The 57,671-nt window shown below is 64.7% G+C and carries 48 protein-coding genes (1 of these 48 running past the window's edge); 34 read left to right on the plus strand and 14 right to left on the minus strand.

The window, feature by feature from the left end; genetic code table 11:
* From AC27VE_RS07025 to AC27VE_RS07050, 6 genes are all read left to right on the plus strand, one after another.
* Positions 1-368, plus strand: a 368-nt coding sequence (locus AC27VE_RS07025) for a glycine zipper 2TM domain-containing protein (protein ID WP_488703406.1), incomplete at its 5' end; no start/stop codon positions are given.
* 42 nt (positions 369-410) lie between these two features.
* Entirely contained in the window at positions 411-1,214 is an 804-nt protein-coding gene (locus AC27VE_RS07030; RefSeq protein WP_488703407.1) for a PhaM family polyhydroxyalkanoate granule multifunctional regulatory protein, read from the plus strand.
* A gap of 66 nt (positions 1,215-1,280) precedes the next feature.
* Entirely contained in the window at positions 1,281-2,654 is a 1,374-nt protein-coding gene (gene glmU, locus AC27VE_RS07035) for a bifunctional UDP-N-acetylglucosamine diphosphorylase/glucosamine-1-phosphate N-acetyltransferase GlmU (protein ID WP_315134560.1), read from the plus strand.
* Entirely contained in the window at positions 2,654-4,051 is a 1,398-nt protein-coding gene (locus AC27VE_RS07040) for an MFS transporter (protein ID WP_427958501.1), read from the plus strand. The genes glmU and AC27VE_RS07040 overlap by 1 nt, the downstream gene beginning before the upstream one ends.
* 100 nt (positions 4,052-4,151) lie before the next feature.
* Entirely contained in the window at positions 4,152-5,474 is a 1,323-nt protein-coding gene (locus tag AC27VE_RS07045; protein WP_006226718.1) for a UDP-glucose dehydrogenase family protein, read from the plus strand.
* Positions 5,471-6,529, plus strand: a complete 1,059-nt coding sequence (locus tag AC27VE_RS07050; RefSeq protein WP_488703408.1) for a glycosyltransferase family 4 protein — start codon at positions 5,471-5,473, stop codon at positions 6,527-6,529. The genes AC27VE_RS07045 and AC27VE_RS07050 overlap by 4 nt, the downstream gene beginning before the upstream one ends.
* An 18-nt stretch (positions 6,530-6,547) precedes the next feature.
* Here AC27VE_RS07050 and AC27VE_RS07055 read toward each other — a convergent pair whose 3' ends face one another.
* Positions 6,548-7,036, minus strand: a complete 489-nt coding sequence (locus tag AC27VE_RS07055) for an Lrp/AsnC family transcriptional regulator (RefSeq protein WP_006226720.1) — start codon at positions 7,034-7,036, stop codon at positions 6,548-6,550.
* A gap of 150 nt (positions 7,037-7,186) precedes the next feature.
* Between AC27VE_RS07055 and glmS the strand changes: the two genes are divergently transcribed.
* Positions 7,187-9,019: a glutamine--fructose-6-phosphate transaminase (isomerizing) gene (gene glmS / locus AC27VE_RS07060; protein ID WP_088589723.1), complete on the plus strand. Its 1,833-nt coding sequence runs from the start codon at positions 7,187-7,189 to the stop codon at positions 9,017-9,019.
* Positions 9,020-9,052: 33 nt separating this feature from the next.
* Here the strand turns inward: glmS and AC27VE_RS07065 are convergent, their stop codons facing one another.
* Entirely contained in the window at positions 9,053-9,724 is a 672-nt protein-coding gene (locus AC27VE_RS07065; protein WP_488703409.1) for a hypothetical protein, read from the minus strand.
* 2 nt (positions 9,725-9,726) lie between these two features.
* Positions 9,727-10,686, minus strand: a complete 960-nt coding sequence (locus tag AC27VE_RS07070) for a TRAP transporter substrate-binding protein (RefSeq protein ID WP_488703410.1) — start codon at positions 10,684-10,686, stop codon at positions 9,727-9,729.
* Positions 10,687-10,932: 246 nt separating this feature from the next.
* Here AC27VE_RS07070 and AC27VE_RS07075 point away from each other — a divergent pair, with 246 nt between their 5' ends.
* A complete protein-coding gene (locus AC27VE_RS07075; RefSeq protein ID WP_315134662.1) occupies positions 10,933-11,772 on the plus strand; it encodes an IclR family transcriptional regulator in 840 nt (279 codons plus the stop codon).
* 1 nt (position 11,773) lies between these two features.
* On the opposite strand, the gene pcaC is transcribed toward AC27VE_RS07075, so the two are convergent.
* Together pcaC and AC27VE_RS07085 are read right to left on the minus strand one after the other, a co-directional pair.
* Complete coding sequence (gene pcaC, locus AC27VE_RS07080; protein WP_315134665.1) at positions 11,774-12,157, minus strand: 4-carboxymuconolactone decarboxylase; 384 nt, start codon at positions 12,155-12,157, stop codon at positions 11,774-11,776.
* A gap of 15 nt (positions 12,158-12,172) precedes the next feature.
* Positions 12,173-12,997: an IclR family transcriptional regulator gene (locus AC27VE_RS07085; protein ID WP_315134668.1), complete on the minus strand. Its 825-nt coding sequence runs from the start codon at positions 12,995-12,997 to the stop codon at positions 12,173-12,175.
* 131 nt (positions 12,998-13,128) lie between these two features.
* On the opposite strand from AC27VE_RS07085, the gene AC27VE_RS07090 reads away from it, so the two are divergent.
* The 7 genes from AC27VE_RS07090 to AC27VE_RS07120 all read left to right on the plus strand — a co-directional run bounded on the left by AC27VE_RS07090 (position 13,129) and on the right by AC27VE_RS07120 (position 19,251).
* On the plus strand, positions 13,129-14,136 hold the full coding sequence (locus AC27VE_RS07090) for a TRAP transporter substrate-binding protein (RefSeq protein ID WP_488703411.1): 1,008 nt from the start codon (positions 13,129-13,131) through the stop codon (positions 14,134-14,136).
* An 18-nt stretch (positions 14,137-14,154) separates the two neighbouring features.
* On the plus strand, positions 14,155-14,598 hold the full coding sequence (locus tag AC27VE_RS07095) for a type II 3-dehydroquinate dehydratase (protein WP_315134672.1): 444 nt from the start codon (positions 14,155-14,157) through the stop codon (positions 14,596-14,598).
* A 40-nt stretch (positions 14,599-14,638) separates the two neighbouring features.
* Complete coding sequence (locus AC27VE_RS07100; protein WP_488703412.1) at positions 14,639-15,214, plus strand: TRAP transporter small permease; 576 nt, start codon at positions 14,639-14,641, stop codon at positions 15,212-15,214.
* On the plus strand, positions 15,211-16,491 hold the full coding sequence (locus tag AC27VE_RS07105) for a TRAP transporter large permease subunit (RefSeq protein ID WP_488703413.1): 1,281 nt from the start codon (positions 15,211-15,213) through the stop codon (positions 16,489-16,491). The genes AC27VE_RS07100 and AC27VE_RS07105 overlap by 4 nt, the downstream gene beginning before the upstream one ends.
* A 69-nt stretch (positions 16,492-16,560) precedes the next feature.
* Entirely contained in the window at positions 16,561-17,262 is a 702-nt protein-coding gene (gene pcaH / locus AC27VE_RS07110; RefSeq protein ID WP_488703414.1) for a protocatechuate 3,4-dioxygenase subunit beta, read from the plus strand.
* 3 nt (positions 17,263-17,265) lie between these two features.
* The gene (gene pcaG / locus AC27VE_RS07115) at positions 17,266-17,844 is read left to right on the plus strand and encodes a protocatechuate 3,4-dioxygenase subunit alpha (protein ID WP_488703415.1); all 579 of its coding nucleotides are present in this window, start codon (positions 17,266-17,268) and stop codon (positions 17,842-17,844) included.
* Positions 17,845-17,868: 24 nt separating this feature from the next.
* On the plus strand, positions 17,869-19,251 hold the full coding sequence (locus AC27VE_RS07120; protein ID WP_488703416.1) for a 3-carboxy-cis,cis-muconate cycloisomerase: 1,383 nt from the start codon (positions 17,869-17,871) through the stop codon (positions 19,249-19,251).
* 93 nt (positions 19,252-19,344) lie between these two features.
* Here the strand turns inward: AC27VE_RS07120 and AC27VE_RS07125 are convergent, their stop codons facing one another.
* Positions 19,345-19,938 carry a hypothetical protein gene (locus AC27VE_RS07125; protein ID WP_488703417.1) on the minus strand — a complete coding sequence of 198 codons (594 nt, stop codon included), beginning with the start codon at positions 19,936-19,938 and terminating at the stop codon, positions 19,345-19,347.
* A gap of 738 nt (positions 19,939-20,676) precedes the next feature.
* Between AC27VE_RS07125 and AC27VE_RS07130 the strand changes: the two genes are divergently transcribed.
* From AC27VE_RS07130 to AC27VE_RS07170, 9 genes are all read left to right on the plus strand, one after another.
* A complete protein-coding gene (locus tag AC27VE_RS07130) occupies positions 20,677-21,936 on the plus strand; it encodes a nucleotide sugar dehydrogenase (protein WP_488703418.1) in 1,260 nt (419 codons plus the stop codon).
* Between the two features lie 39 nt (positions 21,937-21,975).
* Positions 21,976-24,456: a hypothetical protein gene (locus AC27VE_RS07135; protein WP_488703419.1), complete on the plus strand. Its 2,481-nt coding sequence runs from the start codon at positions 21,976-21,978 to the stop codon at positions 24,454-24,456.
* Positions 24,453-26,516: a glycosyltransferase gene (locus AC27VE_RS07140; RefSeq protein WP_488703420.1), complete on the plus strand. Its 2,064-nt coding sequence runs from the start codon at positions 24,453-24,455 to the stop codon at positions 26,514-26,516. The genes AC27VE_RS07135 and AC27VE_RS07140 overlap by 4 nt, the downstream gene beginning before the upstream one ends.
* 41 nt (positions 26,517-26,557) lie before the next feature.
* Positions 26,558-27,712: a polysaccharide biosynthesis/export family protein gene (locus AC27VE_RS07145; protein WP_488703421.1), complete on the plus strand. Its 1,155-nt coding sequence runs from the start codon at positions 26,558-26,560 to the stop codon at positions 27,710-27,712.
* Positions 27,713-27,719: 7 nt separating this feature from the next.
* Complete coding sequence (locus tag AC27VE_RS07150) at positions 27,720-29,060, plus strand: ABC transporter permease (RefSeq protein WP_488703422.1); 1,341 nt, start codon at positions 27,720-27,722, stop codon at positions 29,058-29,060.
* 9 nt (positions 29,061-29,069) lie between these two features.
* On the plus strand, positions 29,070-29,786 hold the full coding sequence (locus tag AC27VE_RS07155; RefSeq protein WP_088589703.1) for a P-loop NTPase family protein: 717 nt from the start codon (positions 29,070-29,072) through the stop codon (positions 29,784-29,786).
* Between the two features lie 103 nt (positions 29,787-29,889).
* Positions 29,890-30,939, plus strand: a complete 1,050-nt coding sequence (locus AC27VE_RS07160) for a KpsE/RkpR family capsule polysaccharide export protein (RefSeq protein ID WP_006226729.1) — start codon at positions 29,890-29,892, stop codon at positions 30,937-30,939.
* Positions 30,932-32,833 (plus strand): Vi polysaccharide transport protein VexE, encoded by a 1,902-nt coding sequence (locus AC27VE_RS07165; RefSeq protein ID WP_488703423.1) that lies wholly within the window; start codon positions 30,932-30,934, stop codon positions 32,831-32,833. The genes AC27VE_RS07160 and AC27VE_RS07165 overlap by 8 nt, the downstream gene beginning before the upstream one ends.
* 28 nt (positions 32,834-32,861) lie before the next feature.
* A complete protein-coding gene (locus tag AC27VE_RS07170; RefSeq protein ID WP_488703424.1) occupies positions 32,862-34,052 on the plus strand; it encodes a pectate lyase family protein in 1,191 nt (396 codons plus the stop codon).
* Between the two features lie 18 nt (positions 34,053-34,070).
* Here AC27VE_RS07170 and AC27VE_RS07175 read toward each other — a convergent pair whose 3' ends face one another.
* Positions 34,071-35,321, minus strand: coding sequence for an MFS transporter (locus tag AC27VE_RS07175; RefSeq protein ID WP_488703425.1), 1,251 nt, complete (start codon positions 35,319-35,321; stop codon positions 34,071-34,073).
* Between the two features lie 101 nt (positions 35,322-35,422).
* Between AC27VE_RS07175 and AC27VE_RS07180 the strand changes: the two genes are divergently transcribed.
* Together AC27VE_RS07180 and AC27VE_RS07185 are read left to right on the plus strand one after the other, a co-directional pair.
* On the plus strand, positions 35,423-36,379 hold the full coding sequence (locus AC27VE_RS07180; RefSeq protein WP_488703426.1) for an AraC family transcriptional regulator: 957 nt from the start codon (positions 35,423-35,425) through the stop codon (positions 36,377-36,379).
* A gap of 26 nt (positions 36,380-36,405) precedes the next feature.
* Positions 36,406-36,855, plus strand: coding sequence for a bleomycin resistance protein (locus AC27VE_RS07185; protein WP_427957436.1), 450 nt, complete (start codon positions 36,406-36,408; stop codon positions 36,853-36,855).
* Positions 36,856-36,884: 29 nt separating this feature from the next.
* On the opposite strand, the gene AC27VE_RS07190 is transcribed toward AC27VE_RS07185, so the two are convergent.
* Together AC27VE_RS07190 and AC27VE_RS07195 are read right to left on the minus strand one after the other, a co-directional pair.
* A complete protein-coding gene (locus tag AC27VE_RS07190; protein ID WP_488703427.1) occupies positions 36,885-38,237 on the minus strand; it encodes a type II toxin-antitoxin system HipA family toxin in 1,353 nt (450 codons plus the stop codon).
* A gap of 3 nt (positions 38,238-38,240) precedes the next feature.
* Positions 38,241-38,501 (minus strand): helix-turn-helix transcriptional regulator, encoded by a 261-nt coding sequence (locus AC27VE_RS07195; protein ID WP_427957433.1) that lies wholly within the window; start codon positions 38,499-38,501, stop codon positions 38,241-38,243.
* A 272-nt stretch (positions 38,502-38,773) separates the two neighbouring features.
* Here AC27VE_RS07195 and AC27VE_RS07200 point away from each other — a divergent pair, with 272 nt between their 5' ends.
* From AC27VE_RS07200 to AC27VE_RS07215, 4 genes are all read left to right on the plus strand, one after another.
* Positions 38,774-39,691 (plus strand): GAF domain-containing DNA-binding protein, encoded by a 918-nt coding sequence (locus AC27VE_RS07200; RefSeq protein ID WP_488703428.1) that lies wholly within the window; start codon positions 38,774-38,776, stop codon positions 39,689-39,691.
* A 140-nt stretch (positions 39,692-39,831) separates the two neighbouring features.
* The gene (gene ampH / locus AC27VE_RS07205; RefSeq protein ID WP_427957432.1) at positions 39,832-40,977 is read left to right on the plus strand and encodes a D-alanyl-D-alanine-carboxypeptidase/endopeptidase AmpH; all 1,146 of its coding nucleotides are present in this window, start codon (positions 39,832-39,834) and stop codon (positions 40,975-40,977) included.
* Positions 40,978-41,000: 23 nt separating this feature from the next.
* A complete protein-coding gene (locus AC27VE_RS07210; protein ID WP_488703429.1) occupies positions 41,001-42,170 on the plus strand; it encodes a hypothetical protein in 1,170 nt (389 codons plus the stop codon).
* A gap of 64 nt (positions 42,171-42,234) precedes the next feature.
* The gene (locus tag AC27VE_RS07215; RefSeq protein WP_488703430.1) at positions 42,235-43,755 is read left to right on the plus strand and encodes a serine hydrolase; all 1,521 of its coding nucleotides are present in this window, start codon (positions 42,235-42,237) and stop codon (positions 43,753-43,755) included.
* 23 nt (positions 43,756-43,778) lie between these two features.
* Here the strand turns inward: AC27VE_RS07215 and AC27VE_RS07220 are convergent, their stop codons facing one another.
* Entirely contained in the window at positions 43,779-49,952 is a 6,174-nt protein-coding gene (locus AC27VE_RS07220; protein WP_488703431.1) for an autotransporter outer membrane beta-barrel domain-containing protein, read from the minus strand.
* A 185-nt stretch (positions 49,953-50,137) separates the two neighbouring features.
* On the opposite strand from AC27VE_RS07220, the gene AC27VE_RS07225 reads away from it, so the two are divergent.
* Positions 50,138-50,914: a fused MFS/spermidine synthase gene (locus AC27VE_RS07225; protein WP_488703432.1), complete on the plus strand. Its 777-nt coding sequence runs from the start codon at positions 50,138-50,140 to the stop codon at positions 50,912-50,914.
* A gap of 19 nt (positions 50,915-50,933) precedes the next feature.
* Here the strand turns inward: AC27VE_RS07225 and AC27VE_RS07230 are convergent, their stop codons facing one another.
* Positions 50,934-53,204, minus strand: a complete 2,271-nt coding sequence (locus tag AC27VE_RS07230) for an FdhF/YdeP family oxidoreductase (protein ID WP_488703482.1) — start codon at positions 53,202-53,204, stop codon at positions 50,934-50,936.
* Between the two features lie 7 nt (positions 53,205-53,211).
* Positions 53,212-54,519, minus strand: coding sequence for a chloride channel protein (locus AC27VE_RS07235; protein WP_488703433.1), 1,308 nt, complete (start codon positions 54,517-54,519; stop codon positions 53,212-53,214).
* Between the two features lie 237 nt (positions 54,520-54,756).
* Between AC27VE_RS07235 and AC27VE_RS07240 the strand changes: the two genes are divergently transcribed.
* From AC27VE_RS07240 to AC27VE_RS07250, 3 genes are read left to right on the plus strand one after another with little or no spacing between them, the layout of a single operon-like run.
* On the plus strand, positions 54,757-55,434 hold the full coding sequence (locus AC27VE_RS07240; RefSeq protein ID WP_427957425.1) for a CsgG/HfaB family protein: 678 nt from the start codon (positions 54,757-54,759) through the stop codon (positions 55,432-55,434).
* A 12-nt stretch (positions 55,435-55,446) separates the two neighbouring features.
* Positions 55,447-55,941: a DUF4810 domain-containing protein gene (locus AC27VE_RS07245; protein ID WP_488703434.1), complete on the plus strand. Its 495-nt coding sequence runs from the start codon at positions 55,447-55,449 to the stop codon at positions 55,939-55,941.
* Positions 55,942-55,943: 2 nt separating this feature from the next.
* Positions 55,944-56,591, plus strand: a complete 648-nt coding sequence (locus AC27VE_RS07250; protein WP_427957421.1) for a DUF799 domain-containing protein — start codon at positions 55,944-55,946, stop codon at positions 56,589-56,591.
* 48 nt (positions 56,592-56,639) lie between these two features.
* Here the strand turns inward: AC27VE_RS07250 and AC27VE_RS07255 are convergent, their stop codons facing one another.
* Complete coding sequence (locus AC27VE_RS07255; RefSeq protein ID WP_488703435.1) at positions 56,640-57,533, minus strand: NAD-dependent epimerase/dehydratase family protein; 894 nt, start codon at positions 57,531-57,533, stop codon at positions 56,640-56,642.
* Positions 57,530-57,671, minus strand: the final stretch of a protein-coding gene (locus tag AC27VE_RS07260) for an alkene reductase (RefSeq protein WP_488703436.1). The gene runs 983 nt beyond the window's last position; only the last 142 of its 1,125 coding nucleotides appear in the window; its start codon lies beyond the right edge, outside the window; its stop codon occupies positions 57,530-57,532. The genes AC27VE_RS07255 and AC27VE_RS07260 overlap by 4 nt, the downstream gene beginning before the upstream one ends.

Below are 57,671 nucleotides of genomic sequence, written 5' to 3' on the forward strand. Positions count from 1 at the left end.
CGCCGGCGCAGCAGGCTTGCCAGAGCTGCGGCGTGGTGGAATCGGTCCGCCAGGTGCAGGTGCCTGTGAAGGACAATAGCGACCATCTGGTAGGCACCATTGGTGGCGGGGTGGTGGGAGGCGTTGTGGGTAATCAGTTTGGCGGAGGCAGCGGCAAGACGGCCCTGACCGTGTTGGGCGCGGTCGGCGGTGCTTTGGCAGGCCGTGAAGTTGAGCGTAATATCAGACAGCAACAAACGGTGACGCACTATGAACTCACGGTCCGTATGGGCGACGGTAGTGCGCGCCAGTTCCGTAGCGCGCAGCCGTTCGCCTTTGCCTCGGGCGACCGTGTGCGCGTGGAGAATAATCAGCTGCTGCCGGGTTGACCGGCGGCCGGCGGAAACCATCCGTATTTGGGGAGACCTGGCATGAGCGACCAATTCACGAATCCGTTCGTCCTTCCTGGCATGGGACAGAACTCCGACCTGTCGGGCAATCCCCTTCTGGCCAGCATGGAAATGATGCGCCAGGCCTGGGCCGGCCTGACCGGGCCGGGCGGTCTGGCCAGCAGCCTGCCGATGGCGCCTCCCATGAACCTTGAAGACCTGGACCGCCGCATCGCCGAATTGCGTTCGGTGGAAAACTGGCTGCGCATGAACCTGTCGATGCTGTCTTCCACCATCCAGGGCATGGAAGTGCAGCGCTCCACCATCAGCACGCTGCGCGCGTTTGTGGATAGCGCGGCCAACATGGACCTGGGCGCGGTCCGTGACAGCGGCGCGGCGTCTCCGCTGGAAGTGGTGCTGGGCCTGAAACCCGCGCCCAAGGCCGCCGCCAAGCCGCCATCGAATCCGCCGTCAGGGCAAGACAAGGCCCAGCAGGATCCGGACGGCAAGGAGGCGGACGCGTCCGCGGACAAGGCCGGGCCGGAATCGGCCATGCAAGGCATGAGCGAACAGATGGGCGCCGCCGCGCAATCGGCGTCCAAGGCCTGGTGGGACCTGCTGCAGCAGCAGTTCAACCAGATCGCCGCGGCCACCGCGGCGTCCATGCCGGCCAATCCCGCCGCGCCCGGCGCGGACCCGGGGGCGGATGCCAAGGCCAAACCCGGCGAATCCAAGTCCGCCGCGAAGACCGAGGCCAAGGCGTCCAAGCCCGCGGCACGCAAGCCCGCCGCCAAATCTGCGGCCAAGACCGCCAAGAAAACGGGGCCTGCCGACGGCAAGCCCTGACCCTTTTCAATCGACACGCGAGACGGCCGCAAGGCCGCTCGACCGTCCCAACCTTTCCTGGAACTTATGCTTAATGTAGTGATCCTTGCCGCCGGACTGGGCAAACGCATGCAGTCCGACCTTCCCAAAGTGCTGCACACGCTGGCGGGCAAGCCCATGCTGGCCCACGTGCTGGATAGCGCGCGCCAACTGAAGCCGGCGCGCATCATCGTCGTGGTGGGCCATGGCGCCGACCGCGTCAAACAGGCGTTCGACGGCCAGGCCGATCTGCACTTCGTGCTGCAGCAGCCGCAGCAAGGCACCGGCCACGCCGTGCAGCAGGCGGTGCCGCTGCTGCTGGAAGGCGATGGCAAGGACGACGTGACCCTGGTGCTGTATGGCGACGTGCCGCTGGTGCAGCCGGACACGCTGCAACGCCTGCTGGCCGCGCGCGCTTCGGGCGCAGCGGTACTGACCGAAGTGCTGGCGGACTCCACCGGCTATGGCCGCATCGTGCGTGACGCCCAGGGCAACGTGTGCCGCATCGTCGAACACAAGGACGCCTCGGAAGCCGAACACGCCATCAAGGAAGTGAACACCGGCATCCTGACCGCGCCGACCGCCAAGCTGAAAGACTGGCTGACCCGCATCGACAACAAGAACGCCCAGGGCGAGTACTACCTGACCGATGTGGTCGGGCTGGCGGTCGTCGATGGCGTGCCGGTGGGCGCGGCGCAACCCGGCGCGGGCTGGGAAACGCTGGGCGTGAACAGCCGCGTGCAGCAAGCCGAACTGGAACGCCGCTGGCAGGGTGAGCAGGCGCGCCGCCAGCTGGAAGCCGGCGTCACGCTGGCCGATCCGGCGCGCTTCGACGTGCGCGGCACGCTGTCCTGCGGACGCGACGTGTTCATCGACGTGGGCTGCGTGTTCGAAGGCACCGTGACGCTGGCTGATGGCGTGCGCGTGGGCCCGCACTGCGTCCTGCGCGACGTGACCGTCGGCGCGGGCACGCAGATCGAAGCGTTCAGCCATCTGCAGCAGGCTGAAGTGGGCCGCGACGCGCGCGTGGGTCCGTACGCCCGCCTGCGTCCGGGCGCCGAGCTGGGCGACCGCAGCCACGTCGGCAACTTCGTCGAGATCAAGAAGAGCGTGCTGGGCGCCGACAGCAAGGCCAATCACCTGGCCTACATCGGCGACGCTGACATCGGCGAGCGCGTGAATGTGGGCGCCGGCACCATTACCTGCAACTACGACGGCGTCAACAAGCACCGCACCATCATCGAGGACGACGCCTTCATCGGCTCGGATACGCAACTGGTGGCGCCCGTGCGCGTGGGCCGCGGCGCGACCCTGGGCGCCGGCACCACCCTGACCCGCGACGCACCGGCCGACAAGCTGACCGTGTCGCGCGCGAAACAGCTCACCGTTGAGGGTTGGCAGCGTCCGGTCAAGAAGTCGTGATGGCGGAGAACGACGCCGCAAAGGACACGCCCCAGGGCGGCGGCGCCAAACCCGCCCCGCCCGACGGTTTGCCGGCCCCGCGCCGGTACTGGGCGGCGGCCACGGTGATGACGGGCATCAGCCTGTCGGTGCTGGACACCACCATCGCCAACGTGGCCCTGCCCACCATTGCCGTCGATCTGCACGCCTCGCCCGCCGAAGCTGTCTGGGTCGTCAACGCCTACAACCTGGCGGTGGTGATGACGCTGCTGCCGCTGTCGGCGCTGGCCGAGCGCATCGGCTTTCGCCGCATGTTCACCTTCGGCCTGATGCTGTTCACCCTGGCCTCGCTGGGGTGCGCGCTGGCCGGCACGCTGTGGCAGCTGACCGCGGCGCGCGTGTTCCAGGGCGTGGGCGCAGCGACGCTGATGTGCATGTTCGGCGGCCTGGTGCGCAATATCTATCCCCTGAAAATGCTGGGCCGGGGCATCAGCATCAACGCCACCACGGTGGCCGTGATGTCGGTGCTGGGCCCCACCATCGGGTCCGCCATCCTGTCGGTGGCGCCCTGGCCGTGGATCTTCGCGGTAAACCTGCCGATCTGCGTGCTGGCCATGTTCGGCCTGCGCCATCTGCCTGAAGTGCCCCGCAACGACGTGAAGCTGGACTGGGTGAGCGCCCTGCTGTGCATGGCGACGCTGGGCGTTTTCATTTCGGGCGTGGACATGATGGGCCAGGACCTGCTGCGTGGCATCGGGCTGGTGGCGATCGCCTGCGTCGCAGGACTGGTGCTGGTGCGCCGCGTCCGCAAGCAACCGGCGCCGCTGGTGCCGGTGGACCTGCTGCGCATCCGCCCGCTGGCGTTTGCGGTGGGGGCGTCGGCCTGTACCTTCGCGGCGCAGATGGCGTCTTACGTGTCGCTGCCCTTCTATTTCCAGCAGGTGCTGGGCCGGCCGTATCTGGAGGTGGGCATGCTGATGGGCGCCTGGCCCGTGGGCACGGCCATCATCGCCCCGCTGGCGGGCCGCCTGTCCGACCGCTATTCCGCCGCTACCCTGAGCGGCGTGGGGGCGGCGACCATGGTGGCCGGCATGCTGTGGCTGGCGCTGCTGCCTTCTTCGGTGTCGAACTGGCCCATCGTGGCGGGCATGTTCGTGGCGGGGGTGGGCTTCGGCTTTTTCCAGACGCCGAACAACCGCGCCATGCTGTCGGCCGCGCCCCGCTCGCGCAGCGGCGCGGCAGGCGGCTTGCAGGCCACCACCCGGGTCTTCGGCCAGAGCTTCGGCACGGCGTTGGTGGCCATCGCCTTCAGCGTCAGTGTGGCGCATGGCCCCGGACTGGCGCTGGTGTTGGGGACGGTGTGCGCCGCCCTGGCGGTGGTCGTCAACACCGTCCGGTTCAACAAACTGCGGGTCTAGGGCGGTTCCGCCCCTGGCTTGCGGCCGCTTCTATAATGGCGGCCGGCGCCTGGTCCTGAGGCCAGGCGCGCAAGATTCCCTATTTTGAAGGCGTGCAGGCATGAAAATCACGGTCGTGGGTACCGGTTACGTGGGGTTGGTGTCGGGAGCGTGCCTGGCCGACATGGGCAACGACGTCATGTGTCTGGACGTGGACGCGGCGAAGATCGCCCTGTTGCGCCAGGGCGGCATCCCCATCTACGAGCCCGGTCTGGAAGACCTGGTCCGCCGCAACGTGCAGGCGGGCCGCCTGCATTTCACCGACGACGTGGCGCAAAGCGTGGCCTTCGGCGACGTGCAGTTCATCGCCGTGGGTACGCCGCCGGGCGAAGACGGCTCTGCCGACCTGAAGTACGTGCTGGCCGCCGCCCAGAACATCGCGCGGCACATGACGTCCCGCAAGCTGATCGTGGACAAATCCACCGTGCCCGTCGGCACAGCCGACAAGGTGCGCGCGGTGGTGAACAAGGAACTGGCCGCGCGCGGCGTGGAGATCCCGTTCAGCGTGGCCTCCAACCCCGAATTCCTGAAGGAAGGGGCCGCCATCAATGACTTCATGAGCCCGGACCGCGTGGTCGTCGGCGCCGACGACGACTACACCGTCGGCGTGATGCGCCGCATCTACGAACCGTTCCAGCGCACGCACGACCGCCTGATGGTGATGGACGTGCGTTCGGCCGAACTGACGAAGTACGCCGCGAACGCCATGCTGGCCACGCGCATCTCGTTCATGAACGAGATGGCGAACCTGGCCGAAGCGCTGGGCGCGGACATCGAGCAGGTGCGCCGCGGGATCGGCGCCGATCCCCGCATCGGCTACCACTTCCTGTACCCCGGCGCGGGTTACGGCGGTTCCTGCTTCCCCAAGGACGTGCAGGCGCTGGTCAATACCGCTGCCGAAAATTCCCTGCCCATGCGGGTGATCGAAGCTGCCGAAGCCGCCAATCACGCGCAGAAGTTCCGCTTGTCGGAAAAGCTGGTGCAGCGCTACGGCGAAGACCTGCGCGGCCGCAAGATCGCGCTGTGGGGCTTGTCGTTCAAGCCCAACACCGACGATATGCGCGAGGCCCCCAGCTTGACGGTCATCGCCGAACTGACGCGCCGCGGCGCCGACGTGCGGGCCTATGACCCCGTGGCCATGCACGAGGCCGCCCGCGTGCTGGTCGGCCAGCCGGGCATCAGCTTCGCCACCGACATGTACGACGCGCTGGACGGCGCCGACGCGCTCTTGATCGCCACCGAATGGAAGGTCTTCCGCGCGCCGGACTTCGACCGCGTGAAGGCCTTGCTGAAGACGCCGCTGATCATCGACGGCCGCAACCTGTACACGCCGGCCGACGTGCGCGGCCTGGGCTTCGAGTATTCCGGCATCGGGCGCGCATGAAGATCCTGCAACTGAACTTCGAGAAAGGCTGGCGCGGCGGTGAACGGCAGACGCTGTATTGCATGCGCGCCTTCCGCAAGGCGGGCCATGACGTCGAAGTGATGTGCCGCGAGGGCGCGCCGCTGGCCGAACGCGCGCGCCAGGAGGGCTTTGTGGCCCACACCTGCCGCAACGTGCCGGGGCAGCTGGCGTTCCTGGCGGGCGCCAGCCGTTACGACATCATTCACGCGCAGACGGCCAACACCATCACCTGGGCCGTCCTGACCAAATGGCTGCACCGCAGCCCGGTGGCGTTCTCGCGCCGCACGTCGTTCGTGGTCAAGCCGGGCGACGAATGGAAGACCGGTTTCAAGTGGCGCCACGCGAACCTGTTCGTGGCCATCAGCGAGATGGCGGCGAGTGAACCGCGCCGGCTGGGCATCGAACCGGTCATCATCCGCAGCGCCGTCGAGCCGCACGAGATCAACGCCGATAACGTTGCCAACCTGGTGCGCGAGTTCGATCTGGCCGGCAAGAAGGTCATGGCAACGTCTGCTGCGCTGATCCGCGACAAGGACCCCGTGACGCTGGTGCGTGCGGTGGGGGAACTGGCCAAGACGCGCCGCGACTTCGTCTTCCTGCACTTCGGCGCCGGCGGCGACCGCGAGCAGCAGGCCAAGGACGAGGCGAAAAAGCTTGGCATCGAAGACATTTACCGTTTCGCCGGGTTCCGCAAGGGCGTCGAAGACTTCTACAGCATCCTCGACGTGTTCGTCATGAGCTCAGAGGAAGAAGCGCTGGGCAGCAGCGTGCTGGACGCCTTCCTGCAACGCGTGCCGGTGGTCTCCACCGACGCGGGCGGCTTGAAGGAAAGCCTGGCTGACGGCCGCGGCGTGCTGGTTGCGGTGGGCGATCACCAGGCCATGGCGGCCGGCATGGCCCGCTGCCTGGACGACGCGGCCTTCCGCTACGAGGTCACCGAGCGCGCTTATGCGTACGTGAAGAGCGAGCACGACGTCCAGGAGATGGGCAACCGTTACCTGGCGCAGTTCCAGCGCCTGCTGGGCCGCCAGTAGGCGGCACCCGCCGCGGCATCACCCCCGCACGTCGATCCGCGTCTCGAACTTGGCGCGGTGCACCGAAAAGAACGTGCGCACATTGCGCACGTTGGCCTGGGCGGTAAAGGCCCGGTGCACCAGCGCGTGATAGGCCGGCATGTCCTTGACCTGCGCGATCACCACGAAATCCGGCCCCGGCGACACCCGGTAGCACTGCAGCACCGCGGGTTCGGCCAGCATGCTTTGCTCGAACGCATCCAGGCTTTCCGCCGCCTGCACGTCCAACGTGATCTCCACGATCGCCGTCAGCGTGCTGCCCAGTTTCTCGGCGGCCAGGATGGCGACCTGCCGGTCGATCACGCCCTCGTCCACCAGCCGCCGCACGCGCCGCAGGCAGGTCGGGGGCGACGCATGCACGCGCGCGGCCAGATCCTGATTGGTCAGCGCGCTGTCTTCTTGTAACTGTTCAAGAATGCGCCGGTCGAGATCATCCAGTTCCGGTAGCGAAATCGGCATGTTTTGCATGATTAATTCAAAATCGTGGTCTGGAAGAAAGATTATTTAATCACAATTATGTAAGTGAATTAACTTCCATTTTTAGCCACATAAAGAAATCAAATTTCTTCGCGGGTCGCGCACAATGCGTCGGTACACGAACTTAGCGGAGTCTCTCCTATGTGCGGCATTGTTGGCGCCGTCGCCCAGCGCGACATCACCCCGATCCTGGTTGAAGGCCTGAAGCGGCTGGAATACCGTGGCTACGACTCCTGCGGCGTCGCCGTCTACGCCGACGGCCATCTGCGCCGCACGCGCAGCACGCAGCGCGTGGCTGAATTGGCCGAGCAGGTTGCCGAGGACAAGGTCCAAGGCTTCACCGGCATCGCCCACACTCGCTGGGCCACGCACGGCGTGCCGGCCACGCACAACGCCCATCCGCATTTCTCGCGCCTGGGCAACGACGAGCCGCGCATTGCGCTGGTCCACAACGGCATCATCGAAAACCACGACGAACTGCGCGCCGAGCTGCAGGCCGTCGGCTACGTGTTTGAAAGCCAGACCGACACCGAAGTCATCGCGCACCTGGTGAACCACCTGTACGCCGGCGACCTGTTCGAAGCCGTGCAAAACGCCGTGCGCCGCCTGCATGGCGCCTACGCCATCGCCGTGTTCTGCCGCGACGAACCGCACCGCGTGGTCGGTGCGCGCCAAGGCTCGCCGCTGGTGGTGGGCGTGGGCCAGAACGAGAATTTCCTGGCCTCCGACGCGCTGGCCCTGGCCGGCACGACCGACCAGATCATCTACCTGGAAGACGGCGACGTCGTCGACCTGCAGCTGTCGCGTGTGTGGATCGTGGATGCTAACGGCAAGAACGTGGACCGCGAAGTCCACACGGTGCACGTGCACACCGGCGCCGCCGAACTCGGCCCGTACCGCCACTACATGCAGAAGGAAATCTTCGAGCAGCCGCGCGCCGTCGGCGATACGCTGCAAGACATCGAAGCCATCACGCCCGAGCTGTTCGGCGATGATGCCTTCAAGATTTTCAAGGACATCGATTCGCTCCTGATCCTGGCTTGCGGCACCAGCTACTACGCGGGCCTGACCGCCAAGTACTGGATCGAGTCCATCGCCAAGATCCCCGTCGCTGTCGAAATCGCCAGCGAATACCGCTACCGCGACAGCGTGCCCAACCCGCGTTCGCTGGTCGTGACCATTTCGCAGTCCGGTGAAACGGCCGACACGCTGGCAGCGCTGAAGCACGCCCGCTCGCTGGGCATGGAAAACACGCTGACCATCTGCAACGTGTCCACCAGCGCGATGGTGCGCGAGTGCAAGCTGTCTTACATCACGCGTGCCGGCGTTGAAATCGGCGTGGCGTCGACCAAGGCCTTCACTACGCAGCTGACCGCCCTGTTCCTCTTGACGCTGACGCTGGCGCAAGTGCGCGGCCGCCTGACCGACGAGCAGGAAGCCGAGCACCTGAAGGCGCTGCGCCACCTGCCGGTGGCCATCGGTTCGGTGCTGGCGCTGGAACCGCAGATCATGGCGTGGGCCGACCGCTTCGCCTCCAAGGAAAACGCGTTGTTCCTGGGCCGCGGCATGCACTATCCGATCGCGCTGGAAGGCGCGCTGAAGCTGAAGGAAATCAGCTACATCCACGCCGAAGCCTATCCGGCCGGCGAACTGAAGCACGGCCCGCTGGCGCTGGTGACGGAGCACATGCCCGTTGTGACCATCGCGCCCAAGGACGAGCTGCTGGAAAAGCTGAAGTCCAACATGCAGGAAGTGCGCGCGCGCGGCGGCGAGCTCTACGTCTTTGCCGACGCCGACAGCAAGATCCAGAGCGCCGAAGGCATGCACGTGATCCGCATGCCGGAGAACTACGGCAAGCTGTCGCCGATCCTGCACACGATCCCGCTGCAACTGCTGTCGTACCACACGGCCTGCGCACGCGGCACCGACGTGGACAAGCCGCGCAACCTGGCCAAGAGCGTGACGGTGGAGTGATGTAAGCAACGAAAGGGGTGATCCTCGGGCGACCTAGACTGATTCATCTGTGTGAGACAAACAGTAGATGTCAGACCAAATTGGGGTCTCCCGGTAGGCACGTACTTCCGCAGCATTTAGCACGTCGCCGTCGCAGGCGGCCACTGCGCCGATCTCGTAGCCGTTGATGACGTAGATCCAGTCGGCCGCCTGGTCCATGCCGCCGCGAATCTGTTGCTCCGTCGTCGCGGCGATTGGCGGTGTCTGTGTCATAAGCAGGTGTGCGCCCGATATTCCCGGTTGCATGGAAACGGCCGCGGCATGCGCCTTCAGATATGCCCGCAAATCGTCTTGCGCTCCTGGGCGTGGCGCCAGACGGATCGTCAGTGCGTATCTGGCCAATCCGCCGCCCGTGCTCTCAAGCACCCGGCATTGGCTGCGGATCATGTTGCGATGCTGTGGCATCAGGGTCGTCGACCAGGGTGTTGGACGATTAAGCCGGTTCAGATAGGCCGGTGAAACCAGCGTTTCGTAGGCGTCCAGCTCGTACAGGACGAAGAACCCTTCGCCCCCCCGCGCGCTGACCCAACGCGAACCTCGCAAGAACCCAGGCACGCTCATCCGTTCCGGAAAGTGTTCGTGGGAATGCCAGTCTTCGAATTCGGCGCGCCAGGCCGGCGCTATGTCCCACCACATGGCGATGGCGGCGTTTCCAAGGAGCGCCATGATCAGCGCTTGGCCCGCAGCGTGGAAAGTTGGGTCGCAGTCTGCTGCATCACTTCCGGGCCGATTTCTCCCGCAAACTTGTCGACCACGGGCTTTACGGCTTCGCGTAGCCGGGCGACCTCATCGGGGTTCAGACCATTGACCTGCATAACCTTCCTCAGGTCGTCGATAGCCACGGCTTCCTTCGCCTGCGAGATCTTACGTTCCTGCGCCTTGGCCTCGGCGGCCGCATCCAGGATGATTTGGCGCTCGGCCTGTGTCATGCCGTCCCACGTCTTCTTGCTCATCAAGAACGGCATGCCCGTGTAGATATGGCGGGTGAGTGACAGATATTTCTGCACCTCTGCGAACTTGGCGGACTGGATGACGCCAACGGGATTGTCCTGCCCATCAATCGCCTTGGATTCCAAGGCGCCATAGACTTCGCCAAAAGTCATCGGGACCGGGTTGGAGCCCAAGCTCTTGAACATCTCGATATAGACCGGCGCGGCGATCACGCGGATTTTCAAGCCCTGAAAGTCTCGCACCGTTGAAATCGGGTGCTTGCTGTTGGTCATGTTGCGAAAGCCCAGGTCCCAGATGCCCAGCCCGATCAGGCCGTGATCGGCCAATCCGCCCAGCAGACGCTGTCCGACGGGGCCGTCGGACACCGCGTAGGCTTCTTGCGCATCGTTGAACAGGAACGGCAGGTCGAACACCATGAATCGCTTGTCGATGCCGGCCAGCAGGCCCGTCGCCATTGAGGTGAAATCCAGCGTGCCGCCGCGCACCGCCGAGAGGTTCTGGGGGTCTCCGCCCAGCACCGCGTTGGCATAGATCGACACCTTCATCTTGCCGCCACTTTTCTCGGCGACGAGATCAGCGAATGTCTGCGCGCCCTGGCCTAGTGGATGATCCTGCGCCAGGCTGAACGCGAATTTCAACGTACGCGTCTTGATGTCCTGTGCGGCCGCCGTGCCCATCAGCGTCAGGCTCGTCAAGAGGGATGCGGCGGCCGTTGCAGCAAAGCGAACCGGCGATTGTTTCGTCTTCATCTCCAACCCCTTTTCTCCAATTGATGGTGGCAAGTGGCCCGCATCCAGCGACAGCCGCAGCAGACCTTATCGTTGAATATTCGGCTGCGAGCATAGGGCATAATTTTGAATGCCGTTCAAAAATTGAGTGAATTCAAAATTTGAATAACGGCGTGACATCCTCGGGAGACGGCGATGAGCGGAGCAATCGAAAAAACACTGGCGTTGCTTGAGTATCTGGCGAACCATCCCGACGGCGTCGCGCTTGCCAACATTGCCGACGACCTGAACCAGTTGCGCAGCGGATGCCATCGCACGCTGCACGAATTGATGAAGTACGGCTATGTGCGACAGACGCCGGTTCGGGGGGAATACGCGCTTACGACGAAGCTGGCGTCGATGGGACTGAGCTTTCTGAGCCGATCAGGGGTGGTCGACATTGCGCAACCCGTCATCGACCGTTTGGCCTTGGCCACCGGAGAACTGGTGCGGCTGGCGATCGTTGACGGCAAGCGGCTGACATTGGTAGCTAAAGCTCAGGGCGCGAAATCGGGCCTGCTCTACGACCCCGACATGGGCATAGATCTGCGTCTGTCATGCAGCGCGGCGGGCCATGCCTGGTTGATGACCTTGCCCGAGGATCAAGCCATTGCGTATGTCACCGGGCAAGGGCTCGGCAAACCACGTGACTTCGGACCAAACGCGCCTACGTCGATACGCGCGCTGCTGGCCAGCCTGGACGGCCACCGCCGGCGCGGGTACAGCATCCTGCAAGACGTGTATGCCGCGGGCATGAGCGCGATGGCCGCGCCTGTGCGCCATCCTGGCCAACAAAGCACCGGCATCCTGGTTGTGGCCGGCCCTTCGCAACGACTGACGCTCAAGGCGATGGAGAAATTCGGACCCGCCTTGTTGCGCGCCGCAAGCGAGCTGGCGCAAGCCGGAGACGCGTCGCCGTTGCTGCGGTCGGCCCGGGTGGGGACGTGGGGCAATGGTCCTGCGGAAGGTGCGGCAGGCAGCGCTCCCGCGCCGTAATTCAATGGCCGATTTCTTCGGCGAAGATTTCCGCGGCCGTGTGGAACGCTGAGTTGGCCGCGGGCACGCCACAGTAGATGGCCGATTGCAGCAGCACTTCCTTCACCTCGTCCAACGTGACGCCGTTGTTGGCGGCGGCGCGCAGATGCAGCTTGAGTTCGGTCTCGCGGTTCAAGGCGATCATCGTTGCAATCACGAGCAGGCTGCGCGTGTGGCGTGGCAGCCCCGGACGCGTCCAGATTTCGCCCCAGGCATAGCGCGTGATCAGATCCTGGAATTCGCGATTCAAGTTTGTCGATGACGCCAGCGAGCGGCTGACGTGCGCTTCACCCAGGACTTCGGTACGCACCGCCAGCCCCTGCTCGAATCGTTCGTGCTCATTCATGCTTGTCTCCTCTGCTTACTGGGGGGATGTCTCGTCGCCGGCATTGCGGCCTTGCATGGGAAAGCGGGTGCGGAACATGGGCGATGCCAGACTGGCCAGCGCCAGCTCGCCTGCTGCGGCCAGCAAATCCGGCCCCAATTCAAGCATGCGCGCTTCGGTCAGACGCATGGCGGGGCCCGCGATACTCAGCACGCCGATGGCGTCTTCGCCTTTACGCTGCACCGGCGCCGCCATGGCAGTCATGCCCGGCGCGAACACTTCATTGATCATTGCGTAGCCGCGCTTGCGGCCGGCATGCAATATCTTGGTCAAGGCAGAAATCGTGGTCGGGGCATTGGGACCGTATTCCTCGGGCGTGCCGAAGCCTTGCCGCGAGACCAGATCCAGCGCTCGTTCATCGGACATCGTCAACATCCAGGCGTGTCCCGAAGCGCTGCACGACAGCCTGGCGTCCGAACCCATTTCCGGGTCATAGCGCAGGCCGTGACGTGCGCCTTGCGCCTTGGCGACCCAGGTAAGCCGTTCGTTGTCCACGATTGCCAGGCGCACGAGTTCGCCCGAGATGTCCGCAAGGCGATCCACCAGTGGCTGGGCGATATCGACAATGCCGGTTGCGGCCAGATAACTCAGGCCAATAGACGCCACGCGAGCGGTGAGCGCGTAATCACCGTGATCGCGAATCTGCCGCACATAGCCGCAACGGCATAAATCGGTCAATAGACGGTGGGCGGCGCTTTGTGGAATCTCCAGCTGCTGGGCAAGGGATGCGAGCGGAACACCTTCTGGTCGGGAAGAGAGGTGCTCCATGACGGCAAGCGCGCGTTCGAGTATTCCGGCCATGACATCTCAAGAAGTGGGTGGATGATGGATGATAACCCTAGGTGGAAAAGTATTCCACTCGGAATTACATTCCACTACCGAGTCTTGCAAGACATCGAGAACATTCCAAAAAAACCCGGAAGGAGACAACGATGAAGACCCACATTTTCCGTTTGGCTTTGATAGGCGCCCTATGCTCCGCGGCCATGACGGCTACGGCGCAAGACATCCAGGAACGCACGATCCGGTTCGGCCATTTGAACAATACCGACCACCCAGTCAGCGCCGGCGTACAGAAGTTTGCAGAGCTGGTATCCGCCAAGAGCGGCGGGAAGATGAAGGTCAAGGAGTTCCCGGCGTCGCAATTGGGCAATGAAATGCAGCAGCAGTCGGGCTTACAAGGCGGCGTGCAGGAAATGTCGGCACCCGCGTCGACGTCACTGGCAGGCATCGTCAAGGAATTCGGGCTGATCGACTTGCCCTTTTCCGTGACCGACTTTGGCCAGGCAGACGCACTGCTGGACGGCCCGTTGGGTAAAGCACTGACCGCCAAACTGCCCGAAAAGGGCCTGGTTGCATTGGGCTTCTGGGATCTGGGCTTTCGCAATGTCACTAACTCCAAGCATGCCATTACCAAGCCGGAAGATCTGGCGGGCTTGAAGATCCGCGTCATTCCCAACCCGGTCTTCCTGGACACCTTCAAGGCGTTCAAGGCCAACCCCGTCCCCATGCCGTTCGCGGAACTGTACGGTGCCCTGGAATCCAAGGCCGTGGACGGCCAGGAGAATCCGTACTCGGTGATCCTGTCGAACAAGTTCTACGAGGTGCAGAAGTACGTCAGCGCCACCAACCATGTCTATGCCGCGAACATCGTGCTGGTCAGCAAGAAGTTCTGGGACAAGCTGTCGCCCGCCGAGCAGCGCATCATGAATGAAGCTGCCGATGAAGCGCGTGTCTACCAGCGCAAGGTCAGTCGCGAAGCGGCGCAGAAGGCCGTGGCTGAACTGCAGGCCAAGGGGATCCAATACAACACGATCGAGCCGGCCGAAAAGGCCCGTATGCAGCAGGTTGTGAAGCCGGTCATCGAGCACTTCACCGGCAGCTACGATCCCGCGGTCGTCAAGCTGTACAACGACGAACTCGCCCGCCTTCGCAAGTAAACGCACCGGCCATCCATCATGAAGATACTTGTTCTGCACGGCCCGAACCTCAACCTGTTTGGCCGCCGCGAGCCGCACATCTATGGCACCACCACATTGGCGGAAATCAACCAGCGACTGGCCGCGTTGGCTGGCGAGCTGGGCGTCGAGCTCGACACGGTGCAATCGAACCACGAGGGTGCGTTGATCGATTTCCTGCACGAGAACATCGATACCGCGCAGGGGGCCCTGGTGAATCCGGCCGGCCTGACCCAGCACGGCGTGCCGCTACACGACGCGATCAAGGCCATGCCTTTTCCCACCCTGGAAGTGCATATGTCGAACATCGCGGCGCGTGAGACGTGGCGCGCGCATTCGATCATCTCGCCCGCCGTGCGTGGCACCGTGCAGGGCTTGGGGCCGCATTCCTATCTGACGGCGCTGCGCGGCCTGGTCGATATCGTTCGGGAAGCGCAGGCATGACGCGGCCGCACCATCATCCGGTTCTTAAAGAGGACGCGCCATGGTCTTCATAGACAGATTCATTGAAGTTATCTGCCGCGTGCTTGAACTGGCCATCGCGTTGCTGCTGGCGGCGATGGTGGTGCTGGTTTTCGGCAATGTCGTCGCGCGCTATGGCTTCAATTCGGGTATCACGCTGTCGGAAGAGATCTCGCGCTGGATGTTCATCTGGCTGACGTTTCTGGGCGCCGTCATCGCGTTGAAAGAACGAGGACACCTGGGCATGGACATGGTGGTTGCCAAGCTGCCGACGGCGGGCAAGAAAATCTGCCTGGTGGTGGGGCAGGTCATCATGCTGTACATCGTGGGTCTGATGTTCAAGGGCAGCTGGGAACAAGCCGTGATCAATGCGGACGTCAGCGCGCCGGTCAGCGGTTTGCCGATGGCCATCGTCTATGCGTCGGGCCTGGTGTTCTCAGCCTTAGCCGGCCTGATTATTGCGCTGGACCTCTATCGCGTTCTTACCGGCAAGCTGCATGAGCGAGACCTGATCATGGTCCAGGAGTCCGAAGAAGCGGTGCAGCTCAAGCAGATTCTGGATGACGCCCAACAGGGCGCGCCGGGGAGAGGCGCATGACGATCGCCGTTTTTATTGGATCGCTGCTGGGCGTCATGGCGCTGGGCGTGCCGATCGCCTTTGCGCTGCTGGCCAGCGGCGTGGCGCTCATGTGGCACCTGGACATTTTCGATTCGCAGATTCTGGCGCAGAACGTCATCGGCGGCGCGGACAGTTTTCCGTTGTTGGCCGTGCCATTCTTCATGCTGGCCGGCGAAATCATGAACGTCGGGGGGCTGTCGCGCCGCATCGTCGACCTGGCGCTCGCGTTGGTGGGGCATGTCAAAGGCGGTCTGGGCTACGTCACCATCATGGCGGGCTGCCTGCTGTCGGCATTGTCCGGCTCCGCGGTGGCCGACGCCGCGGCACTGACCGCCCTGTTGCTGCCCATGATGGTCAGCGCCGGGCATAAGAAGGAAACGGCGGGGGGCCTGATTGCGGCAACCGGCGTCATCGGCCCAGTGATTCCGCCCAGCATCGGCTTGGTCATCTTTGGCGTAGCGGCCAACGTGTCCATCTCCAAGCTGTTCATGGCGGCCATCGTTCCCGGGCTGATGATCGGTGGTTCCTTGTGGCTGACGTGGGCCTGGCTTGTCCGTCGGGAAAAGGTTGTGCCGCCGCCACGCAAATCGGCGCAGGAGATTGCCACGGCGTTTCGCAAGGCGTTATGGGCGCTGATGCTGCCGGTCATTATCCTGGTCGGCCTGCGCATGGGCGTCTTCACGCCGACGGAGGCCGCCGTCGTTGCGGCGGCGTATGCCTTGTTCGTGTCGACGTTGGTCTACCGGGAATTGAAGTTCAACCAGCTGTACGCGGTGTTCGTCTCGGCGGCCAAGACCAGCGCCATCGTCATGTTCCTGATTGCTGCCGCGATGGTCAGCGCCTGGCTCATCACAGTGGCCGACCTGCCCGCAAAAGTGGTGGACTTGCTGCAGCCTTTCATGGGCAACAAGATCCTGCTGATGGCCGCCATCATGGTGTTGGTCATGGTTGTGGGCACCGCCATGGACATGACGCCCACCATCCTGATCCTGACGCCTGTGCTGATGCCACTGGTACGCGCAGCCGGCATCGACCCGGTGTACTTCGGTGTGCTGTTCATCATTAACAACTCTATTGGCCTGGTCACGCCACCCGTAGGTACCGTCCTTAATGTGGTGGCGGGCGTGGGGAAGATGAAGATGGACGACGTCACTCGCGGCGTAGTGCCGTTCATGGTGGCGGAGTTCCTGATCATGTTCCTGATGGTGGCCTTCCCAGCCCTGGTGATCGTTCCCGCCCGGTGGTTCGGCGGTTGACGCTCGGCTCGTTCGCGCCGCCGGGGCGGATAACCGAGTCCGGCGGCCCCCTCAAGGAGATTTGCCGCAATGTCCCATCTTGCTCAATACCGGCGTCCGTTCTGGGATACCCAGCCGGCATACCGCTTCGATCCCTACGGTTCGACCCAACTGCGTTCACCCAACGAGCCGTTGATCATCGTTCCGCAAACCCTGTCCGAAATCACCGGCCCGGCGTTCGGCGGAGCGTTCGTCAAACAAGGCGACAACGACCTGACATGCATCGCCAACGCTGACGCCATTGGTGAACGGATCATTGTGTCTGGGCGCGTGTTGGACGAGAACGGCCGGCCCGTTCCTGATGCGCTGATCGAGATTTGGCAAGCCAACGCCGCCGGACGATATCTGCATAAGCGCGACCAGCACGACGCGCCGCTGGACCCGAATTTCAGCGGTGAGGGCCGCACGGTTACCGACGCGGACGGCCGCTATCAGTTCAAGACGATCAAGCCCGGCGCATACCCGTGGGGCAACCATTACAACGGATGGCGCCCGCAGCACATCCATTTTTCCTTGTTCGGCCGCGCCTACGCCACACGCCTGGTCACGCAGATGTATTTCCCGGGCGACCCGCTGCTGGAGTTCGACCCCATCTTTCAATGTGTTCCGGACGTGAAGGCGCGCAACCGGCTGATCGCCACGCTCGATTGGGAGACCACCGTGCCCGAATACGCGCTGGGCTACCGGTTCGACATTGTGCTGCGCGGTCGCAACGCCACTCCCATGGAGTAATGCATGCTCTATCCCACTACTTCGCAAACCGTCGGCCCGTATCTGCATATTGGCCTGTCTGGATTGAACTGTGCGGACCTGACTGCCGGCCGGTCCGACCTGGGCGCGCCCGCCGTCGTGATTGAAGGTCGCGTCACCGATGGACAGGGCAACCCCGTGCCCGACGGCATGATCGAAATCTGGCAGGCCGACGCGCGCGGCGTGTACCAGCATCCGGACGACCCCAGTTATTCCGCCACCGATGCAGCGCGGTCCAGCTTCACGGGCTTTGGCCGTGTGCCGACCGAACCTGACGGCACCTTCCGCTTGACCACGATCAAACCCGGCCGCGTGGCTGGCCCCGGCGGCACGCTGCAAGCGCCGCATCTGGTCGTGTCGCTGTTCATGCGCGGCCTGCTCAAGCATCTGTCCACGCGAATGTACTTCCCCGACGAAGCACAGGCCAATGAGCAGGATTGGATTCTGCATCGGGTGCCTGCCGCGCGGCGCGCAACGCTCGTCGCGCAGCAGTCGGACATTGGCGTGCTGCGCTGGAATGTCGCGCTGCAAGGCGCCGGTGAGACTGTCTTCTTCGATATCTGACAGCGGCCACAGTCGCTCCGAACCATGACGATACTCTCTGGCCTGACCGAACAGATCTATTCCGATCCCGACATCATGGGCCTGTTCTCCAGCACGGGAACACTCAGGCAGATGCTGCGGGTGGAAGCGGCATTGGCGCGGGCAGAGGCGGGCTGCGGCGTCATCCCCGAGAGCGCCGCCCGCAGCATCCATGACGTCTGCCACGGCGAGAATATCGACGGCCTCCTGGACGTGGGGGAAATCGCGGCCGCGTCGGTGCTTGCTGGCAACATCGCCATCCCCTTCGTCAAGCAACTGACCGCTGCCGTGCGCAAGGCAGATCCCGAGGCGGCGCGTTATGTGCACTGGGGCGCGACCAGCCAAGACGTCCTGGACACTGCGCTGGTCTTGCAGCTGCAACAGGTTGTCGCCCAGATCGACCAGGATCTGGGTGCGGCGCAAGCAGCATGCGCACGGTTGACGGCGGCGCATCGCGACACGATCATGGTTGGCCGCACGTGGTTGCAACACGCGCTGCCCACCACTTTTGGACGGAAGACGGCGGGTTGGCTAGAGGCCTTGGCGCGCGCGCAGCATCGCCTGCGGCAAGACGCCCCACAAATCGCCCTGCTTCAATTTGGCGGCGCTGCCGGCACGCTGGCCAGCCTGGCCGACGCTGCCCCCGCCGTTGCCAGCGCCTTCGCAAAAGAGTTGGGCCTGGCGCTGCCAGATATGCCATGGCACACGCACCGCGACCGATTGGCCGATATGGCGGCGACGCTGGGCATACTGACTGGCACGCTGGGCAAGATCGCCCGCGATGTGTCGTTGATGGCGCAGACCGAGGTGGGCGAACTGTCCGAACCTGGCGGCCGGGGACGCGGCGGCTCAAGCACCATGCCGCATAAACGCAATCCCGTCGCCAGCGCTGCCATTCTGGCCGCTGCCACCCGTGTGCCGCCGCTGGTGTCGACGCTGCTGTCCGCCATGGTGCAGGAACACGAACGCGCGTTGGGCGGCTGGCAGGCGGAATGGGACGTCTTGCCACAAATCTGCGCATTGACCGGTGGTGCGCTACGCCACCTAGTGGGCATGCTGGACGGCCTTGAGGTCCACCCCGCCAGAATGGCGCGCAATCTTGACGCGACAAACGGATTGATACTTGCCGAAGCGTATGCGCTTGCTCTGGGCGCTCGAATCGGCCGCTTGGAGGCGCACGAACTGATCGAACGGGCATCGCAGGAAGCAGCGCGCAGGAACTGCTCGCTAAAAATAAGCGTGAGGGAGGTGTTAGCCAAGCATGAAGAGACCCGGGAGTTGCTCAGCGACCACGACCTCGACCACCTCGGCGATCCCGCGAACTACGTGGGCGAGGCGTACTCAGTTTGCGACCGCGTGCTAGCGAGTTGGACCGCATCGCAAGACTAGGACTCCGCTCTGCCAGCGGCATGTCTCCGTACGAATTGAAGGGGCTATTCCGAATTACCCAGGTCTTCGACAGCGTTCGGTGAGGTCATCGGCTCACCACAGGTAGGGGTTGTCTTTGAACACCTTCCTGGCCTGCCGGTAGGCATAGGCCAAGGCGCCCAGCGCCGCCAGGATCAACAGCCAGCCGTTGCGCTTTTTGCCCTGCTTGTTGGCCAGGACACTCTGGTACTGGGCAGTCGGATCCGCCAGCCATGTGCCGTCCTGGCGCAGGCCGTAAACCCCGATCCGCGTGAACACACTGGCCATCTTCCCGTGGTATTCGTTGGCCAGGTTGGCCGCCGGGTCGCGATCGATCAGCAGGTCCAGGCGGATGGGCGGTTCGAATGTGTAGCGGGCGGTCGCGCCGCGCACCTCCAATGCCGCACCGGGGTACGCGTTGGAATAGAGGCAGCGCGGGCTGCGCCAACTCGTCTGGCTGCCGACCCGGATCCGGTCCGAATACGGGCATTCGGCGACCTTGTCCACCTGCATCGTCACGCTGTGCAGGGACGCCGGGTCGGGAGGCAGGATGAGACCGTCCGCCGCGTCAAAGCTCAGCCAGGAGGCATACAGCAGCGCCGCCGCGGCAAGCGCGGCCTGGATCGGACGCTTGAAGCGCGATTTGCCGATGGTCCACGCCTCGCTCACGGGGCCGGCCCTTCTTTTTGTACTGCCGGCCTCATGGGAATCCTCGGTGTCGGGTTAGAGGGTGGGTTGCCTGCCACGGGTTGGCCATCCCCTTAATGGGCAGCCCCTGGATTGGCTTCGCGGGTGCATGCTAGCGAATTTCAGGGGGCGCGATTGGCCGCTATTAAACATAAGGTTGATCGATGTTTCAAATTAAGAGGCGATCCCGGGCGTGGCGCTCAAATGCGGATTGCCTCGCGGCCCAGGATCGGTTCCGATTTGCGCGGCACAAGGCGAATAATGCGGGGAGATCCCGGTCATTTACGCCGCTATACCCCCGGGTAATTAATAAATAATGCGCGGTAGGGTATTATGTCTTTTCAGTTTGGTTAAACAAAAATAAGAAAAACGCTTTTTCATATTTACTAACAACTCAGCCGCCTGGTTGTGTTGCTGTTTGTGTAATGAATGTAATTATTTGAGGGAAATCCCGGGTTTATTACGGGCATCTCTGATTTATTTCCACAGCAATAAAAATTTTTAGAAAAAAGTTTGCTGTCGGGGACCTCTACCATTCGTTGGCTCGTCTCGCCCCACGTATTAAGGGGTATCGAGCTGTAATTATTTTTAAGCAATACGTCCGCCCAACTAGCACAAAGTTATTTCGATTTCACGTCGATAACTTGTCGCTGGGCGTCAATTTCTAGTGTCTGCGACACGATGAAGACAGTGAGGTCCCCCGTGGTAAAGAGAATCGCAGTGTGTGGCCTTGGATATGTCGGCCTGCCCGTAGCCGTCGCATTTTCCAAGCGCTTTGATGTCATCGGCTTCGATGTGGACAAGCGGCGAATCGCACGACTGAAAGAGGGTGATGACTGGACAGGCGAGATCGAACGCGACGTATTGCTGGCTTCCCCGATGCAGTTCACCGACCAGGTGACGGAACTGGAAGGCTGCGACTTTTTCGTCGTCGCCGTGCCCACGCCGGTCGACGAGAAAAACAACCCCGATTTTTCTTTGCTGGTCCGGGCGTGCCGCTCGATCGGCCCCGTGCTGCGCCCGGGATGCATCGTGGTTTTCGAATCCACCGTCCACCCTGGCGCCACCGAGGAAATCTGCGGACCGGAGCTGGAAAAAGTATCCGGCCTGCGCTGCGGTGTCGACTTCAAGCTGGGCTACAGCCCCGAACGGATCAACCCGGGCGATCGCGAGCATCCGCTTGAGAAGATCGTCAAGATCGTGTCGGGCCAGGATGAGCAATCCCTGGAAATCATCGCCGGCGTCTACGAAAAGATCATCGACGCGGGCGTGCACCGTGCCTCGTCCATCAAGGTGGCCGAAGCGGCGAAGGTGCTTGAGAACACCCAGCGCGACATCAACATCGCGTTGATGAACGAAATGTCGAAGATCTGCGACCTGGTCGGCATCCGCACGTCGGAAGTGCTGGCCGCCGCAGGCACCAAGTGGAACTTCCTGAAGTTCACGCCCGGGCTCGTGGGCGGGCACTGCATCGGCGTGGATCCCTACTACCTGACGTCCAAGGCGCAGGAACTGGGCTACCACCCCGAGGTCATCCTGTCGGGCCGCCGCATCAACGACGGCATGGCGACCCACGTCGCCTCGCGCGTGGTCCAGACCCTGGCCCGTAACGGCCGCCTGAACGCGTCGACGCGCGTCGGCATCCTGGGGATGACGTTCAAGGAGAACGTCCCCGACATCCGCAATTCGAAGGTCGTGGACCTATACAACGCCCTGGGCAAGTACGGCATTACGCCGGTGGCGTGCGATCCGATGGCCGACGCCGACCAGATGGAACACGAGTACGGAATCAAGCTTGTGAAGCGCGACGAATTCCGGGACATGGATGTGCTGATTCTGGCAGTTCCGCACCGCGAAACCATGGACTCCATCTGGGAAGACATGCCGCAGCTGGTCAAGAGCGGGGGCATGGTGTGCGACCTGAAGTCCGTGCTTGACAGCAAACGTCTGCAATCCGACCTCTTGTACTGGACTCTCTAAGTTCGGTCTCGCGATCCATCTCTACAGGAGAGACCCTCAATGACCGCATTCACTACCGCTCCGATTGGAACCTGCCGCATCCATACGCCGCTGCGCGATGCCGTGGGCCGCTACCCGATCAAGCTGCAACTGGGCCGTAACTACGGTTTCGTGCACACCACCGCCGAAGCGCTACAGCAGGCGCGTTTCATGTTCGGGCAAGCCGATATTCCCGCCGCCGTGCAACGCGTGATCTTCCGGCCCTCGAATGGCGAGCAGGCGCGCCGCGGCATGCACAAGCCGGCAGACCTGTACATGGTCGAACTGTCCTCGCGCAAGCTGCTGACCGTCGACGGCTATCCCATCCAGTCCAACTATCTGGTGCGCTACTTCAGCGAGTTCTTCGCCGACCGCACGCGCACCCGCATGTTCTGGTCGCTGGCCCACGCCGACAAGCTTGCCGAACGGCGCGCCTTGCTGGACCAGGACCCCGTGTTCAAGAGCCTGTCTTCGGATGACCGCGACCTGCTGTCCCGCATCGTCAAGCGCGACCAGACCGATGAAGAGATCGAGACGGAGATGCGCCAGCTGGTCGAACTGCTGGGCCGCGACAAGGTGGTGTTCGTCACGCACGTCAACGCCCTGACGCCGGATAACGTGCCGATCGAACAGCGCGAGCAGTTGATCGCCACGATCACCGCCAGCGCGCAGCGCATCGGCGTGCCGTGCTACGACCCGACGCCGCTGATGAACAAGATCGGGCAAGCCGATGCGATGGAAGACGGCGGCCTGGACCTGACGCACTACACGTCGGTCTTTGCCGAGCGCCTGTACGTCGATTGGTTCAAGAACTTCATGCGCCCGAGAATGAGCGCCTCGACGCCGCAGCTGGCCGTGCCCAAGCTCAGCGCCGACGAAAGCGTCGAGCGTATTGAAAAGCTGTGGGATTCGGGCGAACTGCGCGAGGCCTCGCGCCGAGTGCGCGAGGTGCTGCGCCGCCATCCCGGACTGCCCGACCACATGCTGCTGTTCGCGAAGATTCAGGAAGAGCTGGGCGATTACGAAGGATCGCTGGCGCTTCTGGGCAGCGCCGACGGCGCGCTGGCTTCCGGCAGCAAGGCCGAGCAGATCCTGATGCGCAACCAGTTCAAGCTGGGACGCCATGACGTGGCGTACTCGCTGGCGGCCGGCCTGCTGGGCGATGAGATCGAGACGCCTGAGATCGTCCGGATCGCCGCGGTGTCGGCGGGCCAACTGGGCCACGGCGACGAGTCCCTGGGCAACTGGAAGCAACTGTTCCGCATTTCCTCGCCGGACGAGGCAGGCGCCGTGGAAGCGGCGGACACGGTGCTGTCGCTGCTGCAGGCAAGCGGCGACATGGAATCTGCCATTCGCTGGGTGCATGAAGTCCGTGCGGCCATCCCCACGTATGGCCGAGGCTTCGCGGTGCTGTGGCGCGACCGGCTGCTGGCCAGCGACCGCGCCGGACTGCGCGCCCTGGCCTCCGAGTCCCCCGCGCTGGAGGACGTGGACGCGCTGGAGCTCGTCAAGGAAGCGTCGTGGCGCGGTTGCATCATGGCGGCGGCGGCGCTTGCCGTGTCGTGCGACCTGGCCAACAGCGAGCAAGAGGACATTCGCGCGTGGCTGCTTGCGCAGTCGACGGCGTGGGCCGAGGAAGGCAATCGCGCCCTGGAAGAAGGACGCCTGCGCGATGCGGCGGAACGCATCTGCGCGCATCGCTTGCTCAACCCCAATGCCTTGGCTGGCGCACGTGCGCAGCGGGCGTTCGAACGTGCGATGCGCCTGGGTGTGCGCGCCGCGCTGGTGGCGGGCAACCACAAGGAAGTGATCGACCTGACGGACATCGCCATCGACACGCAAGTCGATTTCCCCGAGCTGGACGCCATGCGCGGCCGCGCCGCGGACGCGCTGGGCGACAAGCAAACCGCCATGCGACATCTGGAACAGGCGGCCGCGGGCGAATCCGCGCCGCTCAGCACGCAGCTGTATTTCGCCCGGGTGGCATTCAACGGCGGCTGGTTCGGTGAAGCGATCGACGCCTACAAGTCGGTGCTGGCCCATTCGTCGGCCGACGAGAGCGCCAAGGAAGAAGCCGAGCGCCAGCTGGGCAGGCTCGGCCCCCGCGCCATCCGTGGCGCCCGCGAGATCCTGTCTGCCGGCGACCCGCTGAAGGCGTGGCAGCTGCTGGACCGCGTGGCCCAGTCGTGGCCGGGAATGTCGGAAGTCGACCACGAAAAGCGGCGCATCCTCACCGTCCTGTACGCCGAAGCGCGCGCGCTGGAACCCACCAGCACCACCGAGCGCCTGGCGCTGGGCGAAAAGATCGTGCAGCTCGTGCCCGAGGATCCCATCGGCCTGCGTCTGGCCGCGGTGGGGGCCATGCGTCTGCATCGCTTCGAGCAGGCTCTGCCTTACTGGCGAAAGCTGCAGGAACGTTCCGAGAATCCGGCGCAGTTTGACCACTACATCGAACGCTGCCAGGTGTGGATCGAAAAGATCAACCGGAGAAAGGCCGCATGAATCCGCCACTGATAACCGAACGGGCGGACGCCAAGTCCGATCTTCAATGGGTCCAAGCGCAATTGGAGGAGATCGTCGCCGCGTCGGGGCGGGTTCAGGTGGCACAGGAGAACCTGGCTCGGGCGAAAGTGCTGGCCCGGGATTACATGGAAGATTCGAAGGTCCGCTTTCTTCTGCTGAGGTTGAAGGAATCGGCGGGCTTGAACGAGGGCATGGCCGAGCAGTGGGCCACGCTCTTGCAAGAGTGCCCGGACGACCTTCAGATCGTGCGCTACTGCGCGACCCGTCTCGTGAAGGAACGGCATGTCGACGAGGCCCTGTCGCTCGTCGACCGCCACCTTCCCGAGTCGGCGGAAAGCCCTGACCGCCTGTTCGCGCGGGCCAAGCTGCTGAGCGACATCCGCGCGCACGAGCAATCGGACGCGCTGTTTCGCCGGCTGATCACGCAATACACGGACCGCAACATGCGGGTCGAGTTCGCCAAGCGTCTGCGCAAGCGCGGTCTGCTGGCCGACGCCTTCGAGGCGATCGCGCCGGTTGCGAAACACCTGGCGCCCGGCAGCAAGGCGGCGGAGCTGGCCGACGGCTTGGCAAGCGACTACGCCTTCTACCAGCGCTTCGAAACCGAAGAAGCGTTGGCGGGAAAGGACATCAGGATCGTGTCGATGAAGCATGCGATCCTGCACTTCCGGGACCGGCAGATTGCCGAGAATCCCCCTGAAAAGCCCGTATCGGTGGCGCTGGTGACCGGCAGTCTTGGGCCGGGCGGCGCAGAGCGGCAGCTGACGCGGCTGGCCGGCGAACTGACGCGTTGGGCGGAGTCGCCCGACCTGCAGCTGGCCGACGTGCTGATGAAGCCGAAGAAGGTGGAAGTGCTGGTGAAGCAGCACACCGACCCGGCGGGCTCCGCGAAGAAGAAGCAGGAGCTGGATTTCTTCCTGCCCGTGCTGGTCAAGGCGCAGATCCCGGTCACGGAAATCAACAAGCTGCCCGCCATTTCGGTGTCTCATCAAACCGTTCCCGAAGGCAGCCTGGGCCGCCTGCTTGAACAGCTGCCTCCCCCCGTCCATTACGGCGTGACGCGTCTGGCGCCGGTGTTGCGCGCCAACTCGTTCGACGTGGTGAGCCTGTGGCAGGACGGAACGTGCCTGTTCGGTGCGTTGGCCGCGTTGCTGGCCGGCGCGCCGACCATCCATCTGGTCTTCCGCGGGCTGCCGCCGAATATCCGCAAGGACCGCTTCCGCGAAGAGTATCCCGAGCTGTACCAGGCCCTGGCGCAGGTGCCGGGCGTGGTCTTCGTCAGCAATAGCCGCAAGGCTGCGGAAGCGTATTCGGAATGGCTCGACATCCCGATCATGCGCTTTCACATTCTGTACAACGGCGTGCCGGATCTGGCGACCGACGCATCGCCCGCCGACCAGGAAAAGTGGAAGGCCTTCCAGGAAAGTACGACCGACGCCACCGAGACGATCGGCGGCGTGTTCCGGCTGGAGCCGGACAAGCGGCCGCAACTGTGGATCAAGCTGGCGGCGCTGTATCTGAAGGAACGCCCGCAAGCCCGCTTTGTCATCGTCGGCGACGGGCGCCTGCGCGACATCATCGAGGCGCTGGCGCTAGAGCTGAGCGTGACCGACCGGTTGTTGCTTGTCGGGCTGTCGAACCACGTCGGCTATTGGTATTCGCAAATGGATGCCAGCGTGCTGCTGTCGCGCTACGAAGGTTTGCCGAACGTGCTGATCGAAGCCCAGCTGCTGGGCGTGCCGGTGATCTCGACGCCGGCCGGCGGCGCGGGCGAGTGCTTCGTGGAGGACGAGACGGGGCATCTGCTCAGCGACGTCGATCACCCGGACCTGCACGAGGCATGCGGAAAAGTCGCGTCGATGGTGGATCGGGTGCGCAGCAATGCGCAACTTCGACAGCAAAGCCGTGAGCGGGCGCAGAAGCTGTTTTCGCTTGACGCGATGCTGACCAAGTTCCTGGGCCTGTGCATGCCGGTCATGGGCATGTCCGAGAATGATGAACGCATGGATGCCGCGCCGCTGTGCCGGATGACGGCCTGATTGCCGGCGTGTCTTTCGGTGTTCTGAAAATAAAGGGTTTTATGCAAATGAACGTCCCGGCCTCGGGCCTGCGGCGCAAGGCAGGCTTGACCATGGTGCTGCTTGCCGCACTTTCACTCTCGGGATGCCAGCTGCCGCGTTCCGGTCCGATGTTGAGCGAGATGACGGGGGCTCACGACGAGAAGGATGTCATCGTGATGCCCGTGTCGCGCCAGCTTGCGCAGGCAAGTCGGGTCCCGGAGGTCGCGGACTTTCCCGTGCGTTACCGGGACCTGACGCAGGCCGGATTCGACAGCCTGGTGCCCGGTGACGGCATCAACGTGAAGGTGTGGGAGCGCGGCGGCCTGGGCGTGTTCGCCGCGGACCCGTCGGGCGTGAGCGACCTGGGCAACCAGGAGATAGACCGGGCGGGGAACGTCAGTTTTCCCATCCTGGGGAAATTCCACGCCGAGGGCCTGACGCTGGGCAAGCTGCATGACGCCATCGTTGCGCGTCTGGCCAAGCTTGTCGTCGGCGCCGACGTCAGTGTCACGCGCGCTGCGGACGCGCGCGGGCAGATGGTGACGGTGCAGGGCAACCTGACCAAGCCCGGCATGTTCCCGATCACGCAGACCGCGCAACGCCTGAGCAGTGCGCTGGCGCAAGCGGCGCCCGTGCAGACCAACCCCGAGCAGCTCGTCATCAGCCTGAGGCGCGACAACCAGGTGGCGTCGGTGCGGTTGTCGGATATCTACCGCAACCAGAACAACGACATTCTGCTGCGGCCGGGTGACGTCATTACCGCCTATGACTCGAAAGAGTACCTGACCGTCCTGGGCGCGGCGGGCAATCAAGGGCGTGTGGCCATCAGCAAGCGCAACTACACGGTGCTGGATGCGCTGGCCGATTCCAAGGGGCTTGACGACAAGACGGCGGATCCGCGTTCCGTGTTCCTGTTCACGCCTGCCAAGGCCGGGGCCGAAGGCAAGCCGGACTTGCTGCCGGTCGTCTACCAGTTCGATCTGACCCGGCCGGAGCAGGTGGCGCTGGCGCGTGAATTCAGCGTGCACGAAGGCCAGGCCATCTATATCTCGGATGCGCCGTTCACGCAGGTGCAGAAGGTCTTGTCGGCCTTCCGCGTCACCATGAGTGCCGGCTTCAGCGCCACGCGAGCTATTGATAGCGATTCGGGCTCCAGTTCCGGCGTATCCCAATAGCGTGTCGATGAGTAACGAGGACCGGATCAAGGGCTGGCGCTCGCGCCGCAAAGACAGCAACTACGCGGTGGGAGCGGGCGTCGCGGCCTGGCGCCTGGATCCTGCCGCCCTGTTTGAAGCAAACGCCACACCGGCGGTTTTGTTCAAGCCGTTGCTCGCCCGCCTGCAGGGCGAGCCGCACGACTCCGTGGCTGCCCGCCGGGCGGTGTACGAGGCCGTGCAGGCGGAGTTGGACGCCGAGATAGCAAGCAGCGCGGTCGACGAGACGCTGGCCGATTTTTCACGGCGGCGCCTGCGTCTCATCGTGCGCCTGCTGGAACAGGATATCCGCGCGGGCGTCGAGGTGTTCGGGCCGGGGTACATGCCGGCCAAGCTGGTGGCGGAAGACGCGCGACTGGCCGCCGCGCACGCGCGGCGCGTGGAGCGGCGCAAGCAGGACGAGGCGCGCGAAGCGCGCCGCCATGCCTCCCGCAATGACATTGCGCTGGAGATAGAACTGCCCGACAGCGAGGCGGGCGATCTTGCGATCTTGCGTGAACGCTTGCAGGCCTTGCATGAAGGACATCCCGCAAACGGTGCCGGCAATGTCCGGCCCGTGGGGCGCACGCTGTTGGCGTTGTTCGTCTACCAGCTGCGCGTGATACATGGCGAAAGCCGGATCGCATTGCTGTGGGCGCTGGTCGGCCCGGTGGTGTTGCTGACGCTGATTTCGTCGTTGTACATCCTGATGGGCACGCACTACATCCTGGGCATGGATGTGCAGACGTTCTCGCTGTTGGGCGCAACGACCTGGATCATGTTCCGGCAGATCATCTTCCGAAGCAGCGCGGCGTACATATCCGCGCGGGGCCTGCTGAATTTCCAGGGCGTGACGCCACTGATGTGCGCGCTGGTGCAGGCGCTGATCTATGTATCGGTGTATCTGGTGGTGTTCGCGGTGTTGATCAGTGCGGGACATGCGTTGGACCTGATCACGCTGCCGGAAAGTTGGGCGGGGTTCATCCTTTTCGTCGTGCTGATGGGATGTTGCGGCGCGGCGATGGGCGTGTTGTTCGGGTCGATCGCGACCTTCTGGCATTTCTACCTGCGGCTGGCGCCGGTGATCGAGCGGTTTCTCCAGATCTTTTCAAGCGTCTTCTTCGTGTCGGAGCAACTGCCGGAGCACCTGCGCCCCTGGATCCTGTGGTCGCCTTTCGCGCACGGCATGCAACTGCTGCGCTCGGCGTACTTCGAGGCCTACGAGTCGCATGACGCGAGCCTGGGCTATTTCCTGACGTCGCTGGTGTTCCTGATGGTGGTCGCCTTGGCGGCCGAGCGTCTGGCCCGTCCCAACGTCCAGCCGATGTGAGGCAAGAGAATGATTCATCTCAATGGCGTCACTGACGAACCCTATGCATTCGGAAGCCGGCAACCGCTGCTGGCCAATGTCGACCTCGACATTCCTGTCGGGCGCTATGCCTTGCTGTCGCATTCGCCCGAGCTGCATCGCCAGATCGTCGACGTGTTGTGCTGCCTGCGGCCGCCGCGCCAGGGCTTCGTCAAGCACGACGGAAACGTCTCGTGGGCGATTGGCCGGCAAGGCTTCATCCGCGGCAAGGCAAGCGGCCTGAGCATCATCGATTTCGTGTGCGAGATGTACGAGATCGATGTGGATGCCACGTACGAACTGGTCGCGGACCTGATCAGCGATCCGAAAGTCCTGGCGAAGCCCATGGAACATTGGCCGCTCTACGCCCGGCAGGAGTTTTCGTTCGCCCTGGCGCTGGCGCCGGCGTTCGATGTCTACGTGATCGAAGGGGCCATCCCTTTCGAACCTTGCCGTTTCACCCGCCTTTGGCTGGCTCTGTTCGAAGAGCGGCTGATTGGCCGGACACTCATTTTTTCCAGTTACCGCCAGAATCAGATGGCGGATTACTGCCTAAAAGGCTTGATTTATGAACGAAGCGCTCTCAGCATCGAAGACGACCTCGACCAGTGCATCAGCAAGTTCCCCCCGCGACGATCAAGGAGCGAATCCGGCACAGGCGACGACGGCTTCGGAGGCGGCTTCGAGGAAGGGCAGCTCGGCCTCTGAGGGCGGGTCCGAGATCGAACGCCGCCGCCGTGAGCGGCAGTCGTCGCTGCGCGAGCGCCGGCGTCACCGTTGGATCAATGCGGTCATCGTCATTGCGCCGGTCGTGTTCGCACTGATCTACGTGCTTTGCATCGCCACGCCGCGCTACGAGGCGGAGTCGCGGTTCTTCGTGCAATCGGGGTCCGGCCAGCAAGGCGGCGGAGGCGGCGCGGCAAGCTTGCTCACCACAGGCAACATGGGCGGCATGCTGGGCGGCTTTGTCGACGGTTGGGCGGTTGCGGATTTCCTGAAGTCGCGCGACGCCATGCAGCAGCTGGACAAGAAGGTGGGCCTGCGCCAATACCTGATCCGCGCGGGCATGGATCCGGTCAGCCATCTTGCCGAAGACTCGAGCGAAGATGATCTGTATCGCGCCTATCAGGCGTCGGTGCAGGTGTCGTTCAATGCGCTGGAGCAGATCGACGTGCTGCGCGTCAGCGCGTTCTCGCCTGCGGATGCCGCGACCCTGTCGAAGGCGCTGATCGGCCTGGCCGAGGACTTCGTCAGCTCGATGAACGAAAAAGGCGTCGCCGACAAATTGAAGGTCAGCGAGGAATCGGTGAAGCTTGCCGAGCAGAAGGCGTTTGCCGCCCGGGAGGCACTGACGGCGTGGCGCACCACGCATGGCAACATCGATCCGTCCGCCACGGTGGCGATGCTGCTGAACCTGTCCAGCCAGCTTGAAGGCGAGCTCAGCAGTGCGCAGATCAATCTGGACAAGATCCGCGCGCTGGGCAACAAAGACCATTTCATGCTCAAACCTGCTGAGCTGCAGGTCGCGGCGCTGCAAAAGCGCATCGCGTCATTGCGCCGTCGCCTGAGCGGCGACGGCAATACCGAAGCGAAGCAGCTCAAGTCCTACGAGACGCTGAGGAACACCCAGGCGTTCGCGGATTCGAACCTGACGTTGGCGCAACAGACGTACCAGCAGGCCGTGACGGACGCGCTGCGGTTGCAGCGGTATTTGTCCATCATTGCGCAACCGGTGCCGACCGACCGGCCGAGCAGCCCGCGTACGGGAATCCTGCTGCTGCAAGCACTGGCACTGGGCTTTGTGCTGATGTTCATCTCGCGGGTCGGGATGGCATTGTTGAGGGGGCTGCGTCATGGTTGATACGGCGATCGAAAACCGTCGTGCCGCGGCCGATGCCACGGCCCGGCTGCGCGAGGTCATCAAGGACATTCATTCCGCGGCCGACCCGGAACAACACATGGCCCAGCTGGCGCAGGCGCTGGCGCAGGTCGGCGACGGCTGGCGCGACGTTCGGCGTTTACTGGTGTCTCCCTTCGTGCGAGAGGGCAGGTTTGCGCCGGCGATCGCCGCGCTTGAAGTCCTGGCGTCCGCCTACCCCTTGCGCGCCGATGATCGCCGCATGCTGGCGAGCCTGTTGGGGCGCACGGAACAGTGGGACCGCGCCATCGCCGAGGCGGACGCCGCAGCCCGCATCGAGCCCGACGCTGCAGCGCTGCATGCCGCAAGGATTCAATTGCGCGTGCAGGCCGGGCGCGTGGCCGAGGCGGCCGACGTCGCCCGCGCGACCGTCGACCTGGCGCAACGCGACCCAGGCGAAGCCTACTTCTGGTTGCTTGCCTTCGTGCGCAACGGCGATGCCGCCGAAGCAGCGGGCATTGCCGCGGCGCTGGAGCCGGACAATCTGCCCAACGAACGCGCGGCGACGATGGCCGTGCGCGCCCTGCTTGAGGACGGCAGGGTGGAGGCGTCGATCCGGCTTGGCGACGCGGCATTGGCCGCGGGCCATGACAGCGCCGCATTGCGCGCCTCGCTGGGGATGTCGCACCTGCGGCGTGCTTCCGAGGACGACCGCAAGGTGCATGCGCTGGCGCACTTCGAGGCGGGCCTGAAGGCGGCGCCGGCGGATGTCAGGCTGCTGACGCTCTATGGCGAGACCTTGCTGCGTGCCGGGCGATACAAGGAAGCGGTGGCGCCGCTTGCGCAGGCGATCGACCTGGCGCCCGAGCTGGAGCAGACGCGGGCCCTGTATGCACGCGCGCTGCGCTATACGCTGCAGTACGACGATGCCGCCGACCAGATGATGAAGCTGGTCGAGAAATCCCCAGACAAGCTGCTTTGGCAGCGAGCGGCCATTGGTGCGCTGTCGCAGGCGGGCCGCAAGCAGGAGGCCGGAGCGCTGTTTGACCAGTATGTGGCCAAACGCGGCATGGCGCTGCCTAAGACCTTCCAGGAGGCCTTGGACCAGCTGGAGCAGCGCCTGCATACCGCCCCGATCCCGCAGGCGCGCCTGGACTGGGCGTGGTCGCTGCGTGGCGATCCCGATGCCGATCGCGCGCAATGGGAGCGCCGGGCGCGCTGGGGTCATCTGGTGGACCATCTTTTGTTCGATTGGCTCGAATGCCGCGAGGACAGCGTCGAAGAGGCCATGCAGGTGTTGGGCGAGCTGGACACGGGCGAGCGCTTTTTCGCGCCGCTGCTGGCGGCGGGCCGCGGCGTGGTGGTGGCCACCGCGCACGTCGGCCCCATGTATGCCGGGCTCATGGCGTTGGAGTTGCTGGGCATTCCGTCGCGCTGGCTTGCGACGGCACCCAGCATTGCCCAGAGCAGTTATGCCGCGGCCTTGATCTCCACGGCCGACCAGACCGAGGCGCAGGTCGCCAAGGCGTGCATGCGTGCGATCGGATCGGGCTACGTGCTGTGTCTGGCGATCGACGGCGCGGCGAATCCGGCTGCGCCGCGGACGACCTTCGAAGGGCAGGAAGTCACGTACTCCAGTTTCGCGTCGCACCTGGCGCATCGCCTTCGCGTGCCCTCGGTGTTCTACGCGCCGCGCTGGGAAAACGGCCACGTGACGTACACGCTGGAAATGTTGCCTGCCGTGGAGCCGGGCGAGGACGCCGAGGCCTATTCGCTGCGCTGGCAGAAGGCGTATTTCGAACGGCTTCGCGAACACCTGGCCGGCCCGCCGGAGAACCTGCGCCTGAGCGGGGGAATCTGGCGCCACGTGCAGTCCGCGGACCGGTCCGCGCAGTGAGAGGGAGTATGCACCGATGAAATCAGGAATGAAGCCGCTGCGTTGGCTGTTGGCCTTGACCGTATTGCATGGCGGCGCAGCGGCCGCGAATGAAACGTGCGCAAGCCCCGATGAACACTGCCCGTCCATCGCGTCGCTGCTTTCCCAGCGCGAGGGCTACGGCGCTCGCGCCACCGGCGGATTGGGAGGCCGGTTTGTCGAGGTCACGTCCGACCAGGACACGGGTCCGGGAACGCTGCGCGCCGCGCTGGAGCAAGCCAAGAAAGGGCCGACGTGGATCCGCTTTGCGTCCGACATGACGATTCTGCTGAACTCGCAATTGCGTGTGCCGTCGAACGTCACGATCGACGGCCGCGGCAAGCAGGTCACGTTGATCGACGACGGGCTGGGCGTGTATGGCAGCAAGAATGTCATCCTGACGCATCTGACGATCGACGGGCGCCTGACGCGGCTGACCCAGGCCGTGAATGTGGCCAACGGCAGCAGCGACGTATGGGTTGACCACCTTGATCTGTCGCGCATGTCCGACCGCCTGCTCAATGTGAAGAACGGCTCGACCGACGTCACGGTGTCATGGACGAAGTTCCATAACTCGAACAAGGTGATGCTGCTGAACAACATCACCTCGAAAAACCTGTTCGAGAACTACGACCGCGATTCGATCGCGCGCGTGACGCTGCACCACAACTATTTCTTCAACACCGTGCAGCGCAACCCAAGAGGTCAATTCGGCACGTTCCACCTGTTCAACAACCTGCTGGAGAATTGGGATTTCTATGGCATGAGCTTCAGTCTGGAGGCCAAGGCGTTTGTCGAAGGGAACATCTTCAGCAACGATGCGCAGCGCAAATGTGTGGAGCCCGCGTTCTTCCCCACAGTGGAAGGCATCAACGTGAATTACTGCCGCTACATTCCCGTCGCGTCCAAACGCAGCGCATTGGACAACGGCGAATCCGACCGCGGCGCCTACGAAAAACTGAAGGCGCAGCATGGTTATACGCGCGACTACAAGGCGTTCTTGCGCTTGAAAGACAACCTGTACCTGGGCGACGCGAAGCCGGTACTGCAGGACTACCGGCCCGAGGCGGCGCCGACGCCGCCATATTGCTACGGCTATGAGCGCGCCACGCCGGAACTGGCCGAGAAAATCCGCAAGTTCGCCGGCAACACGGCGGGCGATACGCCGTTGCCTGCGACAAGGGTGGGGTCGGGCTGCTGAGCGCCGGGTGCGTCGGCTTCAAAGATGCAGTGCCGGGCTTGCCCCGGCCCCGGACGGCGCGGGCCGGACGCTGACCCGTAGTGCGATCAGTAGCGCAGCAAGCAGCATCAAGATGCCGCCAGCGAGGAATACGCCCGCGATGCCACTGAAGCTGAACATGGCGCCGCCGGCAGCCGCACCTGCTGCGATCGAGGATTGCACCGAGGCCACGACCATTCCGCCCGCGCTTTCCGCTTGATCCGGCACGGCGCGCGCCACCCAGTTCGACCATGCCACGGGCACGCCGCCGAAGGCCAGGCCCCAGAACGCCACCAGTAGCGCCTGTCCCCCCAACGAAGCCGGCATCAACACCAGGGCCAACCCGGCCACGCCCACCAGCGCAGGCATTACTGCCAACGTCATGTGCAGGCTGCGCTGCATCAGCCACCCGGCCAGCATCGTGCCGGCGAAATTCGCGATACCGAAACCCAGCAACATCAACGCGAGGCCGTCCGTGCCGACGCCCGTTGTGCTTTCCAGGAACGGCCGGATGTAGGTGAAGAGTGCGAAATGGCCGGTATGGGCAAGCACACACCCCAACATTCCGATGGCGATTCCCGGGCGCAGCAGTACATCCAGAACCGTTCTAAGCCGTGCCGGCTGGCGCGGCGCCATCCGCGGGAGCGTGAACCACTGGAAGGCCAACGTAATCAGTCCAACTGCGGCTGCCGCGACGAAAGCGCTGCGCCAGCCATACCTCCCGCCCAGGTAACTGCCAAGGGGCACGGCCACCACGGTGCCTACCGCGATGCCGCTGAAAATGATCGACAGGGCGCGTGGCAGCAGCGCGGGCGGCACCAGCCGCATCGCGACGGCAGCGGCCATGCTCCAGAATCCCCCCAGCGCGATGCCCAGCAGCACCCGCATCGTGAGCAGCACCCACATGCTGGAGGACAAGGCGACCAACAGGTTGGAGGCGATCATCAGCGTGGAAAAGCCAAGCAGGACCACGCGCCGGTCAATGCCCCGCGTCAGCCCCGGCACCAGTAATCCGGCAAACAACGCCACGACGGCGGTCACGGTCACTGCCTGTCCCGCTAAGGCTTCCGACACGCTCAGGGCGGCGGCCATCGGTGTCAGCAGGCTGGCCGGAAGGTACTCCGCCGTCAACAGGCCGAACACCCCCATCGCCAACGAGAACACCGCCATCCAGGCCGCGGAGGTCGGCGCGGCGTCGCCCGCATGGCCCCGCGGGGTATTGGCCAAGGGGTCACTGATACAGTTACTCATCACATTCCTTCCCACAAAAACAATCTCAGCCCAGAGTCTAGGTTTGAATGTCAGGATGATCTATGATGGTTCGTCTTGAATATTTGATCGAAACTCCTGGAATGGATACGTCGGACAATTTTTCCCTTTCTTCGGACCTCATCAGCGAACTGTTGACCGGCATGCGTCTGCGCGGCGTCCAGTACCGCCGTATCCAGGCCGGGCCGGCCTTCGGACTGAGCTTCGAGGCCAAGCCCGGCCATGGCTATTTCCATTACCTGGCGGTCGGCACCGCCGTGCTACGCACCGCCGACGGCAGCTTGCACGAGTTGTCGGCGGGCAATGCCGTGTTCATTCCTCAAGGTGGCGCGCATCAACTGTTATCCGGGCCGGACGTGCCGGTCCAGGATATCGACAGCTTCGTGGCGGCGCCTCTTGGGGATGCGGTCAGCGCCGTGGATGCGTGTCCCAGCACCCATCCCATTCCCAGCGTCATCCTGTTTTACGGCTGCATGGAGTTCGACCTGGGCGGCATGCAGGGTCTTGGCAAGCTGATGCCCGGTGTCATGCAGGTGGATGCGGCCGGCGAGCGCTATCCCGGCCTGATGCCCATCCTGGCTTCCATGAAAGGGGAAATCTGCTCCGGGCGGGTGGGGTTCGCGGGCATTCTGGCCCGCCTGGCCGAAGTGGTGGCCGCCATGATCGTGCGCGGTTGGGTCGAGTGTGGCTGTGACAATGCTTCGGGTCTGGTGGCCGCCTTGCGCGACCCCCGGCTGGCCCGGGCCATCCTGGCGCTGCATCGGCAGCCAGGACGCGATTGGACGGTGGCAGAGCTGGCAGAGGAATGCCATATCTCGCGGTCCGTCTTTGCGGACCGCTTCCAGGCAACGATCGGCACGCCGCCCTTACGATACGCCACGGAGCTGAGGATGCGCCTTGCCAGCCAGTGGCTTACCCAAGACAGGCTTTCGATCGAAGTCGTGGCCCAGCAACTGGGCTATACGTCCCAAGCGGCCTTCAGCCGCGCTTTCAAGCGCATTACCGGTCTGCCGCCTGGCGCAAGTCGACAGCTGCGGTGACCTGCCAACAAAACAGGACATGCGAAATGGATCAACAAGAACGCAACGGCGCATCTTCCGAAGGACGTGCTCCCACGGGCGGCTTCGCGGCCATGGTGCCGGAACTGGACGTCACCCGTCTGGAAGCCAGCCTTGATTTCTGGTGCGGGCTGCTCGGCTTCGAGATCGCCTATGCGCGGCGCGAGGCGGGCTTCGCGTATCTGGAGCGCGGTCCGCTTCAGATCATGCTCTGCGAACTCAACCATGAATGGGACACGGCCCCGCTTGAACGCCCCTTCGGGCGCGGCATCAATTTCCAGATGCAGGTGGACCGCGTGGAACCCATCGTGCAAGCGCTGACCGAAGCCCAGTGGCCGCTCTTTCGCCCTATCGAGGAAAAGCGCTACCGGGTCGGTGCGGGCTGGTCGTCGTGCAAGGAATTCCTGGTGCAGGATCCGGACGGCTATCTGCTGCGGTTTGCGGCGGAGGGGGCGTAGCGGCCACAGCGCCTTTGAACGCGGCAGCCCTAACTGGCAAGCTTGTCTGCCGAAGCCTGCAGCCCCTGCAGGATGCTGTCGGCCAGTGATTTCGGGAACGTCCGCGGCAGCTTGGCGCGAACGGCGCGTACGACTTCCGGCGTGCGTGCCACAAGGTCATCTATGACAAAACGCGCTTCTCGGCCATCGGGTGTGACCACCCCGTATCGCTCGCCTATCGCCACCCAGTGCCGACGCAGGATGTCGCGCATACGCCAATGCGCGTTCTTTGAACGCACGGCCATCGCCATTCTGACCCGGAACGGCGACAGCTTGCCGGGGCCTTCCCCCAAGAATGGGAATGCGGAAATCACGTCATACAGCGGCGAGAGTTCGTAGCGGCCGCCGGGATTCAGGAACAAGCTGAAGTTCTTTGCGTGGCCGTCCGGGGCGCACAGCATCCAGAAAAGGACCTGAGCTTGAAAGAACACGCGCTGGTCCTGTTCTGCTCGGCGGGAGGTCTCCAGCAGGTCGATGATGGATTGCATGCCGGGTCCGCCGTCGGCTTCGTACTTCAGGTGCGGCGGCGTGCTGGTGGCCTGGCACATGTCTTCCTGAGGCAAGCGCACGAGATACGGCTTGCCGTCCGCGTTCTGCCGCCACCGACGGTCGAACCGTTCGACCGCGAGCACCTTGATGTCGTCGAATATCAGCGCCTCGCTGCGCGCGACGGGGAGTCCGTAAGCTGCCAGGATTTCCAGACACAGCCATTCATTCTCGACCGATTCGCGCAAATCGAGTTTCATGTTCCCGACCAGGCCCATCGGTAGCTTGAGAATGTGCGACGTGGGGGTTGCGCCTTGCGGCCGACACCATTGCCCATTGAAGTACAGCAAGGCAGTCTTTTCCTGCGCCCCGGCGATCGAGATGCGAAAGGCGTCGTCGTCGGCGCCGGGACCATCTTGCGCTGCTGGCGCTACGATGCCCCGCAACAGCTGGGCGACGTCCGACTCGGTCAGCGGCGTGGCCTGTATCGACGTTACCTCCCCGGGGGCCGCGCCATCGGGAAGGATCTGCAGCGCACCCACGCAATCGCGGCCCATTTCGGTGAGCAAATCGAAGGCTTCGGTCGAGTCGATCCGGTAGCGGCGTGCAGCGCGTTCCCGGATGATCGTGCTGTCTGGAAGCAGGTTTTCAAAATAAGTGCGAACGGGATCGCCGCGATGTGGGGGGTTGCCGGGTTTGAACGGCAGCGACAGCGACAACGGTCGACCCTGTTGCGAGGTGACCCATTCGTTGTCGTACTGCAGGGTTTCTCCGCTGTGGGGATGATTGGTCCAGGTTCCCACGAACAGGCCATTCATCCACAGACCCAGGACCCGCGAGTGAGAGCGTCGGCCCATGGGTCACCAATCCGGACGAGATGAGTCTGGCGCGGATGGTGTCTCGTGCTCGGCGCGCAGGACGAGTTCAACGCCCAATATGCCTAGCAGGCGCAGCAACCTGTCGGCGCTTACTTTCTCGGCATTGCGCTCCAGCGCCGAGAGCGTCTGTTGGGTGACGCCAAGCCGCAAGGCGACGGCAGCTTGGGTCAAACCCGCTTGCTTGCGGAAAGCCTGAAGCAGCCCGGGCAATTGCTGCGCGGTACGGACAGTGAAGTCGGGCATGGGAGCTCCACGCGGTGGTTCTGATTCACAAACAATAGTTTGTAAAACTGAAATACGCAATATAGGCTGTATTTCGCAAATACAAACTATAAGCTGTATTTTGAAAATACAGCCTGTTGATTGTGAGCCGCGGGGTATTTCTCGGATTTCGACCCGAAAGTGGTTGCTGTCCGTTCTTGTCATTCCCCGTTACCAGGAGGAAAATCCCCGCTTGGCGCGCGGCGCAGCCAGCGCCTGGACGATGCTCGATCCGGCCGCCGGGGGAATTGCACGTGAAGGATGCTGGTCAGTACAAGACGCACGACGCAACCGTACTTGAACCCAGTCCGTCGTCGGACTGGGTGTACCACTGCGCGATGAGCCTGCTGAAATGCCCGGCCGATGATGCGATATCGGAGTTGCTGGCGTTCATGGGCGAGACCTCGGACGTGGACCGGTCCTGGATGATCGAATACCGGCCCGACCTGCTGCGCCTGCGCAATACCCATGAGTGGTGCCGCGGCCAGACGCAGCCGTTCGTGGCCGAGCTTCAGGACGTGCCGACCACGCTGATCGCCTGGCTGCACCGGTTCATGATGAAAGGCCAGGCCGTGGCCATCCACGACGTGAACGACCTGCCGCGGACCGCGCGGGCGATCCAGGTGGAGTTCCAGCGCCAGGGCAACAAGAGCGTGCTGAGCGTGCCCATCTTCCATGAGAAGAAGCTCTACGGGATCATCGGTTTCGACACCACCGTCAAGCACAGGACCTGGTCGCCCGACGAGGTCCAGGCCCTGTTCCAATGCGCCAACCTGATCGGCCAGGCCAAGTACGCAAACAGCCGGGACCACAGCCGGACGGCGCACTATGAACGGTCGACGGCGGTCATCTATCTGAGCATGCGCGGCGTGGTGCGAGGCGTGCAGCCCGAGGCGATCGTGGGCGTGCGCTCGGCGGGAAACTACAGCGAGATCTGGCTTGAGGACGGGTCGATGGTGCTGGACTCCCGCGCGCTGGGCATGTGGTCGACCCTGCTGCCCGAGAAGACGTTCTTCCGCGTGCACCGGACCGCCATTGCAAACGCATTGCATGTCATGGATGTGGACCGCCGCAGCGTGGACAAATGGCTGATCCGGATGCGCGCGGTGGACAGCAACTGGCCGGTGTCGCGGTCGTACCGCAAGCTGCTGCGCGAGCGCATGGGGATCTGACGGCGGCGGTCCCCCTGTCATGTCATTCGTCATGCCGGCATGTTGTTTCGTCCTGGCGAGCGCGACCGTTCGTCAAGTTCTTGGGATCATCTCGCATGCGGCGCAATCCCCGTTCCGCGAGCCACCCTGAGAGAACCGGCATGCTGGCGTCCCGCTTTTTTTCCCGCTTTACCCTTCTGGCGTTGTCGGCTGCCTGCATGCTGGGCGCGTCCCCGGCGCGGGCGACCGACCTGGCCCTGCAGGATGCCGTGTCCATGGCCGGCATGCAGCTTTACCTGAACTCGGGCGCACCCGCCGTGATCATCGCCGTGGTGCGCGGCGACCAGGTCGTGATCCAGGGGTATGGCGAGACGGCGCCTGGCAACGGTGTCGAACCGGACGCGAATTCCATCTTCAGGATCGCGTCGGTGTCGAAGGTCTTCGCCGCAGACGTGCTGGCCTCGCTGGCCGCCAAGGGTAAGCTGAAGCTGACCGATCCGCTGGCGAAATACGCGCCCGACAATGCCCGCGTCGAGACGAATGGCCGCCCGATCACGCTGCTGGACCTGGCCACGCATTCGGCCGGCCTGCCGCGCGAATTGCCTGACCCGGACGCCAAGCCGTCCGACAACCCTTTCGCCGCCTTCGATCGCGCCTATTACTGGAAATGGATCGGCGGCAACAAGCCGGCCTACGTGCCCGGCACCACCACGCTCTATTCGAACCTGGGCTTTGGCCTGCTGGGCGATGCGCTGGCGAAGGCGGGGGGAGCAGACTATTCGACGGTGCTGGCCAACGAGGTCATCAAGCCTGCGGGCCTGGCCGATACCACCAATGTGCTGAACGACGCGCAAAAGAAGCGGCTGATGACGGGCCTGGACCCGTTCGGCAAGCCGGACCCGAACGCGACGGTGCCCGACGTGATGTACGCGAGCGCGGGCATCTATTCCACAGCCTCGGACATGGCGCGCTGGATGCGTTGGCATCTGGACGGCGCCAAGCAGGCGCAGGAGGCGTTCGCGCTGGACCATGTGATGTGGCTGCCGTATGACGGGCTGAAGTCCGTCGTGGGCACCGAAGTGACGGACGCCGACGGCATGGGACTGGGCTGGGTGGTGACGCTGCCGCGCAACGGCTCGCCGCTGCTGCTGGGCAAGAGCGGTGGCCTGGGCGGCTTTATGAGCTATGCCGTGTTGTCGCCGAACCGTGACCTGGGCGTGTTTGTCGTGGCCAGCCGCGTGAACTTCGCGATGTTCGGCAACATCCATTCCCAGGTACGCGAACTGGCGGCCGAGCTGGCGCGGTGATCGGGTCAGGCTTGTGGACGGCCATGGGCAAGCGTATCGGACTATCGCTCTGCAGCGCCGCGGTCTTGGCGGCATGCGTCGTGCAAGGCGCGTCGGCGCAAGAGACCAGGGACATCTTCAAGACGGAGATCTTCCTTACGCCCTATAGTGAATTGGGCGACGGGCAAGACTCGTATCCCCGTTTGAACGGCCGTTTTCTGCTGATGACGGGGTACACCGGTTTCTTCGGGATCAAGGACGACAACGGCCAGATTCCGCGTTCCCATTGGAGCAGCGTGCAGCCGACGGCGGAAGCTGCGCTGGTCTTGCAGCTAACGCGGGAATTCTCGATCCGCACGAAGGCGACGTTCAACTCGACGACCAACGAAACGAAAGACAACGCGTTTTCCGACCTGGGCGCGGACCTGGATAACCTGTTTGCCGCCTACACCGCCGACAACTACGCGCTGTATGGCGGGAAGATGGACCTGGGCTTTGGCGACGCCTGGCACGTCATCGACGGCCTGTATAGCGGCTTCAACGAGAACTCGGAGTTCCGCGGATCGATCGGCGTGGGCGGACGCTATACCTTCGATACGGCAGGCCAGGGAACGCACTCGGTCGCCGCAGTGCTGTTCAAGCGCGACGACACCGGCTTGAACCACCGGCTGAGCCTGGACGATGGTTTCATCCGGCCGGACCAGCCGCCCGCGTTCAGCGACCAGATGAAGTCGTTCATCCTGTCATACGATTTTCGTGATCTGCCCGGGCTGGAGCGCTTGTCGGGCGGGGTGGATGCGGGCCGCCTGCACCTCGACCCGAACCAGGGCGAAAGCGCCAACACGGTGTCTGCGCGGCTGCGCTACGACGCGCCCCTGGGCAATTCGTGGAACCTCGGCTGGTTCAACGAAGCGACGTTTTCCAGCGCCTTCCGGGGCGCGCCGGTGTCCAACGGCAATGGCGTGACGTCGCTGTCGTTCTCGCGCGACCGCTGGCAGCTGACTGCGACCGCCGCCGTGCGCAAGCTATCGGGCAGCGAACAGAAGCTGGCGCAGTTCGGACTCAAGGATGACGTGGATTGGGCGCTTTCAGGCGCAGTCACCTACGTGACGCCGATCGGCTTCATCGTGCAGGCGGGGTTGACGCATCAGCGCGACCAGACCACACGCATCAACCAGGGTGTTTTTCGCATCGCTTATCAAGCGGGATTCTGAGGGAACCATGACAAGCAAACCATCACTTATTGCCGGCGCATGCGTTCTGGCGTTTGGTGCATCCATGACGGCGTGGTCGCAGCCGGTGGCCATTGAAAGCGCGCCGAATCCGCCGGCCGACGCCGTCGCGATCCCGAAGGGCAGCAAGGAGCGCGCGGTCGAAGACCTGCCGCGCATCGTCGAAGACATCATGAAGCGCAGCCAGGTGCCCGGCCTGGCCGTCGCCGTCGTCATCGACGGCAAGACAGTGCTGGCGCAAGGCTACGGCACGCGCGAGGCGGGCAAGGATGCGCCCGTGGATGCGCAGACCGTATTCCAGATCGCTTCGATCTCCAAATCGCTGTCGGCGACGGTGGCGGCGATTGAAGTGTCCAAAGGCACCGTGGCCTGGGACGCCCCGGTCGCGCGGTATCTGCCGGACTTCAGGCTGAGCAATGCCTATGTGTCGGAGCACGCCACCATCGGGGATTTCTTCGCGCATCGATCTGGTTTGCCGGGCACGGCCGGCGACGACCTTGAAGACCTGGGCTTTACGCGCAGCGACGTCATTGCCCGCCTGCGCGTGTTGCCGCTGGACGCCTTCCGGACGTCCTATCACTACGCGAACTTCAGCACGACGATCGGCGCCGAGGCCGTGGCACGCGCCGCGGGCCGCCCCTGGGACGGACTGGCCGACGACTTGCTGTTCAAACCGCTGGGGATGACGGCGACGAGCTATCGGTTCAGCGATTTCATGGCGCACGACAACCGCGCCGTGCTGCACGGCTACCAGAAGGGCGTGTTCGTGTCGCTGGGGCAGCGCGACGCCGATCAACAGGCGCCCGCCGGCGGCGCGTCATCGACGGTGGTCGATATGGCGCAATGGATCAAGCTGCTGCTTGCCGACGGCCAGTATCAAGGCAAGCCGATGATCGCCGCCGGCGCCCTGCTGCCCGCGCTGACCGCCCAGGCGTTTTCCGCGCGGGCGCACGACCTGAATTCGCGTTCCGGCTTTTACGGCTATGGCTTCAACGTCAACACCGAGTTGGGCGGGAGGCCGTCCATGGGGCATTCGGGCGCCTTCCTGATGGGGACGGGCACGACGTTCAGGATCGTGCCGTCCGCCGGCATCGGCATCGTGGTGCTGACGAACGGCGCGCCCGTGGGTGCGGCCGAGTCCGTTGCGGCGTCGTTCATCGACACGGCGTTGTACGGCAAGCCGACGCGCGACTGGTTCGCGGCCTATAACGGCGCGATGAAGGGCTTCTTCGAACCGCAAGCGGATCTTTCCGCACAGGCCAGGCCCGCCAAACCTGCGCCGGCGGAGGCATTGACGGCGTACGTGGGCCGCTTCGAAAACCCGTACTACGGCACCGCCGACATCCAGCAAGCCGATGGCGGCCTGGTCCTGGTGCTGGGCCCCAAGGGCATGCGTTTTCCGGTCAAGCACTGGGATGGCGATACCTTCGCCTTCGCGCCGGCCGGCGAAGCGGACCTGGTCGACTCGCTGGCGTCCATCGTCTTCAAGACGGATCAGGGCAAGGCCAGCGGCTTCGACATCAAGTTCTACGACGACAACGGCTTGGGGCGCTGGACCCGAAAGTAGCCACGGCCCCGCCTGCCGTCCGCTCAAAAGCGGTAGGCGGCGCGCAGCGTCAGCGACTGGTCACGGTATTGCCCGTTGCCGCGCAGCGCGTATTCCGTCTTCAGTTCCATGCCCTTGGGCGTGACGTATTCCAGGCCGGCCGACAGGTTGCCGTAGGTTTTCGGCATGCCGGACTTCAACGAGAACGGCGTCGTGTTGAACCCGCTTAGCTGCATGGTCGTCACCACGTCGCCGCCACTCAAAAAACTCATCCCGGCGGCCGCATAGGATCGCAAGGTCGCGCCGTTGTCCAGGTCATGGCGCCCGCCGATTTCGATCATGGGAGAGATCATGAGCGACGTCGTGTCGTTGCCGCGTACCTTCAGGTTGAATACGCTGGGGCCTTGTTCCCGATAGCCGTCCTGGCGGATGTGGTTCACGTCCACATCCACGTACGGGCGCAGGTACCAGGACGGCTGGCTGAATTCATAGGCAGTGCGCCACCGCGCCGCAAGAAAGGACGAATCGGGCTTGCTCTTGGCGACGCCGTCCAGCGTACCGCGCGACATTCTGCTTTTCTCGACGCCGCCATGCACGGCGAGCGCGATCTGCCACGGCGCGTTGTTGTACTTCAGGGCCAAGCCGCCGGCAAAAGTGTCGCTGTTGCCGGACAGGTCGGAGGACGACGTGGTCTTGCCGTAGGTATAGCTGAGCGATCCCCCCAGGAACCAGTTGGTGGCGACTTCGCGCTGTGCGCCAAGGGTCAGCGCCGTCTGCCGGATGCGGTACCCCTGGTCATTCGAGGTGCCTTCGCGCTGCGTCCAGTTCGTGTCCAGGCGCGACCATACGCAATTGCCTTCGCGCAGGATCGTGCTTTCGCCGACAAAGCCCGGGCAGCTCATCATGCGGTTCATCGAGGCGTACGACGCATGCATCTGATTGGAGGCGCGGGCGAATTGCCCGTCGTGCGCGACGCCGTTCAGCGCGTCGCGGTATTGTTGGGCCGTCTGGATGCCGGTGAATTTGTCGAACAGGGACGCGGTGCTTCTATTGCCCTGGTTCCACAGCCCTTGCAGCGAGTTCGCGATGCTGATGCGGTCTGCGCTGATCGGCAGCGCCGACGGCGTGAAATTGGCGTCGACGGAAATCAGCGGGTCTCGCAAGGCGCCGGCGCCGTTGTTCTTGATCGCATACTGGAACAGCGGGCTGTCGCTGGCGGTGGCCGGGATGCTGGTTTGCGGGGCATCGAAATGGCCGATGCCCAGCCAGACGTTCTTCACGGGGTTGCGCAATACCGGTTTGACGGTGCCTGCGAAGGTCGATGCGCCCGACACGGAAATGAAATCGCTGTTGTGGTCGCCAAAGTCCAGGTCTGGCCGGTAGGTGCCCGTGTTGTTCAGCGTGCCGGTGAGGCGTGTCGCGGTATAGGTACCCGGCCCGCCCGGGTTCAGGATGCCGGCGTTGTTCAAGTCGCCCTGGAAGCGCGCGCCGCTGTACAGGCTGGCGCCGGCCTGGTTGTTGAACGTGCTGCCGCTGCCCATCACCACATCGCCCGCCACGGTTCCCGTGTTGTTGACGGTGGTCTGGCCGGAGGTGTCGATTGCGGTCTTGGCCTGGATGGTGCCGGCATTGGTGATGGTGGTGCTGGCCAACGGGGCGACGGCAAGAATGGCCGTCCCGGACGTGCTGTTGGCGCTGAGCAGCGCGCTCGGACCCACGTTGACCGTAATCGGGCGGCCGCCGCCGTTTGCGCCATTGCTGATGGCCACGATGGCGGGCGAGTTGGCGCCTGTCGTGATCACGTGCGCGGCCTGGCCGATATCGATGGTTACCGGGCCGCCGTACGTCACGGCGTTGTTGGGCGTGCTGTATTGGTACAGCGTGCCATCCTTGAAGACGCCGCCACCGCCCACGCTCATGGCCAGGATCGCGGGTGCGTTGGCGCCGGCGGTCTGGACGGTGCCTCCTGTGCCGATGGTCACGTTGACGGCACTGCCGACGCCGATGCCGCCAGTGAGTCCGGCGCTCTGGATGAGGCTGGTCGTGTAAAGCGCCGAGGACTGGTCGCCGGCCAAGCCGCCGCCGCCACCCACGCTTTGCGCCAGGATGCCGGCGGCGCCATTACCCGACGTTGCGACAGTGCCCTGGATGCTCAGGTTGACGGTATTGCCGTCGCCATCTTCGGTGGAAGACGCCACAGGCTTTAGCGTCGTCAGACCGGGCTGGGTGGCCAACCCCGCGATGCCGCCGCCGCCGCCCACGCTTTGCGCCACGATGCCGTGCGAATTCGTGCCAGCCGTGTACAGGCTGCCGCCGACGTCTTGCGTGACGGTGACCGTGCCGGCGGCGCCACGCATCGGCGAGTTTGCGCCGAAGGTGACGTTCGCGGCGTTTGCCACAGGCGTGACGCCGTTGTCGATCGTGACCAGGCCGCCGCCGCCGCCGATGCTCTGCGCCAGCACGCCGAAGGACAGCGCACCGTAGGTGGCGATGCTGCCCCCGGTGTTGGCGACGGTGACGTTGCCGCCATCGCCGGTGACCGTGGTAGGCGTGGGGCCGAAGGTATTGGTCGCGATGCTGCCCAGCTGGATGTCGACGCTGCCGAGCGACGCGTTGGACGACACCGTGGCCACCCCGCCGCCGCCGCCCACGCTTTGCGCCAGTATCCCCGGCGAGAACGCCCCTTGGGTCACGATGCGGCCGGTGTTGTTGGCGACGTTCACGGCGCCGCCCGGCACCAGCGAGAAGTTCGATCCTCCGAAGCCGTTCGTCGGATGCTCGCTGCCAAGCGTGATCGCCAGCGTGGCGGTCTGCGTCATCACGGCCTGGCTGGCATTGCGCAGGGAAAGCGTGCCCAGGCCGCCGCCGCCGCCGATGCTTTGCGCGATGATCCCGGCGGAGCCCGCCGCGTTGGTGCCCAGCGTGCCACCATGGACGACGTTGACGGCGCCGCCCATGCTCAGCTGGGCGCCTTGGCCTTGGTCGCCCGCCACCCCCAACGCAATCGTCGCGGTGGTGGCGCTGGACAGGAAAAGCGGCTGGTCGACGACTGATAGGCCGCCACCCCCGCCCACGCTCTGGGCCAGGATGCCGGGCGCCTGGACGTCTTGCGTCGTGATCCGGCTGCTCGAGGCGCTGGCGTCGACCGTGACCACGCCGCCCGCGCCGTTCGCGCCGTCCAGGCCGCCATTGCGCACATTGATGAGGGAGCCCAGCAGGGAGCCGCCTTTGGTGCCCAGGATATTGATGATGCGCGTGATCTTGTCGATGATCTCGGGGCTGGTGTCGCCAGCCGCGGCGGAGACGACCGCTTGCAGGTCCTGTCCGCTGGCCGTGCTGCGGCCACCGCCGCCGCCGATGCTCTGCGCCACGATGCCCGCTGAACCCTTGCCTTGCGTGGCGACCGTTCCGGTGTTCACGACGAGGCTCGGGCTGGACGCCGTGCCGCCGCCCGAGCCGCCGACGCCGCCGCTGCCGCCGGTTTGGTGGGTGATATTGGTTTGCGGGAGCGCAACGGTGAAGACGTTCTGCACACCCGATTCGGCGGCCTTGATCAGGGCGTCGATACTGGATAACAGGCTGGATGCTCCGGCCGAATCGATCATGCCGGCGTTGCCGCCGCCGCCGCCGATACTCTGCGCAAGGATGCCGGGCGCATGATCGCCCTTCGTCGTAATGGCGCCGTCATTGCGGACGGTGAAGGCGTTTGCCGCCCCGCCGTCGCCGCCATTGCCGCCGGTCGTCACGCCCACGGACAGGCTGACGGCTTTGCTGAACGCCACTTGCGGACCGCTTTCCAGCCAACTGGCCGCCTTGTCCAGCAGGCCGGCCAGGTTGGCGGGCGAACCCAGGATGTCGTTGAAGGAATTGGCGTCTTGTGCCTGGACGATGCCGCCGTTGCCGCCGCCGCCGCCAATGCTCTGCGCCACGATGCCGGCCGAGCCCGTGCCCAGCGTGGAGAGGGTGCCGGTGCCGGAATTGCCCGCATTCACCCAGCCGCCATTGCCGCCCTTGCCGCCTTGGGCGCCATGCCGCACGCTTAACTGCAGGTCGATCAGCGAGTTGCCGATGGTCGGTGTCTTGACGGGCGCCAGGACGCCGCCGCCGTTGCCGCCGCTGCCGCCGATGCTTTGCGCCACCACGCCGTTGCTCTGCGCGGCGGCTGTGCTGATCGTCCCATCGTTGGCGAAGACGACCGTGCCGCCGTTGCCCGCTCCTTGCCCTGCGCCACCGTTGGAGACCGTCAGCGTGACGGTGCCGCTGGGGTTGTCGCCCACCTGCGGCGCGATCGTGATGGCGCGGGAGTTGGCCACCCCGCCGTTGCCGCCGCCACCACCGATGCTTTGTGCCAGCACGCCGTTGCTCTGCGCGCCCAGCGTCGTGATGGCGCCCTGGCTTGCCTGCGTGAACGACACGGTGCCCGCAGAACCGCCATTGCCGCCCTGGCCGCCGGTCGCCACCGTCACGTTCAGCCCGACGCCTACGCCCACGGCATTGGCCGACCCGCCGCTGCCGCCACCGCCACCGATGCTCTGGAGGACGACGCCGGCGGCATTGGCCGCGCGCGTCAGGATCTTGCCTTGCGACGAGAACTGGATCAGGCCGCCGTTGCCGGCCGCGCCGCCCGTGCCGCCGATCGCGACGGTGGCGATGACGCCGGTGGCGTTAGCGTCACCGCCAATGCCGCCGCCGCCGCCGATGCTCTGCAGGATCACGGCGGCGCTGTGGTCGCCGGACGTGTCGATGTCACCGGTATTCGTCATCGCCACGCCGCCGCCTGCGCCGCCCGCCCCGCCATGGCCACCGCCCACGCCGATGATGCCGTTGCTGGACGACGCCATCCCGCCGCCGCCGCCCGCGCTATTGGCGACGACAGCCGCGGCGTCGTTGCCGAAGGTGCTGATGGTCCCCGCGTTGGCGATGGTGATTGCCTGGCCGGCGACAGCGCCTGCGCCGCCGTTGCCGCCCGGGCCGAAGGTGCCGCTGGCACCGCCAGGCCCGCCCTCGCCGCCCAGCACGCTGGCCACGATGCCTTTTGCACCGACGGTGCCGGTCGCGCCCGTTGTGATCGTTCCGGTATTGGTGATGGTGATGGCGCCAGGCGTGCCGCCCGCGGCGCCGTTGTGGCCGCCCGCCCACGATCCGTCACCGCCGTTGCCGCCATTGCCGCCTTGCGTCAGCGCGTAGACGCCGATTCCGCGGTTGCCGGTCGTGGTGATGGTGCCGCCGTTGGTGATGTTGACCTGGCCGGCGTTGCCGCCCGCCGCGGCTTGCGTATTGACGTCGTTCGCAGTCGACGCATTGCCGCCGATGGAACGGGCGATCACGCCATACACGCCATCGCCCCGGCCGGTGACCGATGACCCCGCCGACGACACGAACGTGATGGTCGACGCGTCCCCGCCCCGTCCGGCATTGACGTGCCCGCCGAAGTCGCCGCTGCGCGAGCCGGTGCCACCGCTGCCGCCCGACGAGATCAGGCCGACGGCCGCGCTGACGTCGTCGGGCCCGGGCCCGCGTGCGGTGATCGATGTGCTGCCCTGCAAGGTCACGTACGCGTCGCCCGCGCTGCCGCCGTGGCCGGCGTTGTCCGCGCCGCCGAACCCGCCGACGATCCCGCTGTCGGACCCCGCGCCGCCCCAGGATTGGACGGCGACGCCGAAGCCGGTGCCGATGACGGTGGCGTTGTTCAGCGTGACGCCAGCGCGATGGCCGTCGCCGCCGATGCCATAGCCGCCGTTCGGCCCGTCGGCATTGCCCCACAGGCCGCCGTTGCCGCCGGCCGAATACAGGTCGATGCCGCGGCCGGTGGCGGTGACGGAACTGGTCGCCAGGGTGTAATCGATGATCCGCCCGCCACCGCCGTTGCCGCCCCAATGATTCGGGTCGGAATCCCGTCCGTTGCCGCCACGGCCGCCGCTGACATCGATAAGGATGCCGGTCTGGCCGGGCGCCGTCGCGTTGATGCGCTGGTTGCTGTCCTGGTGGACGAAGTCCGAGGGGGCCCATTGGCCGTCGTGGCCGTTGTTCGGGTGATCGCCGCTAGAGCAGCAGGTGCCGTCCGCGCCGCGGTTGACGTAGAACAGCGGCTCCGACTGGGCGTAGCCCGGCCGGCCGAACACATACAGCGTCGATAATCCGGCCTGCAACAGGACGGCAAGCCAGGGGAACCGGAGGCCGTGGCGGCCCGGTTTCGGGAGATCTTGCAGCGAGGTCATGGCGGCGCGTCGACGTGAAAACGGGGCAGATAAGAAAATCGCCGTTCGGCGCTTGCCGGACAAGGCCAAGATGACGAATCAACCATCCTGTATGACGAGTGCCAGCCGGCCGCCTGTCACGCGTGCTGGACCCCTGCCCCGCACCGGGTGGTATCTTGTGCCTGTTTTCTCTACCCGCCCTGCCCATGTCCGATACTTCGCATTCCGCCGACGCCCAGCACCCAGACGCGCCGGCGGCCATCCACAGGCCATTCGTCCAGAATCACGGCACCCGCCGCACGCTGCATTTCACGCAGAAGGAAATCCAGAGCAGCATGTCCGTGCTCAATCCCGATGCGCTGGAGCTTGAGTACACGCGGATGATGATGGGCTTCGTGCTGTTCAACCCCGAGCCTGGTCGCATCCTGATGGTGGGCCTGGGCGGCGGGTCGCTGCCGAAGTTCTGCTATCGGCATCTGCCCCGGGCGGCGATCGAAGTGGTCGAGATCGATCCGGCCGTCATCGCGTTGCGCGACACCTTCCTGGTGCCGCAGGACGATGCACGATTTTCGGTGATCCAGGCCGATGCGGCGGCGCATCTGCGTGGCCTGTCGGACCACGCCGACGTGATCTTCCTGGACGGCTTCGGCGTGGGTGGCATTCCCGATGCGCTGTGCTCCGAGGCGTTCTATGCAGATTGCCACCGGGCGTTGCGCGATGACGGCATCCTGGTCATCAACTTCCACGTCAATCACCCGATGCACCATGACTACCTGGACCGCGTGCGCGCGGCCTTCGGGTCTGCGATGTTCGAAGTGGTGGACGACGACATGACCAACAGCATCGTCTTCGCCTGTAAGGGCGATTTGCTGAACGACCCGGCCGCCGCCGAGCTCAAGCGCCCCGCCGTCATCGCCAAGGACGCCTGGCGGCAACTGATGCCGACCTTGCGCGTGATCGGGGCGACGCTGGAGCTCAGGTAATCCCCGAGCTCCGCGTGCGCTAGGCGGCCTTCCTGATCACGACCGGGATGGACTTGTAGCTGGGCGTGCCGCTTTGCTTGTCCTGATAGTCCAGCGGGCAAAGGTTGTTGGCCTCGGGGTAGTACGCGCCGACCGATCCGGGAGCGATGTCGTAGGCAATGGCGGTGAGCCGCAGGCGGCGATGGGATTCGCCGGGCAGGCCGGTGCTGATGTCGACCGCATCGCCATGCTCCAGGCCGTGCCGCGCCAGGTCGGCGGCATTCATGAACAGCACGTCGCGCCGGCCGAACACGCCGCGGTAGCGGTCGTCCAGGCCATAGATGGTGGTGTTGTACTGGTCGTGGCTGCGCAGCGTCGTCAGTTTCAGGCTGCGCGATTCGACGGCGCCGGGGTCTTCCTGCAACCCCTTGAAGGGCAGGAATTCGGCCTTGCCCGACTTCGTTTTCCAGATGCGCTCGGTGGGCGGCAAGGGCAGGCGGAAACCACCCGGCTTCAGGATGCGTTCGTTGTATCCGTGGAAATCGGGGTAGACCTTTTCGATCAGGTCGCGGATGCGGCCGTAGTCTTCAACCAGGTAATGCCATTGGACGCGCGTGTTGGGCAGCGTGGCGGCGGCCATGCCCGCGATGATGGCGGGCTCCGAGCGCAGGTGTTCGGAGGCCGGCGCCAGCTTGCCGCGCGAGGCATGCACCATGGACATGGAGTCTTCCACCGTGACGGACTGGGCGCCGGTGGCCTGGACGTCGCTTTCGGTGCGGCCCAGCACCGGCAGGATGATCGCGTCGCGCCCGATCATCAGGTGCGACCGGTTCAGCTTGGTGTTCATGTGCACCGCAAGTTCCAGCCGGCGCATGCCGGCTTCGCATTGCTCGGTGTCGGACAAGGCCATGGCGAGGTTGCCGCCCAGGCAGATCAGCACGCGGGTGTAGCCGCTGACCATCGCTTTCATGGCGTCGACCGCGTCGTGCCCGTGGCGTTCGGGCGGTCGGAAGCCGAAGGTCTTTTCGATGTTGTCGAACATCACCGGATCGATCTTTTCGGTAATGCCGACGGTCCGGTTGCCTTGCACGTTGGAGTGTCCGCGCAGGGGGCAGATGCCGGCGCCGGGCCGGCCGAAGTTGCCGCGCATCAGCAGCAGCGCGGCGATCTGCTGCACGTTCTGCGTGCCGCGTGCATGTTGGGTGATACCCATGCCGTAGGTGACGATGGCGGCCTTGGAGTTGGCGTAGGCGGCGGCGACCTGTTCAAGGTCGGCCTGCGTCAGGCCGCAGGCCTGTTCGATGTCGGCCCATGCGGTGTTGTCCAGGTCTTCGATGTAGGCGTCAAAGCCGTTCGTGTGTTCGGCGATGAACGCGTGGTCAATGGCGCCGGGCGCGCGGCGGTCGGCCGCCAGCAGCGCTTTCATGATGCCTTTGAGCGCGGCCGCGTCGCCGCCGACCTTCACCTGGTAATAGGTGGACGCGATGCGCGTGGAACTCAGCGTGCCCATTTCAATGGCGTTCTGCGGGTCGGCGAAGCGCTCGAGCGCCCGTTCCCGCAAGGGGTTGAACACGATGATGGGCACGCCGCGGCGCGCGCATTCGTGCAAGGTGCCCATCATGCGCGGATGGTTGGTGCCGGGGTTGTGTCCCATCGAAATGATCAGGTCGCAGGCGTCGAAGTCGTCCAGCGACACCGTGCCCTTGCCGAAGCCGATCGTCTGCGGCAGCCCGACGCTCGTGGCCTCGTGGCACATGTTCGAGCAGTCCGGGAAGTTGTTCGTGCCGAATTCGCGCGCGTACAGGCTGAACAGGAAGGCCGCTTCGTTCGAGGCGCGGCCCGACGTGTAGAACTCGACCATGTCGGGTTCGGGCACGCTGGCCATGGCGCTGCCGATGCGCGCGAACGCGGCGTCCCATTCGATGGGCTGGTAGGTGTCGCTGGCTGCGTCGTAGATCAGCGGGTGCGTCAGGCGGCCGGCGTTTTCCAGGTCGTGGTCCGACCAGGTCTGCAACTCGGTCACCGTATGCGCGGCGAAGAACTCCGGCGTGACGCGCTTTTTGGTGGCTTCCCACGTGACCGCTTTCGCGCCGTTCTCGCAGAACTGGAAGGTGGACGTGTGGGCCTTGTCGGGCCACGCGCAGCCGGGGCAATCGAAGCCGTCGGGCTTGTTGGTGCGCAACAGCAGCACGGGCGCTTCGGCCAGGCGCATCTGGTCGGCCACCGCCTGGGCGGTCGCCTTGAGCGCGCCCCAGCCGCCTGCGGGCGCGTCGTAACGATGGATACCGGTCAGGTTGCGTGATTTCATGATTAATCTCTTAAGGGGTACTGCGCGTCGTCCCCTGGGCGGCCGCCGGGGATCGGGCGGCGCGGGACGATAAAAAATGGTGCGCTGCCGTAGAGCCTGCCACAGCCAGGATGATCGGCACCAGAAAACCCTGATCGACACGCGTGAATTCGGCGATCAGCACGATGGCCGTTAGCGGCATGCTCATCGAGGACGCCAGGAACGCCGCCGCGCCGACGACGGCGTAGGCGCCGAGCGGCGCGCCCGGCCAGGCCAGGCTCCACAGCCCGCCCAGGACGACGGCCAGCAGCGCGCCGATGGCGATGCCCGGCGTCAGCAGGCCGCCCGAGGCCCCGGCGCGCAGCGAGCTGCTGGTGATGGCGACTTTCAACACCAGCAGCGTGGCCGCCATCCCGATGGTCAGTTCATTGCTGAAGCCCAATTGGGCGGCGCCCTTGCCGTTGCCCAGCAGCGCCGGCAGCGCGATGGCCAGGCAGCCGATTAGGGTGAAGTTGATGAGCGCCGCCACGGGCAGGCGCCAGCCGCGCGCGGCATGGCGGCGGGCGGCCGACGTCAGCCGGACGAAGCCATAGGCCGCAAGGCCGAATACCGGGCCCGCCAGCACCGACCACGCGATAAGCCCCGCGTTGACCGTCATGGCGGGCAGGGCGTACTGGATCTCGTCGCCCAGGCCGATCCAGGCCACGACGGCACCAATGCAGCTGGCAGCCAGCGCGGCGGTGGCAGCGGGCCACGCGAAAGTGCCGAGCAGCACTTCCAGCACGAAGAGCGCGGCGCCCAGCGGCACGTTGTAGACGGCGGCCAGGCCCGCGCCCGCGCCGCAGGCCACGATCAGGCGATGCTGATCGGGCGGCAGGCGCAGCAGCGTCGATAGCCGGCTGGCCGCCAGCGCGCCCACTTCGCGAGGTGCGACTTCGCGGCCCAGCGGCGAGCCCAGCGCTACGGTGACGATCTGCAGGGTCGCGTGCGCCAACGTCGTCGTGGCGGGCATGCGGGCGGCGGGATCCTGTACGGCCTCGGTGACGCTGACCAGCGGGCGCCCGTAGCGGTAGATCAGCCACCAGCCGATGCCAGCGACCAACCCGCACACGATCAGCACCAGCAGGCGCCGCGTGCCGTCAGCGGCTTCGACGCCCTCCAGAAAGGACTCGTGGCTGACGATGCGATCCAGGCTGTAGCCGTAGGCCAGGTGCTGCACCGCGTGCAGCAGCATGCCCAGCAACATGCCGCCCAGGCCGGCCACGACGCCGGTCAGCAGGACCGCAATAAACAATCTCGCACGCCATCGTGGCGGATCGTCCGCCGAACCCTCATTCATCACTCGACCACTCCTGTCCGGCCCGCGCCGGCAAAGGCTTGCAGGCGTTTTATAGCAGGCAGTGTATGCAGGAGATTGTCAATGAAACGTGATCGGGGGCAGTGTCCAAAAAGGCAGGACAGGACGGTGTAATTCAAAAAAAAAGCAAATGTATTCAGTTGTATATAATCCTCGCTCGATTCCAAGACTAGAAATGCTTTCCCAGATGCAGGTGAAAGGGCTGGCAGGAGAAAAAAGATGCTGAATAAAGTCGTGAAGATTGGCGCGCTGGCTATTTTGTCGGCGGTGGTTTCGGGTTGCGCAACCGAGCGTTCGCAAGCACTGGTGGTGCCCGCCGTGGCAGCGGCCAGCAAGCCCTATCAAGGCGTACGTAGCCCGATCTCCGTGGGCAAATTCGACAACCGCACCAACTATCTGCGAGGCGTCTTTTCCGATGGCGTGGATCGTCTGGGCGGTCAGGCCAAGACGATTGTGGTCAGCCATCTTCAGCGCAGCGGCCGCTTCCAGGTCATGGATCGTGAAAACCTCACGGAGATTGCGCAGGAAGCCGGATTCAACAAGAAGGCCAGCCAGATCAAGGGCGCGCGTTACGTGGTGACGGGCGATGTGACGGCTTTTGGCCGCAAGGTGACCGGCGACCAGCAGCTCTTCGGCATTCTGGGCCGCGGCAAGGAACAGGTCGCCTACGCCAAGGTGGATCTGAATGTGGTCGACGTGGTGACTTCCGAGGTGGTGTATTCCGCGTCCGGCGCAGGCGAGTACAGCCTGTCGAACCGTGAAGTGATCGGTTTCGGCGGTACGGCGGGCTACGACTCCACGCTCAACGGCAAGGTGCTGGACCTGGCAATCCGTGAAGCGGTGGACCGGCTTGTCGACGGCATCGAGCAAGGCGCCTGGCAGCCTGCCGCCAACTAAGGGGATCCGGTCATGTCGAATGCTCAGGCGATGCGTCGCCAGAACACTGTTGCGCGCGCGGGTCGCGGCTTGGCAATCGCGGCGCTGGCCGGCTTGCTGAGCGCCTGCGTGCAGCAGCCCAAACCCATGTACAGCTGGCAGTCTTACCAGCCGTCCGTCTACGCCTACCTGAAGGACGACGGCGCGGACAGCACGCTGCAAATCCAGGCGCTGGAGAAAAACATCGAAACCGCGCGCGCCGCCAATGTCGAGTTGCCGCCGGGATTCCGGGCGCACCTGGGCATGCTGTATTTGAAGACGGGCGACGGCGACAAGGGCGTCGAGCAACTGCAGGGCGAGAAAGTGGCCTTTCCGGAATCCGCGCCGTTCATGGATTTCCTGATGCGAAACGTGGGCAAGCCCAAGGACGCCGCAGCCGCAGCCGCAGCGGATCCGGCCGCCACGAGCACGCCTGCCGCCAACGCCAACGCGCCCGCGGAGGCGCTTGCCTCGAAGAAGGGGTCTTGATCATGACCAAGCTGTTCCGAATGGGCCTGCTGGCCGCGGTCGCGTTGCTGGCAGGTTGCGTGGCACCACAGAAAGACGTGGATTACACGGCATTCCGCGAAAGCAAGCCGACGTCGATTCTGGTCCTGCCGCCGTTGAATACGTCGGTGGACGTCGCCGCCGCTGCCGCGGTGTTGTCCCAGGCGACCTATCCGTTGGCCGAATCCGGCTACTACGTGATTCCCGTTGGCGTCATGGACGAGACGTTCAAGCAGAACGGCCTGCATACGCCAGACGAGATCCATGAACTGCCGCCGGCCAAGCTGCGCGAGATCTTTGGCGCCGACGCGGCGCTCTACATGGTCGTCAAGCAGTATGGGTCAAGCTACGCCGTGCTACAGAGTTCGATTACGGTGTCGATCGACGCCCAGCTCGTCGATCTGCGAAACGGCGCCAAGCTGTGGTCCGGCACCAAGCAAGTGGTGCAGGCCAACAATGGTGGCGGCGGTTTGCTCGGCATGCTGGTCCAGGCCGTGGTGGACCAGATCGTCAATACCTTGTCTGACCGTAGCTACGGCGTGGCGGGCATGACGAACAACATGCTGCTGAGCGCAGGCCAGCCGGGAGGCATTCTGTACGGCCCGCGCTCGCCGCGTTACGACACGCAGTAAGCGGGCGCATCGCCTCCGCGTACGCCGTGGCTGCCAGGTGCCGATGGATCAGAGCCGCATCTCGCACTCGATCCAGTCGAGCACGCTGGCGTGCTGCGGCGCCCAGCCCAGTTCCTTGCGCGCCTTGTCGGCGCTGACTCGGCTGTTGGAACCCAGGGCGTAGGCGCCCAGGTCCTTGCCCCAGCACGCGATCGCGTCGGCCGCAGGCCAGGGCTGTGCCGCGCCCAGGCCAAGCCGGTCGGCGATGGCGCCGACGAGGTCGCTGAACGACGCCTCGCCGTTCTCGACAAAGTAGAAGCTGCCGGCCGGCGCCTCAGACAGCGCCAAGACATAGAGCGCCGCAACGTCTGCGATATGCACGTTCGACCAGCGGTTCAGGCCACGGCCCACGTGCCGCGCGATGCCGCTGGCTTGCGCCTGCGCGACCAGCGGCGGGATCTGCACGCTTTGCGCGCGTGGTCCCAGCGCGTTGCCGTAGATCAGGCTATGGCACAGCACCACGCCGTGCACGCCGGGTGCTGCGGCCAGGATGCGGCCGTTGATCGCGATGCGGGCCGCCTTTTCCGGGACCGGCGTGATGGGTGTGGTCTCGTCAAAGCGCGCCTCTGAGGGTTCGCCCAAGGCGTTGTCGGCGACCAGGCTGGAGCCGCTGGTGTGGATAAAGCGCTTGCCGCTGCCGCGCAACGCTTCAAGCATGGCGTCGACCGCGCCGCCGTGGTCGCTGTCGGCGGCGTTGATGACGGCATCGGCCGCACGGGATTCTTCCTGCAGCAGCGCCGAATCGTCCAGCGTGCCAAGAACGGGTTCGATACCGAAGGCGCGTAGCTCGTCCGCGCGCGACGGATCGCGGATCAGTCCCCTGACCGCGTGGCCGGCCTTTGCCAGCGTGGCCGCGACCGCGCCGCCGATGAAGCCGCTGGCGCCAGTGATGAAGATCTTCATGAGGGTTGCTCCTGGTTGTGCGGGTAGGCCGGATAGTCAGTCAGCCCCCGGGCGTCGCCGCCGAAGAGGGTCGCGCGGTCATGCTCGGCCAGCGGTTCGTCGTTGCGCAGCCGTTCCGGCAGATCGGGGTTGGCCACG

The sequence above is a fragment of the Achromobacter sp. 18P8.1.1 genome (genome assembly GCF_057799415.1).

Excerpts from the sequence above, each read along its gene's own strand:
- AC27VE_RS07030 (WP_488703407.1), top strand. The coding sequence starts at position 411 with ATGAGCGACCAATTCACGAATCCGTTCGTCCTTCCTGGCATGGGACAG.
- glmU (WP_315134560.1), top strand. The coding sequence starts at position 1,281 with ATGCTTAATGTAGTGATCCTTGCCGCCGGACTGGGCAAACGCATGCAG.
- AC27VE_RS07040 (WP_427958501.1), top strand. The coding sequence starts at position 2,654 with ATGGCGGAGAACGACGCCGCAAAGGACACGCCCCAGGGCGGCGGCGCC.
- AC27VE_RS07045 (WP_006226718.1), top strand. The coding sequence starts at position 4,152 with ATGAAAATCACGGTCGTGGGTACCGGTTACGTGGGGTTGGTGTCGGGA.
- AC27VE_RS07050 (WP_488703408.1), top strand. The coding sequence starts at position 5,471 with ATGAAGATCCTGCAACTGAACTTCGAGAAAGGCTGGCGCGGCGGTGAA.
- AC27VE_RS07055 (WP_006226720.1), bottom strand. The coding sequence starts at position 7,036 with ATGCAAAACATGCCGATTTCGCTACCGGAACTGGATGATCTCGACCGG.
- glmS (WP_088589723.1), top strand. The coding sequence starts at position 7,187 with ATGTGCGGCATTGTTGGCGCCGTCGCCCAGCGCGACATCACCCCGATC.
- AC27VE_RS07065 (WP_488703409.1), bottom strand. The coding sequence starts at position 9,724 with ATGGCGCTCCTTGGAAACGCCGCCATCGCCATGTGGTGGGACATAGCG.
- AC27VE_RS07070 (WP_488703410.1), bottom strand. The coding sequence starts at position 10,686 with ATGGGCACGGCGGCCGCACAGGACATCAAGACGCGTACGTTGAAATTC.
- AC27VE_RS07075 (WP_315134662.1), top strand. The coding sequence starts at position 10,933 with ATGAGCGGAGCAATCGAAAAAACACTGGCGTTGCTTGAGTATCTGGCG.
- pcaC (WP_315134665.1), bottom strand. The coding sequence starts at position 12,157 with ATGAATGAGCACGAACGATTCGAGCAGGGGCTGGCGGTGCGTACCGAA.
- AC27VE_RS07085 (WP_315134668.1), bottom strand. The coding sequence starts at position 12,997 with ATGGCCGGAATACTCGAACGCGCGCTTGCCGTCATGGAGCACCTCTCT.
- AC27VE_RS07090 (WP_488703411.1), top strand. The coding sequence starts at position 13,129 with ATGAAGACCCACATTTTCCGTTTGGCTTTGATAGGCGCCCTATGCTCC.
- AC27VE_RS07095 (WP_315134672.1), top strand. The coding sequence starts at position 14,155 with ATGAAGATACTTGTTCTGCACGGCCCGAACCTCAACCTGTTTGGCCGC.
- AC27VE_RS07100 (WP_488703412.1), top strand. The coding sequence starts at position 14,639 with ATGGTCTTCATAGACAGATTCATTGAAGTTATCTGCCGCGTGCTTGAA.
- AC27VE_RS07105 (WP_488703413.1), top strand. The coding sequence starts at position 15,211 with ATGACGATCGCCGTTTTTATTGGATCGCTGCTGGGCGTCATGGCGCTG.
- pcaH (WP_488703414.1), top strand. The coding sequence starts at position 16,561 with ATGTCCCATCTTGCTCAATACCGGCGTCCGTTCTGGGATACCCAGCCG.
- pcaG (WP_488703415.1), top strand. The coding sequence starts at position 17,266 with ATGCTCTATCCCACTACTTCGCAAACCGTCGGCCCGTATCTGCATATT.
- AC27VE_RS07120 (WP_488703416.1), top strand. The coding sequence starts at position 17,869 with ATGACGATACTCTCTGGCCTGACCGAACAGATCTATTCCGATCCCGAC.
- AC27VE_RS07135 (WP_488703419.1), top strand. The coding sequence starts at position 21,976 with ATGACCGCATTCACTACCGCTCCGATTGGAACCTGCCGCATCCATACG.
- AC27VE_RS07140 (WP_488703420.1), top strand. The coding sequence starts at position 24,453 with ATGAATCCGCCACTGATAACCGAACGGGCGGACGCCAAGTCCGATCTT.
- AC27VE_RS07145 (WP_488703421.1), top strand. The coding sequence starts at position 26,558 with ATGCAAATGAACGTCCCGGCCTCGGGCCTGCGGCGCAAGGCAGGCTTG.
- AC27VE_RS07150 (WP_488703422.1), top strand. The coding sequence starts at position 27,720 with ATGAGTAACGAGGACCGGATCAAGGGCTGGCGCTCGCGCCGCAAAGAC.
- AC27VE_RS07155 (WP_088589703.1), top strand. The coding sequence starts at position 29,070 with ATGATTCATCTCAATGGCGTCACTGACGAACCCTATGCATTCGGAAGC.
- AC27VE_RS07165 (WP_488703423.1), top strand. The coding sequence starts at position 30,932 with ATGGTTGATACGGCGATCGAAAACCGTCGTGCCGCGGCCGATGCCACG.
- AC27VE_RS07170 (WP_488703424.1), top strand. The coding sequence starts at position 32,862 with ATGAAGCCGCTGCGTTGGCTGTTGGCCTTGACCGTATTGCATGGCGGC.
- AC27VE_RS07175 (WP_488703425.1), bottom strand. The coding sequence starts at position 35,321 with ATGAGTAACTGTATCAGTGACCCCTTGGCCAATACCCCGCGGGGCCAT.
- AC27VE_RS07180 (WP_488703426.1), top strand. The coding sequence starts at position 35,423 with ATGGATACGTCGGACAATTTTTCCCTTTCTTCGGACCTCATCAGCGAA.
- AC27VE_RS07185 (WP_427957436.1), top strand. The coding sequence starts at position 36,406 with ATGGATCAACAAGAACGCAACGGCGCATCTTCCGAAGGACGTGCTCCC.
- AC27VE_RS07190 (WP_488703427.1), bottom strand. The coding sequence starts at position 38,237 with ATGGGCCGACGCTCTCACTCGCGGGTCCTGGGTCTGTGGATGAATGGC.
- AC27VE_RS07195 (WP_427957433.1), bottom strand. The coding sequence starts at position 38,501 with ATGCCCGACTTCACTGTCCGTACCGCGCAGCAATTGCCCGGGCTGCTT.
- ampH (WP_427957432.1), top strand. The coding sequence starts at position 39,832 with ATGCTGGCGTCCCGCTTTTTTTCCCGCTTTACCCTTCTGGCGTTGTCG.
- AC27VE_RS07210 (WP_488703429.1), top strand. The coding sequence starts at position 41,001 with ATGGGCAAGCGTATCGGACTATCGCTCTGCAGCGCCGCGGTCTTGGCG.
- AC27VE_RS07215 (WP_488703430.1), top strand. The coding sequence starts at position 42,235 with ATGACGGCGTGGTCGCAGCCGGTGGCCATTGAAAGCGCGCCGAATCCG.
- AC27VE_RS07220 (WP_488703431.1), bottom strand. The coding sequence starts at position 49,952 with ATGACCTCGCTGCAAGATCTCCCGAAACCGGGCCGCCACGGCCTCCGG.
- AC27VE_RS07225 (WP_488703432.1), top strand. The coding sequence starts at position 50,138 with ATGTCCGATACTTCGCATTCCGCCGACGCCCAGCACCCAGACGCGCCG.
- AC27VE_RS07235 (WP_488703433.1), bottom strand. The coding sequence starts at position 54,519 with ATGAATGAGGGTTCGGCGGACGATCCGCCACGATGGCGTGCGAGATTG.
- AC27VE_RS07240 (WP_427957425.1), top strand. The coding sequence starts at position 54,757 with ATGCTGAATAAAGTCGTGAAGATTGGCGCGCTGGCTATTTTGTCGGCG.
- AC27VE_RS07245 (WP_488703434.1), top strand. The coding sequence starts at position 55,447 with ATGTCGAATGCTCAGGCGATGCGTCGCCAGAACACTGTTGCGCGCGCG.
- AC27VE_RS07250 (WP_427957421.1), top strand. The coding sequence starts at position 55,944 with ATGACCAAGCTGTTCCGAATGGGCCTGCTGGCCGCGGTCGCGTTGCTG.
- AC27VE_RS07255 (WP_488703435.1), bottom strand. The coding sequence starts at position 57,533 with ATGAAGATCTTCATCACTGGCGCCAGCGGCTTCATCGGCGGCGCGGTC.